Raw genomic sequence first — 54,234 nt, 5'->3', positions numbered from 1 at the left:
GTACCCCGAAGGGCCTTACCGCTCGACTTGCATGTGTTAAGCACGCCGCTAGCGTTCGTCCTGAGCCAGAATCAAACTCTCCGTTGAAGACTCTCAACCACACCCTCGAAAGGATGTAATCAGAAATATCTAAACTAGAGTCCGAAAACCTAGCAAGCCGAACACCAGCAAAAAAGATTCGCTGTTGTTCAAATTTTTGCCCAACTTCCTACCGACCGGGGGGTACGGAGAAGTTGGAACCAATAAAAAATTATTGGCACTGACATTCATCGACACACTATTGAGTTCTCAAAGAACACACGCACACACTTCTACCCAACATCTTCTCGGAGGGGTTTCGGTGAGGCAAGAGTTCAAACTTAGCTCAGGAACCATCCCGGAAGCAAGTCCCAGTTGGTGTAACCCTGAACACATGATCAGTCAGGCGCTCGACGTCCTACCTCGTGTCTGCAACCGCTGGGCGGCTGAGTCGGTGTCCGTGTCGCTCTGACTCGAATAAAGTTACGTGTCGACATCGACGATGTCAAATCCCCTGGTCAGGGGCACCAATCAGCCTCGAACCAACTCGCTGCGGTAGCCGTGAATCGTTCGCGACTCCAGTGTCCTACACCGGCGGGGATCGCGCCACGCAATGGTGCGCCGGTCACGCGGGGTAGGTCGTCGCGGTTGCAGCGGGAGGCGAGGTCGGGGTCGGTCGGCCAGGATCCGATGACCAGGCCGGCGCAGTCCACGCCCGCCGCGGTCAGGGTTCGGGTGGTGAGTTCGCTGTGGTTGAGGGTGCCCAGGCCCGCGGCGGCCACCACCAGCACGGGGGCGGCGAGTTTCTGGGCCAGGTCGAGCAGGGTGAACTCCCCCATCCGCACGAGCAGGCCGCCGGCGCCTTCGACCAGCACCAGGTCGGCGTCGGCCAGCGATTCGATCGCGGCGAGGGTGTCGTTCATGTCCAGCAGCGGCATGTTCGCGCGGCGGGCGGCGGTGTCGGGGGCCAGCGGCTCGGGGTAGCGGGCCAATTCCAGCGTGCGGGTCACGCCGGTCAGGCGGGTGATGTCGGCGAGGTCGCCCGGTTCGCCGGGGGCGATGCCGGTCTGAGCGGGTTTGCAGACCGCGACGGTGCGGCCGGTCGCCTGTGCGGCGGCGGCCACGGCGGCGGTGACGATGGTCTTGCCGACATCGGTCGACGTGCCACTGATGAGGAGAACGGTCATGCGCGCACCCACTCGAGATCGCGGATTGCCTGTTGAGCTTGCCCATTCATGCCGTCACCGATTCCCTGTTTCGCGCCGTCGCGAGGACCTCGCCCAAAACCTCGGCGATAGTGTCGAGTTCGTCGGCGGTGAGGTCGGCGCGGGCGGTGAGGCGAAGGCGAGAAGTGCCTTCGGGGACCGACGGCGGTCGGAAGCAACCGACGTCGAGGCCGCGGGCGCGACAGGCCTGTGCGGCGTCGAAGGCGACCTGGGCTTCGCCGAGGACCACCGAGACCACCGCGGAATCGGGGTCGGGGACTCCGGCGATCCGGGCGATGTCGGCGGCACGGTCGAGGACTCGGGTGGCCATCGAAGGGTCGCGGCGCAGCAGCGACAGCGCGGCGCGGGCGGCGCCGACCGCGGCGGGCGCCAGTCCGGTATCGAAGATGAAGGTGCGGGCGGCATCGATGAGGTGGGCGCGGATTCTGGCATCGGCCAGCACCACTCCGCCCTGTGCGGCGAATGCCTTCGACAGGGTCGCGGTGACGACGAGGTCCGGTTCGCCTGCCAGGCCCAGCTCGTGCACGAGACCGCGGCCGCCCGCGCCGCGCACACCGAGCCCGTGGGCCTCGTCGACGATCAGGATGGCGCCGTTCTCGCGGGTGACGCGATGGAGATCGGCCAGTGGCGCGAGATCGCCGTCGGCGCTGAAGACCGAATCGGTGAGGACGAGCGCGCGCTCCTCGGTGCGGTCGGCGAGCAATCGCTGCACCGCGTCGACATCGCGATGGGGTGCGATCGCGACCCGCGCGCGGGACAGTCTGCACGCGTCGACCAGCGAGGCGTGTGAACCCGCGTCGGAGACGACGAAGGTGCCGCGTCCGGACAGCGCCGTGACCACGCCGAGGTTGGCGGCGTAACCGGTGGCGAAGACCAATCCTGTTTCGGCGCCGACGAATTCGGCCAGTTCGAGTTCCAGGAGTGCGTGTTCGGTGGTCGTCCCGGTGACCAGGCGCGAGCCCGTGGCGCCCGCTCCCCAGCGGCGCACCGCCTCGATCGCGCCCTCGACCACCTCGGGGTGCCGGTGCAGGCCGAGGTAGTCATTGGAGGCGAGGTCGATGGCGGGCGACTCGGCGTCGCGCTCGCGCAGCTGCCTGCGCAGTCCGGCGTCGACCCGCTGCGCCGCACGCTCGTCCAACCAACTCAACGGATCCCTACTCACAGTTGAGGAGCATACTTGAACACCGTTCAGGAGGGGGGGACTCCCGGCGCACCAGCCGTCGTGGTCACGCGATCGACGCCTTCACTGCCGCCCGCACAGCCTCGGTGATGATGGCGATGTCGGCGGAGGTGCTGATGAACGGGGGCATGGTGTAGACGTTGTTGCGGAACGGGCGCAGCCAGGCGCCCGCATTCACCGCGGCGTCGGTCGCGGCGCGCATATCGACCGGTTCGTCGAGTTCGACGACGCCGATCGCGCCGAGCACGCGAACCTCGGCGACGCCGGGCAGTTCCGCGAGGGGTGCGAGGCCCGCGCGCAGCTCGGCCTCGATCCGGGCCACTTCGGCGCGCCAGTCCCGTGACAGCAGCAACTCGATCGACGCGACCGCCACCGCGCACGCGAGGGGATTGCCCATGAAGGTCGGCCCGTGCATCAACCCGCCGTGCGCGGCGCTGATCGTCTCGGCGATGCGGGAGGTGCACAGCGCGGCGGCCAACGTGAGGTATCCGCCGGTCAGCGCCTTGCCGACACACATGACGTCGGGCGAGACACCCGCGTGGTCGGCGGCGAACAGTTCGCCGGTGCGGCCGAAGCCGGTGGCGATCTCGTCGAAGACGAGCAGGACGTCGTTGTCGTCGCAGATCCGGCGCAGTTCGGTGAGGTAGCGGGGGTCGTGCCAGCGCATGCCGCCCGCGCCCTGCACGACCGGTTCCACGATCACCGCGGCCAGTTCGTCGCGATGGGTAGCGACCGCGCGTTCGAGTTCGGCGACGTAATCCGGTTCGAAATCGCGCGGCGGTGCGGGGGCGAAGACCTGCTCGGTGAGCACGTCGGTCCACAGGGCGTGCATCCCGCCGTCGGGGTCGCACACGCTCATCGGGGCGAAGGTGTCGCCGTGGTATCCCCCGCGCCAGGTCAGCATCCGGTTCTTGGTCGGGCGGCCGAGGCTGCGCCAGTACTGCAGGCACATTTTGGTCGCGACTTCGACCGAGACCGACCCGGAGTCACAGAGGAAGACCTTGTCCAGGCCGGCGGGGGTGAGTTCGACGAGTAGTTGGGCCAGCCGGGTCGCCGGTTCGTGGGTGAGGCCGCCGAACATCACGTGACTCATCCGCCGGGACTGCGCGAGCAGGGCCGCGTCGAGAACGGGGTGGCAGTAGCCGTGCACGGCCGCCCACCACGAGCTCATCCCGTCGACGAGCTCGCGGCCGTCGGCCAGCGTCAGCCGGGTGCCCGCCGCGCTCGCCACCACCAGTGGTTCCGTGGTGGCGGGGAAGCCGCCGTAGGGATGCCAGACGTGTGCGGCATCGAGGGCGGCGATCTGCTCGGGGCTCAGGTCCACAGGTTTCCTCGTCGTTGCACCGGCACCGCCGCGACGACGGTCTTGAACACCGTTCAAGTTAGCACTTGCCGCCGCGCGCTGACCCTCTGTCGGCGTGATTTGCCGGGCTCGCTGCCCGCACCGGCGCGGCGTCTGCGGGCCAGGCGCCAGGGCCTGAGCTGCGGGGATCGAGCGCCCGGTCACATCGTGCGCGGTGGGGTGGGGGGTTCCATTACTGTCGTAGCATGTCGAGCCCGAACGACCGACCCGAGGTGTGGCCGGGCACCGCGTATCCGCTGGGCGCGACCTACGACGGTGGGGGTACGAACTTCTCGGTGTTCTCCGAGGTCGCCACCAAGGTCGAGCTCTGCCTGATCGCCAAGGACGGCACCGAGACGCGCATCGATCTCGACGAGGTCGACGGTTACGTCTGGCACGCCTATCTGCCCTCGGTGATGCCGGGGCAGCGCTACGGGTTTCGCATCCACGGCCCCTACGAGCCCGAGCTCGGATTGCGTTGCGACCCCAGCAAATTGCTGCTCGACCCGTACGGGAAGGCGTTCGACGGCGAGTTCGTCAACGATCCTTCGCTGTACACCTACGGGCTGGATTCGTTGGGGCACACCATGACCGGGGTGGTGATCAACCCGTTCTTCGACTGGGGTCCCGATCGGCCGCCGAACCGGCCCTATCACGAGACGGTCATCTACGAAGCGCACGTCAAGGGGTTGACGATGACGCACCCCGATATTCCGGAAGAGCTGCGCGGCACCTATGCGGGGCTGGCACATCCGGCGATCATCGGACATCTGAAGTCGTTGGGCGTCACCGCGATCGAGCTGATGCCCGTGCACCAGTTCTTCCACGATCACGTGCTCACCGATCAGGGATTGCGAAACTACTGGGGCTACAACAGCATCGGGTATCTCGCACCGCACAACCAGTATTCCGCGCGCCCGCGTGGCGACGGGGCGGTGGCGGAGTTCAAGGCGATGGTGCGCGCGATGCATCTCGAGGGCATCGAGGTGATCCTCGACGTGGTCTACAACCACACCGGCGAGGGCAACCACAACGGGCCGACGTTGAGCCTGCGCGGTATCGACAATGCCGCCTACTACCGCCTCGACGACGCCGAACCCGAGCACTACAAGGACTACACCGGCACCGGCAACAGCCTCAATGTCCGGCATCCGCACACGCTGCAGCTGATCATGGACTCGCTGCGGTACTGGATTCTGGACATGCACGTCGACGGGTTCCGCTTCGACCTCGCCGCGACCCTGGCCCGCGAATTGCATGATGTGGACCGGCTTTCCGCGTTCTTCGACCTCGTGCACCAGGACCCGGTGGTGAGCCAGGTCAAGCTCATCGCCGAACCGTGGGACGTGGGCGAGGGCGGCTATCAGGTCGGCAATTTCCCGAGCCTGTGGACGGAATGGAACGGCAAATACCGTGACACGGTGCGGGATTACTGGCGGGGTGAACCAGCGACGTTGGGCGAGTTCGCTTCTCGGCTGACCGGGTCGTCGGATCTGTACGAGTCCACGGGGCGTCGTCCGGGTGCCAGCATCAACTTCGTCACCGCGCACGACGGTTTCACGTTGCGAGATCTGGTGTCCTACAACGAGAAACGCAACGACGCCAACGGGGAGGGCAATCGCGACGGGGAGAGTCACAACCGGTCGTGGAACTGCGGCGTCGAAGGCGAGACCGACGATCCGCGGGTGCTCGCGCTGCGGGCCCGTCAACAGCGCAACCTGCTGGCCACGTTGATCCTGAGTCAGGGCACGCCGATGCTCGCCCACGGCGACGAGATCGGGCGCACCCAGCTGGGCAACAACAATGTGTACTGCCAGGATTCGCCGCTGGCATGGATGGACTGGTCGCTGGCCGACACCAACGCCGATCTACTCGAATTCACCCGCACGGTGATCGCCTTGCGCACCGAGCACCCGATCTTCCGGCGTCGCCGCTTCCTGGCCGCGGGTCCCAGCGACGATCAAGGGCACCGGCGCGAGATCGCCTGGTTCGCGCCGGCCGGTGCCGAAATGACCAACGACGACTGGGACAGTGGCTTCGGCAAGTCCCTGGCCGTGCTGCTGGACGGCGACGGTATCGCCGAACCGGGGCCGCGGGGTGAGCGGATCACCGACGACTCGTTCCTGCTGTGTTTCAACGCCCACGACGAGGCGATCGATTTCGTGCTGCCCGGCCCGGAGTTCGGGGCGCAATGGACACTGGCTCTGGACTGTTCGACCCCCACCGGTGCGGCCGACGCGGTGTACGCCGCCGCGGCCACGTTGCCGGTGGCCAGCCGTTGCCTGCTCGTACTGCGCCGAACCGCCTAGCCGCCGAGACGATGACCGAGACCTACGTGACCGATCCGCTGACCCTGTTGCATCGCGCCCCCCTGCGGGCGAGCACGGTGCGAAGCACCTACCGGTTGCAGTTGCGCCCGGACGCGCTCACCTTCGCCGACGCTCGTGCGATCGCGGAATACCTGCAGCAGCTGGGCATTTCGCATCTGTATCTGTCGCCGATCCTGACCGCGGCGCACGGATCGACGCACGGGTACGACGTCACCGATCCGACCACGGTCTCCGCGGCCCTGGGCGGACCGACCGGGCTCAAAGCCCTGTCCGACGAAGTGCGCAGTCGCGGAATGGGTTTGATCGTCGACCTGGTGCCCAACCATGTGGGGGTGGCCGATCCACGGCAGAACCCGTGGTGGTGGGATGTGCTGCGCAACGGCCAGAAGTCGCAGTACGCCAAGTATTTCGACATCGACTGGACGACCAGCAACGGCGCGGGCGGGCGGTTGGCGCTGCCGGTACTGCAGAACGAGAACGACCCGGCGGCCTTGACCGTGGACCGCGCCGGGCCCGAACCCATGCTGGCACTGCATGATCTGCGATTCCCGATCGCGGCGGGCACCGACGGCGACAACGCGCTGCGCATTCACGACCGTCAGCACTACCGGCTGGTGAGCTGGAAGGCCGGGGTGTGCACCTATCGGCGGTTCTTCGCGGTGAACAGTCTGGCCGCGATCCGGCAGGAGGACCCGGAGGTGTTCGAGGCCACGCATCGGGAGCTGGCCGCCTGGTGCGAACACGATCTGATCGACGGTGTGCGGGTGGACCATCCGGACGGGTTGTCTTATCCCAGCGCGTATTTGACCCGGTTGCGCAGGCTGATCGGGCCGCAGCGGCTGCTGCTGGTGGAGAAGATCCTCGCCAACCGCGAACCATTGGACGCGACGCTGCCGGTGGACGGTACTACCGGGTACGACGCTCTCTCCGATATCGGTGGGGTGTTGATCGATCCGGCGGGCGAGACGACACTGACCGAGCTGTCGCAGCATGTCGCCGGACACGGTAGCGACCGGGCGTGGTTCGGGGAGACCGAGCATCGGATCAAGCGCGCGGTAGCGGAAACCATTCTGGCGCCGGAGATTCGGCGTTTGGTCGCCGCGATCAAGCGCGACGGCAACGCGGGCAGTTTCGACACGCTCGCGGTGACCAACGCGACCATCGAGGTGCTGGCGTTCATGCCGGTGTACCGGGTGGATTACGCGCCGCTGGCCGGGATGACCGCCGCGGTCGTGGCGGAGGTGGAGAAGCGCAATGCCGAACTGACAGCGCCACTTTCGGTACTGGTGACAGCACTGTCGGTGGGTGGCGAGGCGGCGACGCGGTTCTCGCAGGTCTGCGGGGCGATCACCGCGAAGTCGGTCGAGGACACCATGTTCTATCAGGGTGCGCGGCTGGTTTCGCTGCAGGAAGTCGGCGGGAACCCGGCGCGATTCGGCCACTCCGTCAACGACTTCCACCTGTCCAACAGCGAACGGGCGCAGCGCTGGCCCGCGACCATGACCACGATCTCCACCCACGACACCAAGCGCGGGGAGGATGTTCGCGCGCGGATCGGGGTGCTGTCGCAGGTCGCGGATGTGTGGTCGCAGCGGGTGCGCGGGTGGTTGGAGACGACGCCCGCGCCGGACGGGGCGACGGCACTGTTCTTGTTGCAGAACATGTTCGGGGTGTGGCCTGCCGACGGGCGCCCCGCCTCGTCGGTGCCCGGGCTGCGGGATCGGCTGCACATGTTCGCGGAGAAATCGATTCGCGAGGCGGGCACCAAGACTTCCTGGGAGGAACCCGACGCGGAGTTCGAGTCGGCCGTGCACGGGTGGCTCGACGCGGTGATCGACGGGCCGGTCGGCACCGGCATCGGCGATCTCGCCCACGAACTCGCACCCCATGCGTGGTCGGATGCGGTGGCGCAGAAGCTCTTACAGCTGGGCGCGCCGGGGATTCCCGATATCTACCAGGGCACCGAACTGTGGGAGGACTCGCTGGTCGACCCCGACAACCGTCGTCCGGTCAACTTCGCCGCCCGCGTCGGAATGCTCCAATCCCTCACCGACACACCGACTCTGGACACCACCGGCGCGGCGAAGATGTGGGTCGTGGCCTATGCGCTGTGGTTGCGCCGAGAACGGCCGGAATGCTTCGTCGGCGGGTCCTACCGGCCGATGTACGCGGTCGGCGAGCACGCGCACCGGTTCATCGCCTACGGGCGAGGCCCCGCAGGTGAAGCGGCGGAGGTGATCGTGGCGGCGACCCGACACTCGGTGGGCCTGACCGCGACCGGTTGGCTCGACACCCTCTTGCCGCTGCCCCCTGGCAACTGGACCGACCGGCTCACCGGAAACACCTTCGCCGGCAGCGCGCGGTTGGACAAGCTGTTCACCCGTCTGCCGGTCGCACTACTGGTGCGTTGAGCAGCGGCGTCGAACAGAACTCAGCTGCGCGAGGCGGTGCGGGTGGCGCCGATGGTCCAGCGGACGGTGGCGACCGTTGCCGCGACCAGGACCGCGAGTTGCGCAGAGCCGACTACGAGTAGCAGCAGGGCAGCGATGACCAGCGCCGCGGCCAGGGCCTCTAGCTTGTCGAGCGGCCATGCGGTGCCTGCGATGTCCACGGTCGTGGTGGGGGCGGGTGAGGTGAGCACTGCCATGCTGACCAGGATAGGCGCACATCGAAGTTCGGGCCACCGAACTTTTGCGAAGATCGCAGTCGGGAACATCACACAGCGGGTATTCGTTGTGCTGGTCATGCCACTCACAGGAGAGTACGCACCGAGCACTTCGGACTGGGCACGTGAACAGGCCGAGACCTACGAGAAGTCCGGCGGCGCAGAGGGTACTTCGATGCAGGGGAAACCCGTCATCCTGCTCACCACCCGGGGCGCCAAGACCGGCAAGTTGCGCAAGACGCCGCTGATGCGGGTCGAGCACGACGGCGAGTATGCCGTGGTCGCGTCGCTGGGCGGGGCGCCGAAGAACCCCGTCTGGTACTACAACATCAAGGCCGATCCGCATGTGGAACTGCGTGACGGCACCGTCAGCAAGGACTACACCGCGCGCGAGGTGTTCGGCGAGGAACGCCAGGTGTGGTGGGACCGGGCGGCGGCGGTGTGGCCCGATTACAACGAGTACACCAAGAAGACCGATCGCGTGATCCCGGTCTTCGTGCTCACGCCGCGCTGAAAACCCCAGGTCGCCGGGCACCCGCTGGGAGTTGACCAGCGGGTGGTTCCGCTGAGGGAGGGTGCGGACCGGCTCGGTAGGATTGGCCGGGTGTCCCCCATCGCTGACGTCGCCGCCGTGCCCGTAATCCGTCCGCCGCTGACCGCGGACGAGATCGACGCAGCAGCACAGCGAATTTCGGGGATCATCGAGCCGACTCCGCTGCAGTACAGCGCGCGACTGTCGGCGAACACCGGTGCGCAGGTCTACCTCAAGCGCGAGGATCTGACCGCGGTCCGTTCCTACAAACTGCGCGGCGCCTACAACCTGATGGTGCAGCTCACCGCCGCCGAACGCGCGGCCGGTGTGGTGGCCGCCAGCGCCGGCAATCACGCGCAGGGTGTGGCGTTCGCGTGTCAGGCGATGGGTGTGCGCGGGCGCATCTACGTGCCGACCACCACCCCCAAGCAGAAGCGGGACCGCATCCGCGCGCACGGGGCTGAGTTCGTCGAACTGATCGCGGTCGGCGATACCTACGACGCGGCCGCCGCGGCCGCCGCCGACGATGTCGCGCGCACCGGCGCCACCATGGTGCCCCCGTTCGACGACCCGCGCACCGCCGCGGGCCAGGGCACCATCGCCGCGGAGTTCCTGGAACAGCTGGGCACCGCGCCCGATCTGGTCATCGTCCCGGTCGGCGGCGGCGGCTGTCTGGCCGGCATCGGCACGTACCTGCGCGAACGCGCCCCGCAGACCGGGCTGCTGGGTGTGGAGCCCGCGGGCGCTGCCTCGCTGACCGCGGCGTTGGTGGCCGGTGCGCCGGTGACGCTGCCCGAGATCGACCCGTTCGTCGACGGTGCCGCGGTGCGTCGCATCGGCGACCTGCCCTACCGCGCCGCGGCGTCGTTCGGTGGCCGGATGATCTCGCACGCTTCGCTGCCGTTGCTCACCACGCCCGAATCATCCTCCGGCACAGCACCTTTCCAGGTGATGCTGATCGACGAGGGCGCCATCTGCACCGCGATGCTGGACCTGTACCAAAGCGAGGGCATCATCGCCGAGCCCGCGGGCGCGCTGGCCACCGCGGCGCTGGCCGAGATCGATCTCGAACCCGGCAGCACCGTGGTGGTGCTGGTGTCGGGCGGCAACAACGACATCTCGCGCTACGGCGAGATCATCGAACGGTCGCTGGTGCACCGCGGGCTCAAGCACTACTTCCTGGTGGACTTCCCGCAGGAGCCCGGTGCGCTGCGCCGCTTCCTCGACGATGTCCTGGGCCCCGACGACGACATCACCATGTTCGAGTACGTCAAGCGCAACAACCGCGACACCGGGGCGGCGCTGGTGGGCATCGAACTGGGCGCCACCGACGACCTGGCATCGCTGATGCATCGCATCGAGGAATCGCCGATCCAGGCCGAACGCCTGGAACCGGGTTCCCCCGCCTACCGCTACCTCACCTAGGCAAGGATCACGCGGCCGCGCGGTCCTCGCGCGGTCCGGATTCGCGGCTCGCGCGCACGCTGGACATGATCAGCGGCAGCAGCCAGCCCATGGCGAGCTGGTCGTACGGCAGCAGGATCTGGTCGAGGCGGTTGTGGACGTAACCCACCGACAGCCCCGATTCCGGATCGACCCAGCCGAACGAACCGCCCAGACCGATGTGGCCGAAACCGTGCCGTGCGCCCGGGGCGGGCAGCGAGTGGTAGCCCAGATGCCACATCATCGGCAGGTAGAACAGCGCGTGGTCCAGGCGATAGGTCTGGACCTTGCGGATCGCGGCGTGCGTGCTGGGCCGCAGGAACGGTGAACCGTCGACGGTGGCGCCGTCGGCCAGCGCGGCATACATCCGCGCGAGCCCGGCGGCGGTGGCCACGCCGTTGCCCGCGGGCATCTCGGTGTTCAGGATGGTCGGGTCGTCGCCGTCGAGAATGCTGTCCAGACCCGGAACGAACAGGCAGCGAGCGGCCGCACCGAGCGGTCCCGGCAGCCGGAAGCCGACCTTGCCGAGGAAGGCCGCGGCCAGCGGATGCGCGACGAAACTCAGGTGCGCGCCGGTCAGCCGGGCGTATTCGGTGCTCGAATCCACCGGCGGGCGACCGAGGTGGATGCCGTCGATGCCCAGCGGGTCGGTGACCTCGGTGCGGATCAGTTCGCTCATGCTCGCGCCGGTGACGCTGCGGGCCAGGCCCGCGAGCAGCCAACCGTAGGTCAGCGCGTGGTAGGTCGGCACGCCGCGCATCCGGTCGGGGGACGCCATGGCCAGGCGGTCTTCCATCAGCTCGTGATCGAGGGATTCCGCGGCGGAGTTGGCGACCGCGGACAGCGAGGACAGTCCGGCGCGGTGGGTGAGCACGTCGGCGACGGTGATCGAGCCCTTGCCGTGGGCGGCGAAACGCGGCCAGTATTCGGCGATCGGGGCCTGGTAGTCGATGAGTCCGCGGTCTGCCAGGCGGTGGATGACCGTGGCGGTGACGCCCTTGGTCGCGGAGAACACGATGGGCGCGCTGTTGGCGGTCCACGCGGTGTCGCCCGCGCTGCCTGCCCAGAAGTGGGCGATGGGTTCACCGTGTCGGTAGATCGCCAGCGCGCCGCCCGCATCGCGGCGATGGCCGACCAGCGCGGCGAACGCGCGCACCAGCGGGCCGAATCCCGCCGGGGCGAAACCGCCGACACCGGCCGGGAGGGCAGCGCTTTCCTGCCCGTAAGCGTCGTTGCTCATTGTCCGATTGTACGGCGTTATGCCCTTTCGGCAATGCCGCGAACGGAGACCGTGGCCGACCTGTTCCCCGCCGTCATCACTGGGTGATCACCGTGCCCGCGCCGTCCCCTTCTTCGAGCACGGCGAAACTGTGGCCTGAAATCAATGTTCCCGCACCGCTTTCGGTGGCCGGTGACCATGCCAGCAGCACACGACCGTGTACCGGGATCACCACTTCGTCCTCGGCGAGGTTGCACACCACCGAGATTCGGCCGCGACGCAAGATGAACCATCGTTGCGCTTCGTCGTAGTCGGCCCACACCCGTTCCAGCCAGGGGTCGGTGAACTCCGGTCGCGATTTCCGCAAGGCGAGCAGGCCGCGGTAGCAGGCGAGCAAGCGGGCGTTCGGTTCGTGCCGGATCTCGGTCCAGTCGAGCTTGGAGCGGGTGAAGGTCGCGGGGTCCTGCGGGTCGGGGACGTCGTGCGCGGACCAGCCGTGCTCGGCGAATTCGGCGCGACGACCGGTGGCGGTGGCCGCGCCGACGACCGGGTCGGTGTGGGAGGTGAAGAACTGGAACGGGGTGCTCGCGCCCCATTCCTCGCCCATGAACAGCATCGGGGTGCTCGCCGACAACAGCACCAGCGCCGCTTTCACCGCGAGCTGGCCGGGAGTGAGGTAGGCGCTGGGCCGGTCGCCGGTCGCGCGGTTGCCGATCTGATCGTGGTTGCAGGTGTAGCCCAGCAGGGCGCTGCCGGGGATGAGGTCGCGGGGAATGGGGGCGCCGTGAGTGCGGCCGCGGAAGCTGGAATAGGTTGCGGCGTGGAAGAACCCGTGCGTCAGCGTCTGCGCCAGGCAGGCCAGGGAGCCGAAATCGGCGTAGTAGCCCTGTCTTTCGCCGGAAACCGCGGTGTGCACGGCGTGGTGGAGGTCGTCGTTCCATTGGCCGGTCAGGCCGTAGCCGCCTGCGGCGCGCGGGGTGATCAGGCGGGGGTCGTTGAGGTCGCTTTCGGCGATCAGGGACAGCGGGCGGCCCAGATGTGCTGAAAGAGCAGTGGTTTCGACGACGAGTTCTTCCAGCAGGTGGGTGGCGGTGCGGTCGACCAGCGCGTGGACGGCGTCGATGCGCAGGGCGTCGAGGTGGAATTCGCGCAGCCAACGCAGGGCATTGTCGATGATGTAGGCGCGCACCGCGTCGGAGCCGGGGCCGTCCAGGTTCAAGCTTTGGCCCCAGGTGTTGCGGCCGGTGGTCAGGTAGGGGCCGAAGCGGGGTAGGTAGTTGCCGCAGGGGCCCAGGTGGTTGTAGACCACGTCCAGGCAGACGGCCAGGCCGCGCGCGTGGCAGGCGTCGACGAAGCGTTGCAGGCCGTCGGGGCCGCCGTAGGTTTCCTGGACCGCGTACCAACCCACGCCGTCGTAGCCCCAGTTGTGGGTGCCGTCGAAGGCGTTGACCGGCATGAGTTCGACCGTGGTGACGCCGAGGTCGACCAGGTGGTCCAGGCGTGCGATGGCGCTGTCGAAGGTGCCCTCGGGGGTGAAGGTGCCGATGTGCAGTTCGTAGAACACCGAGCCCGCGAGTTGCCTGCCGGTCCAGTTCTGATCGGTCCAGGCGGTCGGGTCGAGGTCGTGCACGGCGGAGGTTTCATGCACGCCGTCGGGTTGGCGGGGTGAGCGCGGGTCGGGCAGCACCGTGGGGTCGTCGTCGATCAGAAAGCCGTAGCGGGCCCCCTGACCTGCGTCGACGCGCACCGACCAGTTGCCGCCGCCATTGCGACGCATCGGGTGTAGCACCCCGTCCAGTTGCAGCCGCACCGTTCGCGCCTCCGGTGCCCACACCCGAAACTGCCTCATCGGCTCAGCATCGCATGCCCCGCGCCCGCGTGCTCGATCAACGATTCACTGCGAGTACGCGGTGACGCCGACCGGGCCGGTGCCGATGCACAGGGACTGCGGCTGATCGAGGGATCGGATCCGCAGGGTGTCGCCGCCGCCGAGCAGTCGGACGTACACGGTGTTCAGGCCCGCGCGCACGTCGGCGATCGTCTCGGTCTCACCTTCGAACGACAGCGCTATCCGGCCGTCACGTTCGGCGTTGTAGTTGAGCTGGGCGGTCCAGTCGCGGATCTGCATGGGGCCGCTCAGGGGGAGGTTGACGGCGGTGGTGTCGCGCAGTCGGTGACCACAGCGGGGTTCTGGGCCCTCGATGATGGCTCTGTTCCACCAGACCTGTGCGTCGACGATCGCGCCCTGGTCGGTGATCATGCGTAGGCGTGGGGTCGACAGGGCGAAGGTGGTGGGGGTGGCGATGGGGGCGAAGACGCGGTCGGTCATGTTCTCGGGGAAAGCCAAGGGGTTCAAGACATTCCACGGGACTTCTTGTGGGAGCAGGGGGGCGTCGGCGGCGTTCGGCAGGGCTGCTCGGACGCCGGTGATGTAGGTGCGGGCGGGGCTGGGTTCCCATGATCGGGTGAAGGTGACCGTGGAGTACACGCTGCTCGCGACGAACACCGCTGTTGCGGCGACACCTGCTAGCCGGCGCGCGCGGCCGGCTTCTCTCGGTACCCACGCGCGAGTCCCGTGCGCGTGATCCCTGACGCTGGGGCGACGGTCGGGGAATCTCACCGTGTTCGCCGAAACTTGTTGGCGCACAAGGTCATTTGTTCGGTCTGCCGGACGCGTGCGAGGCGGTGCCAGGCCGATCAGCGCAAGGCTGACCGTGGCGATCACGGCGAGGTCTGCGAAGTAGCGCATGGACTGCAGCAGCAGGCCCGCGGTGCTGGGGCCGTCGCGCAGCAGGACCACCGGTGCGATGGTGGCGACCGCGTACGCGACTGTGCACACACCGACGGCGATCACCCGGCGTCGAGTGCGAAACGTCCACGCCGCCACCATGATCAGCAGAATCCAACTCAGTGCGACCATCGACCCCGGCGGATCAGCCCATGGGGTGGCGGGTTGCCAGCGCTCCCAACGCCACGGGCCGCCCAACAGGGCGGGCACCAGACCATCCGACATCGCCCGGCCCCAGACGATCCCGGAATGTTCGGGAGCCGACAGCCCGCGCGGACGTTGGATCACGAACAGGAAGCACGCCGCCCAGGCCAACAACACCGCACCGGCCGCCGTCCACAACGCCGCCGCACGCCCGACCGCCTCGCGCACCGACCCGCCCGACACGTGCGCCACCAGCACGACGACCGCGAACGCCACCGGCAGCACGACCACCGATTTCTCGAAGAACAACAACGCCACCGCGAACACCACCGCACCCGACACCGCGTACCTGCGCTGCCCTGTTCGCACCAGTCGCACCGCGTCCGCGCTCACCCAGGCCAGGGCTATCTGCAACGGCAGCGCGTTCACCGCCGCCGACCACCAGGCGAACGCGGGCACCGTCAGCGGCACGAACAGGTAGAAGGCCAGCGGCACCAGCAGCCACGTGCGGACCCCGAGCAGCACGACGAGCAGCCGCAGCACAGCCAGCGAAGCGAGCAACTGCAAGCCGACCAACACCACGACCGCGGCCGCCCAGTTCAGCGGTGCCACCTCGGTGACCAGCCACGTCAGCACGAAAGCCAACGGCATCACGTGCCCGTCGTGACTGGTCAGCAGCAATTCCGTCGAGAACAGCGGCTGCGCGCTCACCCGCCCGATCAGCAGGAAATCGTCCCAGTAGAAGAACCCCGACGCCGCGACCCAGCCACGCAACACCAGCTGCACCACGATCAGCGCGGCGGCAACGAGCAGGACCGACCGCCCGGACATCCGCCACGGCACCGGGCGCGACGGGTCCCGCGAGTGCGGTGGTGAGTCGAGCAGCGGCGTGGACATCACGTCTTCCGACGCTAGCCCGTCGTTCGCGGAGCGGCCATCACCAGCCGTCACAGGGGTGTCGGCCGCGCGATGTGGTCCGCCACCGGTGTCGGATCAGCCCAGGCAGCCCGGACCGAGTAGCGCTTTCAGGTCACCCATCAGTGCCGAGGACGGGGAGACCCGCCAGGCGTCGTCGAGTTTGAGCATGGTGGTCTTCTCGCGGGCGCCCACGTGGCGGATGAACACATCCGAGGTGCCCTGGTGGCGGATGAGCACCTTCTTGAGCTCGCCGAGCTTGTCGGGCGTGCACATGCGCGTGGTCATGACCACCGCGACCGGTTTGGCCACGCCGATCGCCGAAAGATCCGGTACGACAAGGTCGTTGGCGATCAGGGAGATGCGGTCGTCACGCACCGAGACGCGGGCCTTCACCAGCACCACGGCGTCCTCGACCACGTCCATGCCGAACACCGAATACGACTGCGGGAAGAACAGCACTTCCACACCACCGGTGAGGTCCTCGAGCTGCGCCGACGCCCACGCCAGGCCGTTCTTGTTGATGCGGCGGTTCACCGAGGCCAGGATGCCGCCGATGGTGACCTGCGCGCCGTCCTTGACGTCGCCCTCCAGGATCGCGGGGATCGGCGTATCGACCTGCGCGGCCAACACATGCTCCACCCCGTTGAGCGGATGCCCGGACACGTACAGGCCCAACATCTCTCGTTCGAGGGCGAGCTTGTGCTTGGTCTCCCATTCGTCCTCGGGCACCTTCACGTTGAACACCGACGCCATCGAGTCGTCGCCGTCGTCCAGGCCGCCGAACAGGTCGAACTGGCCGATCGCCTCGGCCTTCTTGGTCGACATCACCGCGTCGATCGCATCGGAATGGATCAGCAGCAGGCCCTTGCGCGGGTGCCCGAGGGAATCGAAACCGCCTGCCTTGATCAGCGATTCGGTGACCTTCTTGGAGCACGCGATCGCGTCGATCTTGTTCAGGTAGTCGGAGAAGTCGGTGAACTTCGATTTCTCCTTGCGCGCGGCGATGATCGAACCGACCACGTTGGTGCCGACATTGCGGACCGCGCCCAAACCGAACCGGATATCGGTGCCGACCGAGGCGAAGTTCAGTTCCGACTCGTTGACATCGGGCGGCAGCACCGTGATGCCCAACTTGCGGCAATCCGACAGGTAGATCGCGGCCTTGTCCTTGTCGTCACCGACCGAGGTGAGCAGACCCGCCATGTATTCGGCCGGGTAATTGGCCTTCAGATACGCGGTCCAGAAGGAAACGAGGCCGTAACCCGCGGCGTGCGATTTGTTGAACGCGTAACCGGCGAACGGAAGAATGGTGTCCCACAGCGCCTTGATGGCGGGTTCGGAGAATTCGTTGGCCAGCATGCCGTCGCGGAAGCCGGCATAGGCCTCTTCCAGCACCGACAGTTTCTTCTTACCCATGGCGCGGCGCAGAATATCGGCCTGGCCCAGTGAGTACCCGGCCACTTTCTGCGCGATCTGCATGATCTGTTCCTGATAGACGATCAGGCCGAAGGTGTCGGCCAGGATCTCTTTCAGTGGCTCTTCGAGTTCGGGGTGAATCGGTTTGACTTCTTGGCGGTTGTTCTTGCGGTCGGCGTAGTCGTTGTGGGCGTTCATGCCCATCGGACCGGGGCGGTACAGCGCCAGGACCGCGACGATATCGCCGAAGCCGGTGGGTTGCATGCGGCGCAGCAGATCGCGCATGGCGCTGCCGTCGAGCTGGAACACACCCAGCGTGTCGCCGCGGGCCAGCATTTCGTAGGTGGCCGGGTCGTCCAGCGGCAGCTTGTCCATGTCGAGATCGATGCCGCGGTTGGCCTTGATGTTCTCCAGGGCGTCACCGATGACGGTGAGGTTGCGCAAGCCGAGGAAGTCCATCTTCAGCAGGCCGATGGCCTCGCACGACGGGTAGTCCCAGCCGGTGATGATCGCGCCGTCCTGCGCGCGCTTCCACACCGGGATCGCGTCGGTCAGCGGTTCCGAGGACATGATGACCGCGCAGGCGTGCACGCCGGCGTTGCGGATCAGGCCTTCCAGGCCGCGCGCGGTCTCGTAGATCTTGGCGACATCGGGGTTCGACGCGATGAGGTCGCGGACCTCGGTGGCTTCCTTGTACCGCTCGTGATCGGGATCGGTGATGCCTGCCACCGAGATGTCCTTGGCCATGATCGGCGGCGGCAGCGCCTTGGTGATCTGGTCGGCGATGGCGAAACCGGGTTGGCCGAACAGCACTCGCGCGGAGTCCTTGATCGCGGCCTTGGTCTTGATGGTGCCGAAGGTGATCACCTGGGCGACGCGGTCGCTGCCCCACTTCTCGGTGGCGTAGCGGACCATCTCACCGCGGCGGCGATCATCGAAGTCGATATCGATATCGGGCATCGACACGCGCTCGGGGTTGAGGAACCGTTCGAACAGCAGCCCGTACGGGATCGGGTCGATATTGGTGATGCCCATCGCGTACGCGACCAGCGAACCGGCGGCCGAACCACGGCCGGGACCAACGCGGATGCCGACTTCCAGCGCGTGTTTGATCAGGTCGCCGACGACGAGGAAGTAGGCGGGAAAACCCATGTCGCAGATGACTTTGAGCTCGAAATCGGCGCGGTCGAGGTACTCGCGCGTCGGACCGTCGGGAAAGCGGCGGTCCAGACCGTCGAGGACTTCCTTGCGCAACCAGGTGGCCTGGGTGTGGCCTTCGGGCACCGGGAACACCGGCATCCGGTCGCGGTGCTCCCACACCTCGTCGTAGGGCTGCACGCGTTCGCCGATGAGCTCGGTGTTGTCGCAGGCGCCGGGGATCTCCGCGTCCCAGATCGCGCGCATCTCCGCGGCGGATTTCAGGTAGTAGCCGTCACCGTCGAACTTGAAACGGGTCGGGTCCGACAGCGTCTTGCCGGTCTGAATGCACAGCAGCGCTTCGTGATTGACCGACTGGTCCTTGGTGACGTAATGGCAGTCGTTGGTCGCGATCGGCGGAATGCCCAGCTGCTTGCTGATGTCGACCAGGCCCTCGCGGACCCGGCGCTCGATGGACAGACCGTGGTCCATCACCTCGAGGAAGAAGTTGTCGGCGCCGAAGATCTCCTGCCACTTCGCGGCGGCTTCCAGCGCCTCGCGATCGTGGCCCAGACGCAGACGGGTCTGCACCTCACCCGACGGGCAGCCGGTGGTCGCGATGATGCCTTCGGCGTGCTGGGCGATGATCTCCTCGTCCATGCGCGCCCACTTGCCCAGCTGACCCTCGATCGACGCCAGGCTCGACAGTTTGAACAGGTTGCGCAGGCCGGTCGCGTTCTCCGCGACCATCGTCATATGGGTGTACGCACCCGAGCCGGAGACGTCGTCGCCCTTCTGACCCGGATCGCCCCACTTCACACGCTTGGTGTCGAAGCGCGAGCCGGGCGCGATGTAGGCCTCGATGCCGATGATCGGCTTGATGCCGGCCTTCTTGGCACTGTTGTAGAACTCCGAGGCGCCGTACATGTTGCCGTGGTCGGTCATGCCGACCGCGGTCATGCCCAACCGATCCGCCTCCGCGAACAGCGGCGAGATCTTCGCCGCTCCATCGAGCATCGAGTACTCGGTGTGGTTGTGCAGGTGAACGAACGATCCGGACGGCGACACGTCACGTGTCCTTCCTGAGGTCTGCGCGGCGGGCTGGCGGTGGCATGGAAAACCCTGCAGAGTCTAGGTCCTTGCACAGGTGCAAATCACTTCTCGGGCTCCGTGCCGTGACACAGAGCCTGTCACCAGCCACCGACAAGTTTTCGCTGTCAAGATCACCGACCAGCAGCATAACTGCATTTCAGAAGCACTTTCAGCTGCAGAAATACTGGTTATTCAGCCGTTGCCCCCAGGCAACGACTGTCGGCGAGTCCACCGCGCTGCGCCGTTGACAAATGTGTCAGTCGACACGCCGCGGGGACACCCGCTCACCGATTTCGAGCGCTGTGCCCCTCCGATTACGGTCATCGGGTGACGTACACCGGGGGTTCATCGGGCGTTTTCGACGACTTTCCGTTCGCTGCGGAAGTACTGGCAGGGCAGTCCATCGACCGGCTCACCACCGCCGAGCGCGATGCTGTCGAGGCATACGCGCTCAATGGTTTCCAGCGGATCAACACCGCACTTCGTAGCCCCGGTCCGATCAGCCAGGCACTCGAACGTCTGATCGTCGACATTCGCACAGGCCTCGCTCGATACCCTCTACCAGAGACTGTCCGGGTTACTCGCGAGGTCGATTCGTTCGTGCTCGGCATCGCCGGTGGCAACTCCGCCGAGGACATCGTCGGCGACTACTTCACCGAGCTGGGGTTTTTGTCGACCTCAGGAAAGACGCGGCCGCCGCACTCGCAGCAACACATTGATCCCGTCATCTTGGAGCTACTGGTGCCTGCGGGGACTCCCGCGCTGCGCCTCGGGGAGTTGTCGACCGTTCCCGACGAGAAGGAGATCCTGCTCATCGATGCGCGCACGTACTTCGCGATCCACGCGGCACCCGATGAACGGAGTAAGCTGTGGCGAATCGAAGCGATCGTGGTCGAGGAGGAGCAGTGAGTGCGCTGACAGAGGAAACGATGCACCCGATCCGGTCTACTCCCACCCCGGAGCACGCCGAGAAGCTGCGCAAGCAAGCCGAGCGCATACTGGGGCGGCCGCTCCCGCCCGTCGCTACCGACCGTCCGAAGCGCTCAGCCTGAGTGACACTTCGATCCACCGGGCGGTTTCGGTTTCAATGAGGTGTTGCCGCGCCCGCACGGGCGCATGACCGCCGCGATCTTCTCGGTGACACTGACGGTGATCGCAGTCGTCGCCGGAGCAGTGATCTGGCGACGCACCCAGCGGGTCGTCACAACTCCCGCTCAGCGGGCCGTTCATCAGGCGTTACACACCGCATCGCTGGCTGCTGTGCCCTTACGTCGCGGGCTTACCGACGGCTCCGCCGGTGAAGCAGCCCCACATCTGCGAGCGCTGTCCGGTGCCGAGGCATTGGGCGTAGCGGATGCAGAGGGAACACTGCTGGCGTGGGATGGTCCGCATACCGGGATGCTCGCGTTGTTCGCCGATGCGGCGCGGCGGGCGGTCGCGGATGAGCGGGCGGTGTTGGTGGCCGGGGACGAGCACACGTTGATCGCGCAGCCGTTGTTGATCGATGCGGGGGCGGCGGTGGGGGCGTTGGGGATGGTGACGACAGGGAAGCCGGGGCCGGGGATGTTGGGGGCCGCGGCGGAGGTGGCGCGGTATGCGTGTGGGCAGTTGGAGTTGGCGGAGTTGGATGCTTCGCGGGCGCGGGTCGATCGGGCGGAATTGCGGGCGTTGCGGGCACAGATCAGCCCGCATTTCATTTACAACGCGCTCAATACGATCGCGTCGTTCGTGCGCACCGACCCGGATCGGGCGCGGGAACTGATTCTGGAATTCGCCGACTTCACGCGGTATTCCTTCCGTGCCGCAGGCGAATTCACGGTGTTGGCCGACGAATTGCGCAATATCGAACGGTATCTGGCCCTGGAACAGGCCCGCTTCGGTGATGCGCTGGACGTGCGGTTGCGGATCGCGCCGGAAGTACTCGGCGTGGTGCTGCCGTTTCTCGCCTTGCAGCCGCTGGTGGAGAACGCGGTGCGGCACGGACTCAAAGGGGGGCGCGGTGGTCAGTTGAGCATTGTCGCCAGCGATGCCGGCACCGACTGTTTGATCAGTGTGGAAGACGACGGCATCGGCATGGACCCCGACCTGCTGCGCACGGGCGCGCTCGACGCCATCGACACCGGGACCGGGCCCGCGCGCACCGGCGAGGCCGCGCATGTGGGCTTGGCCAATGTCGATGATCGGTTGCGGGCCGCTTTCGGCAACGACTACGGGCTGGTCGTGGAGACAGCGCCCGGTGCGGGGACCAAGGTCAGTATGCGTGTGCCGAAGTTCCGGGCCGGAATTCGCGCGTGACGGCGCCGCGTCGAGATACCGGTCCTCGGTGTCGTGGGTGCCGGTTACCATGGACAGGTTGTGACTTGGAACACTGATGATCCGTCGACCGCGCTGCGGGTGCTCGCCGTCGATGATGAGAAACCGGCCCTGGACGAACTCGTCTATCTGCTGAGCACGCAGCCGGGGGTCGGGGAGATCCATCGGGCGGGTGACGCGACGGCGGCGCTGCGGTTGTTGCGGGCGCATCCGATCGACGCGGTGTTTCTCGATATCGATATGCCGGGGCTGACCGGGATGGAATTGGCGGGAATTCTGTCGGAGTTCGCCGAACCGCCCGCGGTGGTTTTCGTGACCGCGCACGACGATCACGCAGTGGCGGCGTTCGATTTGGGGGCGGTGGACTATCTGCTCAAACCGTTGCGGGTGGCCCGGTTGAGCGAGGCGGTGCGGCGAATTCTCGCGGCCAGGGTCTCATTGCCCGCCGCCGCGCCGACCGAATCCGCGCATCCCAGCGAGGTGATTCCGGTGGAATTGGGCGGGGTGACCACACTGGTGAATCGGGCTGATGTGGCGTGGGTGGAGGCGGATGGGGATTACGCGCGGTTGCATACCGGGACCGGCTCGCATCTGGTGCGAATTCCGCTGTCGGCGTTGGAATCTCGGTGGGAGGACGCGGGATTTCTGCGGGTGCACCGGTCGTATCTGGTGGCATTGCGGTTGGTGACGGGGTTGCGCAGTGCCGGAAATGCCACGGTGGTGTGTTTGCGGGGTGAGGGCGCGGCGGGGGCGGTGGAATTGCCGGTGAGTCGGCGGCAGGTGCGGGAATTGAAACAGCGGCTGGTGCACGGGCCTCGGCAGAATTGGTCGCAGCGGTGACGGGGCCACAGCGGCCACCGCGCGAACGGGTGGTGTTGGCGCAGCGGCGGGGGGCGCGGCAGGTGCGCACACGCACGGAGGTGGTGGAGCAGACCGATCTGGGTGCGGCGTTGATCGGCGGGTTGATTCGCGCGCAATTGGGTTTGGCGTTGCGGCTGGGGTTGGTGGTGGCGGTCGGATTCGGGGCGTTGCCGGTGCTTTTCGGGATCGAGACTATTGCCGAGGCAACGGTTTTCGGGGTGCGCCTGCCCTGGCTGATCCTGGGGGTGCTGGCGTTTCCGACGCTGTATGTAGTGGGGTGGCTGTATGTTCGCCTGGCTCAGCGCAATGAGGATGACTTCCTCGAACTGGCCGGAGACTGACGGTGCGGATTCGAGACGCCGGTGGGGAAGTATCCGGGCGCGCACGGTCCGATGACGGGCGGACGCGGTGATCGCCGACAGTCCCGCACTTACCATTGCCGCGCTGCTGATGTCGGCGCTGGCCACCGTCGGTATCGGGTTCTACGGAGTTCGACTGTCGCGCACGACATCTGACTTCCTGGTCGCCTCGCGAACCGTCGGATCACGATGGAACGCGGCCGCGATTTCCGGCGAATACCTTTCTGCTGCTTCCTTTCTCGGTGTCGCCGGGCTGATCGCCAAATACGGCGCCGACGCGCTGTGGTACCCCGTCGGGTTCACCGCGGGATATCTGGGACTGTTGATGTTCGTCGCCGCTCCCCTGCGTCGGTCCGGGGCGTACACCGTTCCCGACTTCGCCGAGTTCCGACTGGGCTCGATTCGGTTGCGGCGCATGGCAGCCGGGCTGGTCGTGCTGGTGTGCGCGGTGTATCTGATTCCGCAATTCCAAGGCGCCGGGCTCACCCTGCACATTCTGCTCGGACTGCCCGCGTGGGTCGGCGCGGTGGCAGTGGGGGCGATCGTGTTGGCGAATGTGATCGGCGGCGGGATGCGGTCGGTCACGCTGGTGCAGGCGTTTCAGTACTGGTTGAAGTTGACGGCGGTGGCGGTGCCCGCGCTGGTGCTCGGGATGCATTTCCTCGCCGACGAACGACCGGTCGGCGCGGCTGTACCGCCCACGGTCGACCAGCGCACGACCGTCGATATCTCTACCGATGTCGTTGTCCACCTCGATGTTTCGCAGCAGGTGACGATCACGGGAACCCTGGACGGGCAACCGGTGACGGGACCCGTGATATTGACTCCCGGCGACCACACGCTGACCGAAGGCACCCAGTTGATCCTGGAACCGGGCTCGGCCGTTCCGGTGGTCGCGGGCGCACCCGCCGACGGCGCGAGCTGGGTCGAACCCGGTGGCGGCTTCGGCGGGAAACACCCGCAGTACCAAGTCTTTTCGTTGATCGTGGCGACGTTCCTCGGCACCATGGGCCTGCCACATGTACTGGTCCGCTTCTACACAAACCGCGACGGACCATCCGCGCGCAGAACCGCGCTCACCGTGATCGGGCTGGTCGGGATCTTCTACCTGTTCCCGATCCTGCTCGGCGTGTTCGCGCGCCTGTACGTGCCGCAACTGCTGATCACCGGGGCCTCCGACGCGGCCGTGGTGCTGCTGCCCAGCGCGGTACTCGGCGGACTCGGCGGGCAACTCCTGGCCGCACTGGCCGCCGCCGGGGCGATCGCCGCGTTCCTGTCCACCTCGTCGGGCCTGCTGGTCAGCTTGGCGGGCGTGCTCAGCACCGATGTGCTGCGCGGGCGGATCCGCGACTTCCGGCTGGCCGCACTGGTCGCCGGGCTGGTCCCGCTCACGCTCGCGGTCACCGTCGCCTCACTGGACCTGTCGCGCACCGTCGCGCTCGCGTTCTCGGTGGCCGCGTCGACGCTGTGCCCGCTGCTGGTGCTGGGCATCTGGTGGCGCGGACTCACCGCCACCGGCGCGGCGGCCGGGATGCTCACCGGGGGCATCACCGCAGGTGGCGCGACCGTGCTCGCGGTGCTGGGTGGGGTCTCCCCCGAGCTCGCGAACGGGTGGGTCGCCGCGATCGTGGACTATCCGGGCGCGGTCAGCGTGCCGCTGGCTTTCGCGGTGACGATCCTGGTCAGTCTGGTCACCAGCGGCCAGGATTCCAAGACCGTCGCGGGCGTTTTTCTGCGGATGCACGCGCCGGAGCGGCTGGGTATCAGCACCGATCGCGACCCCGAAAACACCCCCGCGCGCTGATCTTGCCACGACCGTTCGTCGCACCACACCGACCGTTCACCGCACGGGCGGCCACCTTCACCGAGTGACCCACGCCACATCATCATGGCCTCACGTCCGGGGACTTACCGTCATCTTCACGCACGACCCCCCTTCACGCTAGGACGACCGGCATGACCGAAACCGACACCGCAGCGCCAGATCCGCGCACGCCCAGTGCCGATGAATGGCTCGCGGTGCAGGCCAGCCCGCAGTTCCAGGAACTGCGAACTCGCCTGCGCCGCTTCATCTTCCCGATGACCGCACTGTTTCTGGTGTGGTACCTCAGCTACGTGCTGCTGGGCGCCTACGCCCATGACTTCATGGCGACGAAGGTCTTCGGCAACGTCAACGTGGGCCTGCTGCTGGGGCTTGGCCAGTTCGTGTCCACGTTCTTGATCACCGGGCTGTACGTCCGTTTCGCCAACCGTGAGTTGGATCCGCGTGCCGCGGCCATTCGCGAAGAACTCGAAGGGGACCGGGCATGAGCATTCTCGCCGCGTCCACGACGGTGGGTAACCCCGTCGCCAATATCGCTATTTTCCTGGTGTTCGTCGCGGTCACCATGGTCGTGGTGATCCGCGCCAGCCGCAACAATGCCAGTGCCGCAGACTATTTCACCGGCGGGCGCGGGTTCTCCGGTCCGCAGAACGGCATCGCCATCGCCGGCGACTACCTGTCCGCGGCCAGCTTCCTCGGCATCGCGGGCGCTATCGCCGTCTATGGGTACGACGGGTTCCTGTATTCGATCGGGTTCCTCGTCGCCTGGTTGGTCGCGCTGCTGCTGGTGGCCGAAATGCTGCGCAACACCGGCAAATTCACCATGGCCGACGTGCTCAGCTTCCGGCTCAAGGAAGGCCCGGTGCGCACCGCGGCCGCGCTGACCACCCTGACCGTGTCGCTGTTCTACCTGCTCGCGCAGATGGCGGGCGCGGGCGGACTGGTCGCACTGCTGCTCGACATCTCCAGTCGCGCGGGACAATCCGTAGTCATCGCCGCGGTGGGCGTGCTGATGATCGTGTACGTGTTGGTCGGTGGCATGAAGGGCACCACCTGGGTGCAGATCATCAAGGCCGTGCTGCTGATCGCGGGCGCGGCGCTGATGTCGGTGATGGTGCTGGCCAAGTTCGGCTTCAACTTCTCCGACATCCTCGGTGCCGCACAGGAATCGGTGAGCGAATCCACCAACAAGGCCGTGGCCGCGCGCGACGTGCTCGCTCCCGGCGCGCAATACGGCGGCAGTGACATGTCGAAGCTGAACTTCCTGTCGCTGGGTCTCGCGCTGGTGCTGGGCACCGCGGGTCTGCCGCACGTGCTCATGCGCTTCTACACCGTGCCCACCGCGAAAGAGGCGCGCCGCTCGGTGGTTTGGGCGATCGCGCTGATCGGCTCGTTCTACCTGTTCACGCTGGTGCTCGGGTACGGCGCGGCGGCCATCGTCGGCCCGGACAAGATCTTGGCCGCAGCGGGTGGCCAGAACTCGGCGGCACCGCTGCTGGCGTTCGAACTGGGCGGGGTGATCCTGCTCGGGGTGATCTCGGCGGTCGCTTTCGCGACGATCCTGGCGGTGGTGGCCGGTCTGACGATCACCGCGTCGGCCTCGTTCGCCCACGACATCTACGCAAGCGTGATCAAGAAGGGCAAGGTCGACGAGATCAAGCAGGTGCGGGTCTCGCGGATCACCGCGGTGGTGATCGGTGTGCTCGCGATCGGCCTGGGCATTCTCGCCAACGGCCAGAACATCGCGTTCCTGGTGGCGCTTGCCTTCGCGGTGGCGGCGGCGGCGAACCTGCCGACCATCCTGTACTCGCTGTTCTGGAAGCGGTTCAACACCACCGGCGCGCTGTGGTCGATGTATGGCGGCCTGATCTCCACGATCGTGCTCATCGTGTTCTCGCCCGCGGTGTCGGGCAGCAAGACCTCGATGATCAGCGGCGCGAACTTCGACTACTTCCCGCTGTCCAACCCGGGCATCGTGTCCATTCCGCTGGCGTTCCTGCTCGGCGTGGTCGGCACCTACCTCGGTGGGCGTGGCGAGCAGGTCGACCAGGCCAAGGCCGCGGAGATGGAAGTCCGGTCCCTGACCGGCGTCGGTGCGGAGAAGGCGATCTCGCACTGACGCCCACCCTGCCCGTGCCGGTGGTTCGCCCACCGGCACGGGTTGTCCCCCACCGTTTTTCGAAGGAGAAGTTGTTGTGACCAGTTACCCGCCCGCCCCGGAGTTCGCCGCGCAGGCCAACGCCGACGCCGACCTGTACGAGCGGGCGCGCGCCGATCGCGACGGGTTCTGGGCGCAGCAGGCCAACCGGTTGCACTGGCACAAGCCTTTCACCCAGGTGCTGGACTGGACCGACGCGCCGGTTGCGCGCTGGTTCGACGACGGGGAGCTCAATGTCTCCTACAACTGCCTGGACCGGCACGTCATCGACGGGCACGGGGACCAGGTCGCGATCCACTGGGAAGGTGAGCCCGGCGATTCGCGGGCCATCACCTATGCCGAGCTGCTCGACGAAGTATGCAGAGCCGCAAACACTTTCACCGCGCTCGGGCTGGTCGCCGGTGATCGGGTCGCGATCTACATGCCGATGGTGCCCGAGGCCATCGTGACGATGCTGGCCTGCGCGCGGCTGGGGCTGACGCACTCGGTGGTGTTCGCCGGGTTCTCCCCCACGGCCCTGCGGCAGCGGGTCGACGATGCCGCGGCGCGATTGATCGTGACCACCGACGGGCAGTGGCGGCGCGGCAAGCCCGCGGCGCTGAAGTACGCGGTCGACGAGGCGCTGGGGTCGGATCCGTCGTCGGTGGAGCACGTGTTGGTGGTGCGGCGGGTCGGGCTCGAGGTGCCGTGGACCGAGGTGCGCGACCTGTGGTGGGACGAAACCGTTTCTGTCGCTTCACCTTCGCACGAGGCGCAGTCGTTTCCGGCCGAGCATCCGCTGTTCATCCTCTACACCTCCGGGACCACCGGCAAGCCCAAGGGGATCCTGCACACCACCGGCGGGTACCTCACACAGACTTCCTACACGCACCACAACGTGTTCGATCACAAAGCGGGACAAGACGTTTACTGGTGCACCGCCGATATCGGGTGGGTGACCGGGCACAGCTACATCGTGTACGGGCCGCTGTCGAACCGCGCCACCCAGGTGGTGTACGAGGGGACGCCCAACTTCCCCGACGAGCACCGTCACCTCGAGATCATCGAGAAGTACGGCGTGACAATCTATTACACCGCGCCGACCCTGATTCGTACGTTCATGAAGTGGGGGCGCGAGATTCCCGACGCGCATGATCTGAGTTCCTTGCGACTGTTGGGGTCGGTCGGCGAGCCGATCAACCCCGAGGCGTGGCGGTGGTATCGAGAAGTGTTCGGCGCCAATGCTGTTCCGGTCGTGGATACCTGGTGGCAGACCGAGACCGGTGCCATCATGATCTCGCCGCTGCCCGGGGTCACCTCCCCCAAACCCGGTGCCGCGATGGGGGCTCTGCCGGGGATCTCCGCGCTGGTCGTCGACGACGAAGGTAATCCGCTGGGCGCCGACGAATCCGGGCTGTTGGTGCTGGACCAGCCGTGGCCGTCGATGCTGCGTGGCATCTGGAACGACATGGACCGGTACCGCGAAACCTATTGGCAGCGTTTCGCTTCCGAGGGGTGGTACTTCGCCGGGGACGGCGCCAAACTCGACGCCGACGGTGACCTGTGGATTCTGGGGCGCGTGGACGACGTGATGAACGTGTCGGGGCACCGCATCTCCACCGCGGAGGTGGAATCCGCGTTGGTCGGGCATCCGGTGGTCGCAGAGGCCGCGGTGGTCGGCGCGTCCGATGACACGACCGGGCAGGGGATCGTCGCGTTCGTCATCCTCACCGGGTCTGCTGTTGCCGGCGATGATCTGGTGAGCGAACTGAAGGCGGCGGTGTCGTTGGAGATCAGTCCGATCGCGAAGCCGCGCGAGATTCATATCGTGCCGGAACTGCCCAAGACGCGCAGCGGCAAGATCATGCGCAGGTTGTTGCGTGATGTGGCTGAGGGGCGCGAATTGGGTGATACCTCCACGCTGGTCGATCCGACGGTGTTCGAGTCGATCGCCAAGGCGTGAGCGGTCAGCGCCCGGAGGAGGCAGCTCGCGTCACCACGCAGGGCGCCCGAGCACGCCGATAGGAAGCAGCGTGAGCGGATCAGCACCCGAAGCAGGCAGCTCGCGTCACTACGCAGTCGCCCGAGCCCGCCGAGATGACATAGCCGTGAGCGGGTCGGCGCCCAGAGAGGGCGGCCCGCGTCACTGCGCGGGCGCCCGCGCATGCCGAAAGGACACAGTATGAGCGCGCCGGATGGGCGGGGTAGCGGCAGTACCGGGCATGCTGGGACGGTGGATATTCCGATGTTCCCGCTGGGGGCGGTGCTGCTGCCCGGTGAATCGCTGTCGTTGCAGATCTTCGAACCGCGCTATGTGGCGCTGGTGCGCGACTGTATGGACGGGCAGCGGGAGCCGGAGTTCGGTGTCGTGCTGATCGCGCGCGGGCACGAGGTGGGTGGTGGTGAGGTGCGCACGGAAGTGGGCACCGTCGCCCGGATCAGCGAGGTCATCGAACTGCCCGGTGACCGATACCGGCTGCGCTGCAAAGGAACCGAACGTCTTCGCATCGACAAATGGCTCGACGACGACCCGTACCCCCGCGCGGAAGCCGAGCTCTGGCCGGACAGCCCCGGCACCGACGACAGTGCGTTGCTGGCGGGCTTGCGCGAACGCGCGGACCGCCTGCACACCCTGACGGCCCAATTCGCGCGCCGCAACGGCATCCGCCGCCCACCACCGTCGGCATCACTGGACGGGCTGTCGGACGACCCGACCACCCGCTCCTACGAACTCGCCGCCCGCCTGCCGATCGGCCCGACCGACCGCCAAGCGGCCCTGTCCGCCCCGGACCCCCACAGCCGACTCACCGCCCTGACCACCGCGGTCGACGATGCGATCGCGATGATGGAGTTCCGGCTGCTCTGACGCCTGTCAGTCCGGTGGTGCGATAGCGATAACGATCTTGGCCCTGGCGTGTTCGGTCTCCATGTACTCGATGGCGGCGGGGGTTTCGGCCAGCGGATATGTCCGGTCGATGGCCGGGCGGACCGATCCCGACTCGATCAGCTCCCGCAGTTCGGTCAGCGTCTCCGTGCCCTGGTGCGCCGTCGGTACCCGGATGGTCGGTTTCACGAACGGTCGAGCCAACTGGCCGCACGCGAGCAGGCCGATCGGGCCGAACACGCTGCCGCCGTCGAAGTTGCCGCCGCCGGACAGCACCAGGGTGCCGGTGGGTTCGACCAGGCGAAGGAGTTCGCGCAGGCCGCGCGCTCCCGCCAGGTCGAGAACTGTGTCGTAGCGGCCGGTCACGGTGTCGCGGGTGTAGTCGAAAACATGCGCGGCCCCCAGCGCCCGAGCCGCCTCGACATTGCGGGTACTGCACACCGCGGTGACCTCAGCTCCCCTGGCGCGCGCGAGCTGGACCGCGAACGTGCCCACCCCACCGGAGGCGCCGATGATCAGCACCCGCTCGCCGGCGCCGACATGCCGCAGACAGGTCAGCGCGGTATTGGCAGCCAGTGGCACCGCCGCGGCTTCCTCGAAACTCAGGTTCGCCGGCTTCTTCTCGAGCAACCCCCGCGGCACCGCGAGATACTCCGCGAACGCCCCGCTGACCGCCTCCCCGAACACCTCATCGCCCACACTCAGGTCCGTCACCCCCGCCCCGACAGCCTCGACGATCCCCGCGAAATCCCCGCCCTGCACCACATTCGTCGGCCCCTTCCGCCGGAACACCGACCGATCCATCCACCGCGCGATCGTCGGATCCCCGCGCATCAGATGCCAATCCCGCGCATTCACCGACGCCGCCCGCACCCGCACCAACACCTGCCCCTCCCCCGGCTCCGGCCGCTCGACATCGGCCACCGCCAACATCGCCGATGACCCGTAAACCCGCTGCGTAATCGCCTTCACCCCACCAACGCTAGGCACCGACACCACCCACCCACATCCGGGAATCCCCTGATATATCCCGAGATTTCACGGGGTGTGCCTACCCGCGCGGCACCGGACGCTGCGGTGAATTCGTGACGCGATCCGGATTCGCCAGGCATCGCTCGAGTGCACCGAATGCTTCGAACACCTCGGGAGCCTCGAAGGCGCGGTTGCGGCGGCCGACCGTCAACTGCCGCAGGATTCCCGCATCGACAAGGCGATCGATCGCGGTGTTGGCGGCGGGAAAACTGCGCTCGACGAGGGCGGCCGCTGTAGCGGCGGTGATGATCGGTGCGCCGACGAGATGCGGAAGCAGAAGCGCGGCAGCGGAATCCGAGCGCAACGGAGCAACCCGATCACGCCATGCGGCCAACAGGGCGGCGGTTCTGGATTCGAACACGGCCGCGTCGGCAACGGACCGCGCGCACGCCGCGGCAAATCGGCCGATCCACGCATTGGCGCCCTCCACTGCCGCGGCCGTGTCCGATGAGCCGAGGTGGCGGAATCCGTTCAGACCATCGATGTAGCTGCGAGTTGCCGTGGCCAGCACCAGCGACACCGGCGCGATCACCCGTTCCGACAGACCGCGACGACGGAGCACGAGGTGGATCAGGACGCGTCCCGCGCGCCCGTTGCCATCGACGAAGGGGTGGATCGTCTCGAATTGGGCGTGCGCGATCGCCGCCTGCGCAACCGCGGGCAGGTCGTCGGTGTTGGCGAACGCGATCAGGTCGGCCATCAACTCCTCGACGTAGCGCGGCGGAGGTGGCACGTAGGTGGCGGAGCGCGGGTTGTAGGAGCTTCCTCCGATCCAGTTCTGCTGATTCCGGTACCTGCCGCCGTGCGAGGCGAGGTTCGTGCCCATCATCAGCCGCCGATGCACGTCGGTCAGCACCTCGGCGGTGATTTCCTGTCCACGCGAGACAGCACGCACACCCAGCGCCATCGCGTCGATGTTGGCCAACACTTCCACAGCGGTGACATCGGTCGAACTACCATCCAACGATGCTGCTGCCTCCGCACGGAGCAACCGTCGCGCGCCGATCTCGAGCCCTTCGATGCGTGATGAGGCCACGGCTTCCGCGCGCAGCAGCAGACGTGACAGCACCTCGGTGTCCGACAACGCCGTCGCGTCTCGATCGAGCCGGGCCAGGGCTATCTCAGCGTCCGCGACGTCGGCAGCTGTGGCTCCGTCGAGCGTGAATGCCCTGCCCACCAGGGGATCCGGCAGATAGGCGTCGTACGAACCGGCACTGCGATCACGACGTGACAGCCCGCCACGATCAAGAGAACTCTCCCAGCGGCAGGGCAATAGCTCGGCCATTCAAACCTCCTTATTAAAGGTTAGCAAATAACCTTTAATAAGGACTGCCTTCAGAATGGAGAACCATCGATGACCAGCAATGATTTCTCGCTGAATCGCCGCACCGCCGTTGTGGGTGCACTGGCCGCCGCGGCGACGCTGACCGCGTGCGGCACGGAGGGGAAGAACGAGTCGGCGCCTGCCGCACCCGAGCCGGGACAACCTGCGGGAGCGTTGACCAAGGTGGCGGATGTTCCGGTGGGTGGTGGGGTGATCGTCGGCGATACCGTCGTGACCCAGCCGACCGCGGGCACCTTCGTCGGCCTGTCCTCGACGTGCACCCACGCCGGATGCAAGGTCGGCGCGGTGGCCAAGGGCACGATCAACTGCCCCTGCCACGGCAGCCGCTTCGGCCTCGACGGCGCCGTCCGCAACGGCCCGGCCACCGAACCCCTCGCCCCGAAACCCGTTCGCGTCGAAGGAAACTCGATCGTCCCCGCGTGAGCGCGTACTGGTCGAACGATCACCACGCTCTCACGCAGGGATTCGATCCGAAATCACGCCACCACAGCGTGGTGATCTTGATCAGCCGGCGTCCATCATGTCGGCCATGCGGCGTTCCATTTCTTCGGGTGAGACGTCTTCGATGTGGGTGCCTACGGTCCAGCGGTGGCCCCAGGGGTCTTCGAAGGCGCCGCTGCGGTCGCCGTAGAACTGGTCGGTCATGGGGGTGATGGCGGTGGCACCGGCGGACAGGGCGGCGGCGAAGGCCGCGTCGGCGTCGGCGACGTAGACCATGAGGTTCACCGGGGAGCCGCCGATCGTTTTCGGGTCGACGAAGCCGATTTCGGGGACCGGGTCGCCAACCATCAGGACCGAGTCGCCGATGAGTAGTTCGCTGTGGGCGATCGTGCCGTCGGGGCCGTCCATTGTCATGCGGACGGTCGCGCCGAAGATCGCGGTGTAGAAGTCGATCGCGGCGGCCGCTCCCGCGCAGGCCAGGCCGGGACAGATGCGCGGATAGCCTTCGGGGAAGGGGGAAACATCGGACATCGGATACCTCCGTGTCGAGGTGATGCTCGGACCTTCGCCAGCCTATTCCCCTGCCGTGCCCGGCGAAAGGCTGTCGAAGGCGCGATGTCCTGCGGAGCTGGAAAGGCGGGTGAACCCGGCGGCAGTCGTGTAGAACTTGTTCTAGTTTTACTGTCGAGTTCGGAGGCTGTGGCGTGCGGTACGGGGTCGTGTTGTTCACCAGTGACCGGGGTATTACACCCGCCGATGCGGCCCGCGCCGCCGAGAACGCCGGTTTCGACGCGTTCTACGTGCCCGAACACACCCACATCCCGGTGGTGCGCGCGGCGGCGCACCCGCAGACCGGCGACGCCTCGCTGCCCGACGACCGGTACCTGCGCACCCTCGATCCGTGGGTCGCCCTGGCCATGGCGGCCGCGGTGACCGAGCGGATCACCTTGTCGACGGCGGTCGCGCTGCCCGCCGAACACCACCCGATCAGCCTCGCCAAAACCATCGCCTCGCTGGACCACCTGTCCGGTGGCCGGGTGGAGTTGGGGGTCGGATTCGGTTGGAACACCGACGAACTCGCGCATCACGGGGTTCCGCCGAACAAGCGGCGCACGGTATTGCGGGAGCACCTGGATGCGATGCGGGCGCTGTGGTCGCGCGAGGAAGCCGAATTCGCCGGTGACTTCGTGGAATTCGGGGCGAGTTGGTCATGGCCGAAGCCGGTGCGCGCGGGGGTTCCTGTTCTACTCGGGGCAGGCGGAACCGAGAAGACGTTCGGGTGGCTGGCCGCCAACGCCGACGGGTGGATCACCACACCGACCGAAGGTGACCTGGGCACCAAAATCGAACTGCTGCACCGGGTCTGGAAGGACGCGGGTCGCGAGGGGACGCCACGAGTGGTCGCGTTGGCGGGGCGTCATGATGCCGAGCAGTTGGCTCGCTGGGATGATCTCGGCGTCACCGAAGTGGTGTTCGGGTTGCCCGATCGCACCGCCGACGAGGTGCGCGGGTACATCGGCCATCTGGGCACCAAACTGGCGGCGTGACCGAATTCAGCCGCGCAGTTTGCGTACCTGTGCGGCGGTGAGGTCGGAGACCACGCCGGGGTCGACGACTTCGGGCGCGGTGATCACGAGCTGAACCAGCGTGTTGCCGACCTGGACGATCGAGGTCGCCGATGTCAGCGTGAGTCCTTCGCTGGTGGCCGTCACGGTGAAGGCGGAGCTGGCATCGCCCGCGGCGGGCACGGCCAGTGCGGCGGTCCGGTACTCGATTCGCACGCCCGCGTCATCGCCGGAGTAGCTGGTGCAGCGCCGAGGTTGCGCCTGCAGCGCGTCGAAAGCCGGGGCCAACGCCGCATTCGAATAGCTCGCCGCGTCGATGTCGATGGTGGCGAAACTGGGGCCCGCGAACTGCACCGACGCGGTCGCGGCCGACCCCGGCCATTGCTGTGCGATCGGCGACAGCAGGCGCGCGCAGTCGGGCGGATCGGTCAACGCGTTCGGTGGCACGGCAGGCTCGTCGGCTTCACCTCGCGAGGGCACCACCGCGAAGTCACCGGGCAGGTCGGCGGCGTCGAGCAGACCGGCCGACAGTTGCGCCGCGTCGCGCACGACGTTGCCGGTGCCGGGTGCGGCCGTGACCGCTGCGGAGAACGGACCCGAACCCGCAGGATCGTCGGACCCACAACCCACCAACCCCACACACGCCGAAACAGCCGCGCCGAAGCGCAGCGCACTCCCCCGCATCACTCCGTCCAGGAAACGCGCGTGGACTGCGTCTGCACCAACGTGGCCGCACTGCGCGCGTCACGGTAGGTCTGTTGTCCGCCGATCTCGATGGACCCCGAAACAGGCAGCGGCATACCGAGATCGATGGTGATCGAGCCGACGCCTTCCATGACGTACCCGTCGATGTCGAGGTCGCCCGCGTCGTTGGGCAGCTCCCACACCGTGTCGGTGGGCGTCTGGTTCACCTGGATGTCGATGGTGAGCCGGTCGCCTTCGCGGCTGGTGAGCGTGGCGGTGGTGATCTGGTCGAGGGTGACGCCGCCGGTGATCTTCTGATGCACCGTCCACACCGCACCGACCCCGATCGGCTCGTCCGGGAACGCGATCGACTGGTACACCGCCTGGTAGAAGGCTTGTTCCAGGGCCGCGCGTGCGGTGTTCGGAGTGTCGGGCGAGGGGGCGATGCGCAGTTCGGTGATCGCGCCGAGGTCGCTCATGCCGAGCCCGGCCTGGGAGCCGCCTGCGGAGGTGAACGCTTTGTTGAGCACGGGATCGGGGGTGGTGACCGCGCCGACGGTGAGGTCGACGCCGTCGGCGCCCGCGCGCGCGATCATCGGGATGGTCAGCGCGGCGGGTGAGAAGTCGCGTGCGGGTTGATCGTTGACCTGCTGCTGGATGCGATAGTCGGTGCGCAGCGTCACCTCCTGCGTGGTGCCCGCGGCATAGCGGGGACGCAGCAGATCGCGCGGTTCGTCGCCGGGCGAGACCACGGTGGTCAGCGCGGCGGAGATCGGCACGGTGACTTCCTTGCCGATACCCAACGGCTCGGTGCCGTCCATTTCCGTGGGCGAGGACGAGCGGTCGGCGCACCCGGCACCGAAGGTCGCGAACCCCAACACCAGGGCCACCAGTAACACGCCGGGGCGCGCGATACGGGGTAAGCGAGATCTAGACAACACCGTCACAGCCATCAGCGTACGACCGCTTCCTGAGTAACAGCTGGGACTGCCCGGCACCGCGGCGCAAGCCCGATCGACACTAGGGAATGATGGACGGGTGAGTGAAGACCGGCCAACCGACAAAGCCGCCGTCCCCGAGACCGGCGACGGCGCGGCAGCACCGACGGCCGCTGCCGTGCCCGACGTCGCCGAGACGACGAAACCCGCTGGTCGCCGCCGGTTGACGACGCTGCTGGCGATCGCCGCGGTGCTGTTCGCCCTTGACCTGTTGACCAAATGCCTCGCGGTGGCGTTCATCAGCCCGGGCGAATCCGTGCCGATCATCGGCGATTTCGCGCGCTTCACCCTGGTCCGCAATCCGGGCGCGGCGTTCTCGATGGCCACCGGCATGACCTGGCTGCTGACCCTGATCGCCGCCGCGGTGGTGATCGGCGTGATCCGGATCGGGCGCACCCTGCGTTCGCTGTGGTGGGCCATCGGCCTCGGCATGGTGCTGGGTGGGGCGCTGGGCAACCTGGTCGACCGGCTGTTCCGCTACCCCGGCCCGCTGCAGGGCCACGTGGTCGACTTCGTCGCCGTGGGCTGGTGGCCGGTATTCAACGTCGCCGATTCGGCCATCGTGTGCGGGGCGATCCTGCTGGTGGCGCTCACCGTGTTCGGTTTCGAACCGGACGGCACCCGCAGCGGTCGCAAACACACAGAGGAGACCGTATGAGAGAAACCAGAACTATGCCCGTCCCGGATGGACTCGACGGGATGCGGGTGGACGCGGGGCTCGCCCGGCTGCTCGGCCTGTCGCGGACCGCGGTGGTGGCGCTGACCGAGGACGGTTCCGTGCAGATCGACGGGGTCGCCGCGGGCAAGTCCGACCGGCTGACCGCGGGCGCCTGGCTGGAAGTGATCTTCCCCGAACCCAAGCGCGAACTCACCGTCGAAGCCACCCCGGTCGACGGCATGAACATCCTGTACGCCGACGACGACATCGTCGCGGTGGACAAGCCGATCGGCGTGGCCGCGCACTCCGGTGTGGGCTGGACCGGACCGACCGTGGTCGGCGGGCTGGCGGCCATGGGCTACCGCATCTCCACCTCGGGCGCGCACGAACGACAGGGCATCGTGCACCGCCTGGACGTGGGCACCTCCGGCGTGATGGTGGTGGCACAATCCGAACACGCTTACACGATGCTCAAGCGCGCCTTCAAGGAACGCACGGTCGACAAGCAATACCATGCACTCGTGCAGGGACACCCGGATCCGAGCAGCGGCACCATCGACGCGCCGATCGGGCGTGCGCGGGGCAACGCCTGGAAGTTCGCGGTGACCGGCGACGGTCGACCCAGCGTGACCCACTACGACACCATCGAGGCGTTCCAGGCCGCCAGCCTGCTGGACGTGCACCTGGAAACCGGGCGCACCCACCAGATCCGCGTGCACTTCTCCGCGGTGCGCCACCCCTGCGCGGGCGACCTCACCTACGGCGCCGACCCGACCCTGGCCAAGCGCCTGGGCCTGGAACGGCAGTGGTTGCACGCGCGTCAGCTGGGGTTCCACCACCCCGCCGACGGTCGCTGGCTCGAGATCACCAGCGAGTACCCCGACGATCTGGCGGGCGCCTTGGACGTATTACGTAATGCCTGACGACCCGCGGTCGTCACAACCGGCGCCGGACACGGCGTCGGACGACCGCGGGGAATTGCCCGCTGTGGGAGCGGGTGCGATGGGCGACGATCTTGCCGGTTCGCCACCACACGACGACCGTGAAAGTTCACCCGCCGCGCAGGTACCAGACGGCTCGCAGACATCGGACGACGGCCGTGGGGGTTCCACCTCGGAGCCTCTCGGGAACATGCCCGTCGATGCCGACTCGGTTGCCGTGCAACGGGATTCGAGCGGTCGAGGATTCTCGCTGCGCAATACGGTGATCTACGGGCTGACAGCGGTCGGTGCGGCGATCCTGCTGGTGATCGCGTTCCGGGAACCGGCACCCGTGTCGGCGGTGGCGACCGATCGACTCGGACCCGCACCCGGCGAGCAGGTGCAGCAATACCTGAACGATGCGCGAACGTCCCTCGACGGCGGCGACGCGGATCCGCACTGGGCGCTGGTGTCGTTCACCGATTACCTGACGCCCCAACAGATCCCGGCCGCGGCCGCCGGGTTGCGCGTGTCCGGAGTGATCCAGCACGTGCCGATCGATCGAGTGCAGACGCCGGTGATCACCGTGGCCACCCCGGCCGGTGACGAGCCTGCGGTGAAGTCCGCCGATGCCGCCGCGGGTTTGGTTGGGGCACAACAGTTCCGTGATCAGCGCAGTTCGGACATCGCCCGTGTCACCGAGAGTCGCCTGCGGGCGGGGTGCGCGTGCACGGCGGGCATCGTGGTGCGCGGCACGCTGCCCCAATTGCGTGAGCTGGCAACACAACCCGGCGTCAGCGCGGTGCAGGCGCTGCCGGCCGACGCCATCGCGGGGCGGTTCGCGGTGAGTCCGTTGCTGCCGGGCAGCAGCGACACCGTCACGCCGAACCCCGACGACGGGCCGGTTCCGACCGAATAGCGTTCTACGCGAGGAGCTTCCGCGCGGACAACCGTCCACGGGGAAGGGGTCCGCGCGAACAACTTCCGGAGCAGGATCGATGGACGCGGTCCGCACCGTCCGACTGGTCGCGCAGTTCGCTACGTCCGTTCGGCCTCGCGTCGCGAATCGGCCAGCCCCCACAGCGTGCGTGCGCGGTCCACATCCCCGGCCCGGTCGTAGGCATCTGCCATCAACTCCAGCGCCCCGGCGTCGAGTCGATCGATCTGCGCGATGAGGTCGGCGAACAGATCGTCGAGTTCGTCGGGGGTCACCGGGCTATCCCGTGACGGTGCCACAGCGGCAGCAATACCTCCATAATCGGCAAAGGTACTCCAACCCTGAATGTCGCACCGGCACAAGGGTTCTCGAATTGATTACGGTCGGGTCAGCGACTTCTCACGCCGCGGGGGCACCCGCCTTGCCCGAGCGCCGAGCCTGCACCCACCACGCCAGTTCCACCAGCGCGACGCCGATCGCGCCGATCACCACCGCGGCCAGGGTCAGTCGCGGGTTGGACGGGTCGAGTTTGAAGAACTCGCGGGTGAACGGGATGGTGAACAGCGCGATGTAGGCCAGCACCGAGACCGCGATCAGCACCACCTTCCACCACACATACGGCCGCGCTACCAGCACCAACACCCACATCGCGATCATGATCAGCGTGATCAGCGCGGTGGTGCCCGCCTGGACTTTCTGCGTTTCGGAGGCTTCGGGTCCGGCGTAGGCGATCAGGTAAGACACGAAGGTCGCGATGCCGATCACCACGCCCGAAGGCACCGCAAGGCGCATCACCCGGCCGACGAAGCCGGTGCGGGCGCGTTCGTTGTTGGGCGCCAGCGACAGCACGAACGCGGGGATGCCGATGGTGAACCAGGCCGCGATGGTGACGTGGCGGGGCAGGAACGGGTAGCCGATGGGGTCGTAGCCGAAGATCTGCGAACCCACGCCCGCGATGCCGACCAGGAACGCCAGCAGCACCGAGTACACGGTCTTGGTGAGGAACAGATTCGACACGCGTTCGATGTTGCCGATCACCCGGCGGCCCTCCCCCACCACGTACGGCAGGGTCGCGAACTTGTTGTCCAGCAACACGATCTGCGCCACCGCACGAGTGGCCGGGCTGCCCGCACCCATCGCGACACCGATGTCGGCGTCTTTGAGGGCGAGCACGTCGTTGACGCCGTCGCCGGTCATGGCCACGGTGTGTCCGCGCGACTGCAGGGCGCCGACCATGGCGCGCTTCTGGTCGGGACGGACACGGCCGAAAGTGGTTTCGTGATCGAGCACGTCGGCCAGGGCGGCCTGGTCGTCGGGCAGGGTGCGCGCGTCGACGGCGTGATCGCCGCCGGGCAGGTCGAGCGAGGAGGCGACGGCGCCGACCGAGACCGCGTTGTCGCCGGAGATCACCTTGATCGAAACCTGCTGGCTGGCAAAGTATTCCAGGGTTTCCTTGGCGTCGGGGCGCACCTTTTGTTCGAGCACGACCAGTGCGGCGGGCTCGACGATGCCGGGCGCGTCGGCGGCGTCGACCGGGCGGTCGCTGCGGGCCAGCAGCAGCACGCGCAGGCCCGAGGAGCCGAGTTGTTCGGCGTGGGCGGCGTCGGCGGAGGCGGGATCGAGGAGTACGTCGGCGGCGCCGAGCAGCCAATCACCGTGGGCGCCATAGGAAATGCCGCTCCACTTCTTCGCCGAGGAGAACGGGGCGATGGCGGTCTGCGACCAGCCGGGCGAGTCGGGCAGGGCTTCGCCGATGGCTTGGACGCTGGCATTGGGGCGGGGATCGTCGCCGGCCAGTGCCGCGAGGGCCTGCTTCAACTGTGCCTCGTCGAAGGTGCCCAGCGGTTCGACCTGGGCCAGCCGCATCCCGTTCTCGGTGAGGGTGCCGGTCTTGTCGGCGCACACCACGTCGACCCGGGCCAGACCTTCGATCGCGGGCAGTTCCTGCACCAGGCACTGCCGTTTGCCCAGGCGCACCACGCCGACCGCGAACGCGATCGAGGTCATCAGCACCAGGCCCTCGGGCACCATCGGCACCAGCGCGGCGACCATGCCGGTCACCGCCGGTCGCCACGATTCGCCGCTGGACACCAGCTGGTTGTAGATACTCAGCAGGCCTGCGGGGATGAGCAGGTAGGTGATGAATTTCAGGATCTTGTCGATGCCCGAACGCAGTTCCGAATGCACCAGCGTGAACTTGCTGGCCTCCTCGGCCAATTTCGCGGCGTAGGCGTCCTTGCCGACCTTGGTCGCGCGGTAGGCGCCCGACCCCGACACCACGAAGCTGCCCGACATCACCGGCGCGCCGACGCCCTTGTCGATGGGGTCGGCCTCGCCGGTGAGCAGTGACTCGTCGATCTCGAGCGCGGCGGCTTCCTCGACCTCGCCGTCGACCACGATCTGGTCGCCGGGGCCCAACTCGATCAGGTCGTCCAGGACCACCTCGCCGGGCGCGACCTGTGTCGCCACGCCGTCGCGGCGCACCGTGGGCTTGGCCTGGCTCACGATCGCCAGCTCGTCCAGGGTCCGCTTGGCGCGCACCTCCTGGATGATGCCGATCGCGCTGTTGGCCACGATGAGCAGCCCGAACATGCCGTCGATGATCGAACCGGTGGACAACACCAGCACGAACAGCACACCGAGGATGGCATTGATGCGGGTGAACACGTTCGCGCGCACGATCTCGCCGACCGAACGACTCGCCCTGGCAGGCACGTCATTGGTGCGCCCGTCGCGGCGGCGTTGATCGACCTGTGCGGCGGTCAGCCCCGCGGCCGCGGGCTCCTGCACGGAAATGGACATGCTCGTCAGGCTAGTCGAGTCGTAACATGGGATGAATGCAGCACAGACCCTCCCCGCCCGGTGTCGTCTTCGGGGCGGGGGCCTACCTCCTCTGGGGTCTGTTTCCCGCGTTCTTCGGCCTGCTCGCGTTCGCCTCGGCCGCCGAGGTGGTCGCACAGCGGATCATCTGGACGCTGGTGGTGGTGCTGGCAGTGCTGGCGCTGACCGGGCGACTGCGGCAGTTGCGCGGCATCGACGCGCGGACCTGGCGGTTGGCGGCGGCGGCCTCGGCGGCGATCTCGATCAACTGGGGCACCTACGTGTACGGGGTGATCACCGGGCACGTGGTGGAGTGCGCACTGGGGTACTTCATCAACCCGCTGGTCACCGTCGCGTTCGGGGTGGTGCTGTTTCGCGAACGGCTGCGCCGGGCGCAATGGGTGGCGTTGGGTCTGGGGGCGCTGGCGGTGGTGGTGTTGACCGTGGACTACGGCAGACCGCCGGTGATCGCGCTGATCCTGGCGTGTTCGTTCGCCACCTACGGGCTGGTGAAGAAGGTGATCAAGCTCGACGCGCTGCGCGGGATCGCGGCCGAAGGGATCGTCGCGGTGCCGTTCGCGCTGGCGTTGCTGATCGTGTTCATGGCCACCGGCCGCAGTGAAATGACTTCCAGCCCCGCCCATTTCGGGCTGATGCTCGCCACCGGGCCGGTCACGCTGATCCCGCTGTTGCTGTTCGCGGTCGCCGCGCAACGCGTCCCGCTGTCGACGATGGGGATCCTGCAGTACCTCACCCCCGCGCTACAGATGGCATGGGGCGTGGCAGTGATGCACGAACCCATGCCCGCCTCGCGGTGGGCCGGATTCGCGCTGATCTGGGCGGGGCTGGCGGTGTTCACCACCGACGCCCTGCTGCGCGCGCGTCGCAACCGGCAGTCTTCGGTGGTCGAGTCGGCGAATGTCGGCGCGCATCAGCTCGATTAGGTGTCGCAACAGCGCGAATCGGGGGTAGATCACAAGCCGACCGGTAGGCTCGATAACTGGACAATCGGATAGTGGGCACCCGAGAGGGGTGGGTTTTCGTGCATGATGCGGGGTACTCGGATCGGGTGGCTGGGGTGTTGGTCGGCACTGCGGCCGGTGATGCGTTGGGGGCGGGGTACGAGTTCACTCATCCGGCGCCCGATGCGGTGATCGACATGATCGGTGGCGGGGTGTTCGACTGGGCGCCGGGTGAATGGACCGACGACACGTCGATGGCATTGGCGGTCGCGGTGTCCGCCGCGAACGGGCCCGGGATCGACCTCGACGCGGTGGCGGCCGGGTTCGTGTCCTGGTTCGACTCCAAACCGCCCGACATCGGCAATCAGACGCGAACTGTGTTGTCCGCCAGGTCATCTACCGCACAGGACATGCAGGCCGTGGCGATGTCGTTGACGGGGCGCACCGGGGGCAACGGGTCGCTGATGCGGACCGCGCCGGTCGCGCTGGCCTACCTCGACGATGCCGCGGAATGCGTTGCGGCGGCGGGGCGAGTCGGCCTGCTCACCCACCACGACGAGCACGCTGTGGAAGCGTGCAAGATGTGGTCCTATGCGATCCGACATGCCGTGCTGAACGCCGACTTCGATGGCGTTCGCGAATATGTCAGCGGCTCAACGCAATCTGAGTACTGGACCGAACGCCTCGACGAAGCCGAGAACGGCACACCCGCCGACTTCCCGAACAACGGCTGGGTGGTGCACGCGCTGCAGACCGCATGGTGGGCGATCACCACCACCGACCAATCCACACCCGAACACCTCCCACTCGCCCTCGAGGCATGTGTGCGAGCAGGCAACGACACCGACACCACCGCCGCCATCGCAGGCGGCCTACTCGGCGCCCGCTGGGGAGCCTCCGCGGTCCCCGCCCACTGGCGCGCCATCCTCCACGGCTACCCCGGCCTCACCGGCGCCGACCTCCCCGACCTGGCCCTCCGCATCGCCACCAACTCCCGCTGACCCACCTGGACACGCGATCACCACGCTCTCAGCGAGGCGAAATGGGACGAATGCCACGCTGAGAGCGTGGTGATCACCCGTCCAGTAGTAGGGCGTGGGCGCGCGGCGCTCGGCGCGTGCCGCCGGCAGGCGGCGCGCGCTCACCTCGGCGCGCCAATCTGGACAGGCGATCACCACGCTGTGGTGGCGGGCGACACGCCGGGGGTCGTCGCACCAGAGCGTGGTGATCGACTGTCCAGCTGTGCTGGCGTGGGGGCCCGCTAGGCGGGGGTTACCAGGCGGTGATGGTGGGGCCGGGGGTCCAGGTGCCCCAGTGGGTTTGGGGGGTTATGGCGACCTTGGCAGGGGTGGCGGTGGTGTCGAGGGGGAGGTATTGCTCGAGGGTGCCCCAGTCTCGGTCCCAGTCGTTGTTCAGGTAGGTGGGCAGGGTGCGGGCGGTGAACAGGAGTTGGGTCCAGCCCAGGGGGCCGCCGCCGTCGTGGCCTTGCCAGAGGTTGGTGATGGTGGCGCCGTTGCGGTCGGGGAGGATGCGGTACTCGGGCAGGGTGGCGATGCCGTTGTAGGTGGGCATCTGGTTCTGGCACGGGAAGTGCAGGCCCACAGCCCAATCCAGCAGGACCGGGGATTGGCGGCCGACCAGGGTGCCCAGGGTGGTGGTCTGTGGCATGCGGGGTGGGGTGACGGCTAGCCACTGGTCGGGGCCGAGATCCCGGTCGGCGGCGACCAGGCGGACGACGTTCGCGTCGGCGGGGAGCTGGTCGAGCGGGACGCGCAAGTTGCGCCACACCGGGGCGGGGCCGATATCGATCGGGGCGATCTGGCCGGTCGCGGCGACGTCGGAGGCGTCAGCAGGGGCGGTGCCGTATTCGATGGTTAGTTCTTGGCCGGGGTGGACGATGCCGTCGGAGTCGGTGGTGCGGATTCGGCCTGCTACCGAGAGGGCGAGTAGGGGGCCGCGGGGGCCTTCGGGGAGGCGGAACCAGCCGGTGGTGAGGGTGGCGGGTTCTTGGGGGCCGGGGCGGTAGCTGCCGAGGACGGGGGTGGTGGCGGAGTCCAGGCCGAAGGGTAGTTGTAGGGAGCCCTGGCGGGATTCCGAACCGGCCGAGGTGGAGGCGTCGCGGAGTTTGTCGGGATCGTCGGAGACCGAATTCGCTTGGCCGGTGGTCGATTCCACTTCGTCGGAGGTCAGGACGGGGGCGACGCCGTCGGCTCGGAAGCCGGTGGAGTCGGTGCCGTTCATGGCGGTGGTCATGTCGCCGGACAGGGGGGCGAGCATGGAGGCGTTCGGGTCGGTTTCGACCAGGACCTCGTCGGCCATGCCGCAGCCGCCCGCGAAGGCGGCGGACAGGTTGGAGCCGGCCAACGAATACGCGGGGTACTGGGCGACGGTGGCCTTGGCGAAGGAGGCGAGTTCGAACAGCACCATCATCGCGGCGGCGATCGCGAGCACGGGCAGTCCGGCCACACGACCCACCCTGGCGGTGGTTTTCGGACTCGGGTTCGGGTGGATGTGGAACCACGCGGCGACACCGAGAGCGAGCACGGTCAGGCCGACGAATCCGGTCGAGATGCCGTAGCCCGCGACCGTCGGCGGCTTGTCCCAGAAGGGAATTCCCCACGACGACACGTACCAGTAGCCGTTCGCGCCGACGAAAGTCATGGCCAGGGCGAAGAACACCGCGGCGGCGAACAGCGCGCGATTGCGCATCGGTCGCAGGACGTGCGAGCTCACCGCGACCGCGGTCACCGCGGCGACGCAGGTGGCCAGGCCCGCGAACACACCGAACTGGTGCGTCCATTTGGTGGGCGAGAACATCATCAACACCATGGCGGCGAGTGTGATGCCGAGCATTCGCCGGGTGGGGCCGACCGCCGTGCCGGGGATGTGGCCGCCGCGGCGCAGCATGACCACGGTGCACACGATCAGGCCGATCAACATCGTGAACACGCCGAAACGCCTGGTCAGCCAGCCGTCGGCATTGAGCTGCAGCAGATATTGGTAGCGCACGAATTCCATGAACCAGGACTCCCCCGGCCCGATCCCGCTGTGCACGGCGAACATTTCGCGAGCGCCGGCCAGGGTCCGGTCGGCGAACACGACGGTGAGCACGACCGCGCCCGCGGCCAGGATCGGCAGCAGTTGCGCCAGGTAACCCACCGACTTCGACCGCTGCACGATCATGGCGGTGATGATCCGCGCACCCGCGACCAGCGCGCCGAGGCAGATCAACCCCGACGGAGCGCCGGTCAGCGTGAACGCGGCCACGATCAACGCGAACGCGAACGGCAACAGTCGACGAGTCGCGATCGCCCGCTCGACACACACCCACGTGACCAGAACACCCAGCGCGACAACGAATTCCGCGCGCAGACCGTTGTTGTACGGCAGCCAGAAGGCGAGGAACACCAAGGCCGCGGTCCAGGTCGCGACACGTTCGCGGCGCACCGCCACACCGAGGCGCGGCAGCACCTCACGGCTGATCAACCACCACGTCAGCACGCCCGCACCAAGGGCGGGCAGGCGGACCAGCGGGCTGACCGCGGAGATGTGCGTGAGCCAGCCGATGATGTCGACGTACGGCGTGTAGAACGGCCCCTCGTCGACGCTGAACCAGCGGTAGTAGTTGGACATATTGCCCGAACTCTGTGCGCCCCTTGCCATTCCGAGGATGTAGCCGTCGTCGGAGGTGTTGGCGCCGATGAAGTGCCACACCAGCAGCACCGAGAACACCAGCCAGTCCACCGGGCGCAACCGCCACCAACGTTGCGGCAGGAAGCGGCGGGCGGTGCGGCCGTCCAGGGCGTCGAGGCGGTGCAGGGCGAACAGCGAGACCGCGGTGGCCAGCAGGCACAGCACGATCGCGGCGAGTTTGAGCCACGTCGGGGACGAGGTGTAGCGGGCGTCGACGTCCACGCGCACCGACAGGTCCGCGGGGGCGGCGCCGGTCAGTTCGCTGAACACGCCGACGACTTGGGGTCGCAGGTCGGCGGCCAGGATCGCGCCCGACGAGGTGAGACCGGTGGTGGTGACCGTGGCTTCGGCCGGGGTGATCGCGATGGCCAGCGCGCAGGAGCGGTCGAGCACGTCGGTCAGCGGCGCGGTCCACACCAGGGTCGAGCGGGAGACCACGTCCACGCGGCCTGGCCGTTCGGCGGTGTCGGCGACCACCTTGACCACGAACCCGTACTTCTCCATGTCCGCGGACTGCCGCGGCACAGTCGACACCGCGACACCGCCGGTCGCGGCCAGCGAACTCAACGCCGAACACGGCACCGTCGCGGACAGCGCGGCGGGCGCGTAGGCGATCAACGGCGCTTCGACCGCGGCCGGGGAGCCCTGCTGGGGCCAGGACACGGTCGCGGCGTCCACGCGGACCGGCAGGAACGGGATCGCCGCGGCGCTGAGAATGCCGATCAGCGCGGCCACGATCGCGACCGTGCGGACCCACCGGGCGCGATCACCGCGCGCCGATTCCGAAACATCCCTGGGCGGATGCCCCTGCCGCACGATCGTCTCAACCACGGGGCCCGATACTAGTCGCGCGACCATCAGCAGGCGAAACACCGTCTCGACCGGCGCGAAAAAGCCCCGTCCGGAAGTTTTCCGGACGGGGCTGGATCACGAGCGTAGATCAGGGGCAGGCGACCGAGGTCTGGCCCAGCTGGGTCATCATGTTGCAGGCCCACGACTTCTGGACCTTCCACTTGCCCTCGTCTGCCACGAAGGGCACATCCACGGGGTTGGTCTGGCCGTTGAGCGTGAAGTTGGCCTTCGCGGTGACGCTCTCGCCGAAGGAGGTCACCTCGGTGACCTGCACCTGGACATTGTTCTCCGCGGCGGCCTGGGCCAGGCGGTTGGGCAGCTCGGGGTCGGCCTCACCGCCCTGCACGAAGTCCAGCTTCTGATCGTTGGGAACCGCCGGGTCCAGTGCGGTGTTGAGCTGCTCGTTGAGCTGCTCGACGGTGGGCACCGGGGGCAGATCCACGGTGGCAGTGGCACTGGTGGTGGATTTGGCGGCGGGCTTGTCACCCTTGTCGTCGCTGCACGCGCTCAGGCCGAGGGCGGCGACCACGGCCAGTCCGGCGATCGCTACACGTCCGGTCGTACGAAGCTTCAACTGCTCGTCCTTTGCGTTCGAGGTGTGAGTCGTTCCATCGCGGTTGCCGAGGCTACTCCTCATCCCAGACTTGCCAGGGGATCGGCCCGTGTCAGACCCGTGTCGTGCGCGGGAAAGGTACGTGCCGGGCCTGGCCCGGTGGAGCTGGTCTCGAAGCGCACGGTCACCCGACCGTAGCCCGCGCCCTGCACCCAGCCGTGCCCGAATTCCGGGTGACTCACGTCCATGCCCGGAAACCACAGTCCCGCAGGCAGTTCCGGTTGCGTTTCCACCGGCGGCGCGGTGTCGGCGACGGTGCCGAAATCCTCGGGCACGGCCTGATCGAGTTCGGGGAACAGCGATTCCTGACGCACCAGCGACAGCCCGCCGTAGCCGACGCCGACCAGCCGGATGGCGCCCAGTTCGGCCGGGTCGATCGCGGAGCGTTGCGCGGCCGCGGCCAGGGTGGTCAGGTCGGCGGTGGCGTACGGCAGGGTGAACGACCTGGTCACGATGCCCATATCGGACTTCTTGAGTTTGAGGACCACCGTGCGGGCGGCGCGGCCGTCGCGTTCGAGTCGGCGGTGTGCCGAGGCGGCCATGGCGGTGATGGCGGCGCGGAGGTCGGGCAGGGTGACGATGTCGCGTTCGTAGGTGTTCTCGGCGCTGATCTGTTTGGCCTCGGCGCGTTCGGTGACCGGGCGGTCGTCGATGCCGCGGGCCAGCCGATGTAAAGCCGCTCCGGCGCTGCCGCCCAGCGTGGTGGCGGCTTCGGATTCCGGCAGTGCGGCGAAGGCGCCGACGGTTTCGATGCCGAGGCTGCGCAGTCTGCCTTCGGCCACGGGCCCGATCCCCCACAGTTTGCGCACCGGCAGCGAGGCGAGCAGCTCGCCTTGCTCGGTGGGCGAAATGACCCGCATCCCATCGGGTTTGGCCAGTCCGGAACCGATCTTGGCCAGCTGCTTACCGGTGGCCGCACCGATCGAGGCGGTCAGGCCGGTCCGCGCGGTGATCAGCACGCGCAGCATCGCGCAGTACCGCTCGACCTCGGCCACACTGGCCCCCGCCAGCTCGGCCGGTTCGGCGAAGGCCTCGTCGAACGACAGCGTTTCCAGCACCGGCACACAGCTGCGCAACGCGTCGAACACCTGCCCGCTCAGCACCGAGTACACCGCGCCACGCGGCGGCACGACCACCGCCGACACCCCGATCAGCCGCCGCGCCTGATGCATCGGCATGGCCGAACGCGCGCCGTAGACCCGCGCCTCGTAACTGCACCCCGCCACGACACCGCGTTGCGTGGCCCCACCGACCAGGACCGGGCGCCCGCGCAGGGTGGGTCTGGTCAGTTGTTCGGCCGAGGCGAAGAAGGCGTCCATATCGATGTGCAGCACCCAGCGACGGGCGGTAACCGTCGCATCGGGCCTGGCCGGGGCACCGGCGGCAGGGGTGTGGGTGCTCACGACCGCAATCTACGCCCGACCACCGACAAGTCCCGCTGACCCGGTTGTCGGGCCGTGGCACACCGCACACACCGCGGAATATGTGATGATCGGGGGATGAAGATCCGCAAGGCTGTCATTCCGGCGGCGGGCATCGGCTCCCGGCTGCTCCCGCTGACCAAAGCGACGCCGAAGGAGATGCTGCCGGTCGGCGACAAACCGGTCATCGAGCACACGGTGCGGGAACTGGTGGCCTCCGGGATCACCGATATCACCATCGTGGTCAGCAGCGGTAAGTCGCTGATCCAGGATCACTTCCGGCCCAACCCGGCGCTGGTCGCGCAGTTGCGCGCCGACGGCAAGGCCGCCTACGCCGACGCGGTCGAGGAGGTCGGCGAGCTCTCGCGCGCCGGTCACATCACCTATCTCGACCAGCACGGCCCGTACGGCAACGGCACCCCGGTGCTCAACGCCGCCCGGCATCTGGGCGACGAGCCGATGCTGGTGCTGTGGCCCGACGACGTGTTCGTCGCGGAGGTGCCGCGCGCGCAGCAGCTGATCACCGCCTACGAGTCCACCGGCTGCCCGGTGCTGGCGCTGCTGCCGATGTCGCCGGGTGAGTCGCAGCGGTACGGCGTGCCCGTGGTGCGCGAGGACCTGGACGACGGCCTGCTGCGCATCTCCGGGCTGATGGAGAAGCCCAAGCCCGAGGACGCGCCGTCGGCCTACGCGGCGATCGGCGGGTACGTGGTGACGCCGGGCATCATCGACGAACTGCGCACGCAGACCGAGAACTGGTACACGCACAAGACCGGCGAGGTGTACCTCACCGACGCGATCAACAACTACGCCGCCGAGCACGCGGTGTACGGCCAGGTCATCCAGGGCCGCTGGTACGACACCGGCAACCCGGCCGACTACCTGGTGGCCCAGTTCGCCTCGGCGCTGGCTCATCCCGAGTACGGCCCGCTGTTGCGCGCGTTGGTCGACTGAGGCTCAAGGTTTGCGGGACCACTGCTGCCGACGGTGAGGCCCGGTCGCACTTCCGCGCTGCGACCAGGCGGGACCATCGAGCACGAGCGTTGTCGCGATGGTGGCGACGAAGCCGAAAGCTAAGCAGCGCAGGACTTTTCGCTTCATGCAGGCCCTTCCTCACGGCCGGGGCACTCGCTACCCTGACGCAGTAACAGGGCAATCCTGCCAAAAAGTCCTTTGCCGATGTCACAAGCTGGGGCAACTTTCCAGCATCTTTTCGAGAACACTCAGGCGATCAGCGTCAGCGCGGCCTTGATCCCCGCTCGCACGGTGTCGGTGTCGCCGACGCCGCCGCTGATGGTGACGCCGTCACGGGTGAGCAGTAGCGCCCGGGCCGCGTCGTCTGGGGTTCGGTGGCCGCCCGCGCGCAGGTGGTGGGCCATGAGTTCGCGGAACCAGGTGCGGTAGTCGTCGACCACCAGTCGGACCGGGTGGGCCGGGTCGGGGAATTCGACGGCGGCGTTGAGGAACGGGCAGCCACGGAAGCCGGGGCCGCAACTGATGTCGCGCAGGCTGTCGAAGATGGTGGCGATGGTGGCGAAGCCGTCGCCGGGCACCGATTCCAACACCTGGCGTTGCCGGTCGTATTCGCGTTGTAAATAGGCCACGACCAGGTCTTCTTTGGTTTTGAAGTGCCGGTAGAAGGTGGCTTTGGCGATGCCGGCCTCGGCGATGATCCGGTCGATGCCGACGGTATGCACGCCCTCGGCATAGAACAACCGGGTGGCGGTATCGAGGAGACGTTCACGGGCCGCGCTCATTCCTTGACAATAACAGACAGACCTGTCTACTCTCGATCGCAAGTGAACAGACAAGTCTGTCTAGGAGGACACATGGCCCCCATCTACACCGCGATCGCCACCTCGGTCGGCCGCGACGGCCGCTCGTACACCGACGACGGCGTGCTCGATCTGACCCTGGCCCGCCCCAAGGCGATGGGCGGCGACGGCGCGGGCACCAACCCGGAGCAGCTGTTCGCGGCCGGTTATTCGGCCTGTTTCGCCAGCGCGTTGCAGCTGGTGGCCAAGCGGATGAAAGTCGACGCCGAGGACGCGTCGGTGACCGCCGAGGTCGGTTTGAATCCCCTCGAAGGCGGCCGGTTCGGGCTGTCGGTGGTGTTGCGGGTGGAGTTGCCCGAGCACCTGCACAACGAGCAGGGTCAGCAACTCATCGACACCACCCACCAGGTGTGCCCGTATTCCAACGCCACTCGGGGCAATATCCCCGTGGAACTTGTTGTGGAATAGCCCTGTTCACGCGAAAGGGGGCGAGACCTGAAGTCTCGCCCCCTTTTTCACGCGCTTACGCCTTGGTCACGGAAACCTTGACCCCGCCGGTGATCTCGGCGGCGTCGGCACCCGCGTCACCGAAAGTCAGTGCGGTGGCGAGGATTTCCCCGGCGATCAGGTCACGGTGGGTTGCCGCCCACTCCGCCCGCTCGGCGGGGACATCCAGGATCACGCTGATCCGGTCGGATACCTCGAGGCCCTGTGACTTGCGGGTCTCCTGCAGGTCGCGGATGAGGTCGCGGGCCCAGCCCTCGGCCTCCAGCTCCTCGGTGACCACCGAGTTCAGCACCACCAGGCCGGCATTGCCGGGCAGGGCGGCGGTGGACTCGGGTTCGGCGGCCACCAGGCGCTGGGTGTACTCCTCGGGCAGCAGGGTGATCCCGGCGGCGGACACGACACCGTCGGCGGACTCGCTCCACTCCCCCGCCTTGACGGCCTTGATCACCGTCTGGACCTGCTTGCCGATGCGCGGACCGGCGGCACGCGCGTTGACGACCAGCTCGAACCGGCCGTGCGCGGAGACGTCGGTGGTCAGGTCGACCTTCTTGACGTTGACCTCGTCGGCGATCAGCTCGGTGAACGGCGCCAACCGCTCGGCATCCGCGGCGGCGATGGTGACCTCGGCCAGCGGCAGCCGCACCCGCAGGTTCTGCGCCTTGCGCAGGCTCAGCACGGTGGAGCAGACCACGCGCACCTCGTCCATCGCGGCGACGAGCTCGGGGTCGTGCGGCAGCTCGGTCTCGGACGGCCAGTCGGTGAGGTGCACCGAGCGTTCGCCGGTCAGGCCACGCCAGATGACCTCGGTGATCAGCGGCAGCAGCGGTGCGGCCAGCCGGGTGACCACCTCGAGGACCGTGTGCAGGGTGTCGACCGCGTCGCGATCCTCGGTCCAGAAGCGCGAACGGGACCGGCGCACATACCAATTGGTGAGCGCGTCGGCGAAGCCACGCAGCTCGTCGGCGGCACCGGCGATGTCGTAGGCCTCGAGGGCCTCGGTGACCACGTCGCGGGTGACCGCGAGCTTGGCGAGGATGTAGCGATCGAGCACGTTCGGCGAATCCGTGCGCCACACACCGGGTTTCGAGGCGTACAGCTGCAGGAAGGTCCACGCGTTCCACAGCGGGCGCATCGCGTGGCTCACGCGTTCGCGGATGCCACGCTCGGTGACGATGAGGTTGCCGCCACGCAGGATGGGCGAGCTCATCAGGAACCAGCGCATGGCGTCGGAGCCGTCGCGGTCGAAGACCTCGTTGACGTCGGGGTAGTTGCCCTTCGACTTCGACATCTTCAGGCCGTCTTCACCGAGCACGATGCCGTGCGCGGCAACGGTTTTGAACGCGGGGGAGTCGAACAGCGCGGTCGAGAGCACGTGCAGGGTGTAGAACCAGCCGCGGGTCTGCCCGTTGTACTCGACGATGAAATCGCCCGGGAAGTGGCTGTCGAACCACTCCTTGTTCTCGAACGGGTAGTGCACCTGGGCATAGGGCATCGAGCCCGATTCGAACCAGCAGTCGAGCACCTCGGGCACCCGGCGCATGGTCGACTGCCCGGTGGGGTCGTCGGGATTGGGCCGGGTGAGGTTGTCGATGTGCGGGCGGTGCAGGTCGGTGGGGCGCACGCCGAAGTCGGCTTCGAGTTCGTCGAGCGAGCCGTACACGTCCACGCGCGGGTAGGCCGGGTTGTCCGACACCCACGCCGGGATCGGGCTGCCCCAGTAGCGGTTTCGGCTGATGTTCCAGTCGCGCGCGCCTTCGAGCCACTTGCCGAACTGGCCGTCGCGGATGTGCTCGGGCACCCAGCTGATCTGCTGGTTGAGCTCGACCATCCGATCACGGAACTTGGTGACCGCGACGAACCACGACGGCACGGCCATGTAGATCAGCGGCTGACCGGAACGCCAGCTGTGCGGGTAGGAGTGCTCGATCGTCTCGTGCCGCAACAGTTTTCCGGCGGCCTTGAGATCCTTGATGATCACCGGGTTGGCGTCGAACACCATCAGGCCCTCGTACGGCGGCACCATCGAGGTGAACTTGCCGCCCGGGTCGAGCGGTTGGACGATGTCGATGCCGTTGGCAGTGGCCACGTCCATGTCCTCTTCACCGAAAGCCGGTGCGAGGTGGACGATTCCGGTGCCGGAGTCGGTGGTGACGTAGTCGGCGGTGAGCACGCGGTGCGCGTTGGGGTGGCCGACGAAGAAGTCGAACGGCGGGGCGTAGGACAGGTCGGCCAGCGCCGCACCGTCGTACTCGCCGAGCACCTCCGGCTCGTCGCCCAGTTCGCGGGTGTAGTGCGAAAGACGTTCGGCGGCAAGCAGGTAGCGCTTGTCGTCGGCGCCGCGCACGTGCACGTAACGCACGTCGGGGTGCACCGCGATCGCGAGGTTGGACGGCAGGGTCCACGGGGTGGTGGTCCAGATCAGCGCGTTGGCACCGTCCAGGGCCGCCAGGGGGTGCTCGGCGGGGACGGACAGCACCATGTCGACGGTGACCGCGGGGTCCTGACGCATCTTGTAGGCGTCGTCGAGGCGGGTCTCCTGGTTCGACAGCGGCGTCTGCTCGTACCAGCTGTAGGGCAGCACCCGGAAGCCCTGGTAGATCAGGCCCTTCTCGTGCAGCGACTTGAACGCCCACATGACCGACTCCATGAAGTCCAGGTCGAGGGTCTTGTAGTCGTTGTCGAAGTCGACCCAGCGGGCCTGACGGGTGACGTACTCACGCCACTCGTTGGTGTAGCGCAGCACCGAGGACTTACAGGCGGCATTGAACTCCGCCAGCCCCATCTGCTCGATCTGAGCCTTGTCGGTGATGCCGAGCTGCTTCTCGGCCTCGATCTCGGCGGGCAGGCCGTGGGTGTCCCAGCCGAAGCGGCGGTCGACCTTCTTACCGCGCATGGTCTGGAAGCGCGGGATCAGGTCCTTGACGTACCCGGTGAGCAGGTGGCCGTAGTGCGGCAGGCCGTTGGCGAACGGGGGGCCGTCGTAGAAGACGAACTCTTCCTCGCTGTCGCGGTTGGCGATGCTGGCGCGGAAGGTGTCGTCGCGGGCCCAGTAGTCGAGCACCTGGGTTTCGAGCTCCGGGAAGGACGCGCCCGCGGCCGCGCCGAAATCGACCCGGGGGTATGCGCTACCGGTACTTGTCTCGTCCGCCATCGCGGATTGCTCCTCGTGCCGCCGCGCTCGAAAG

The 54,234-nt window shown here is 67.5% G+C and carries 43 protein-coding genes and 1 rRNA gene; 23 read left to right on the top strand and 21 right to left on the bottom strand.

Annotated elements, in window-relative coordinates:
- The 4 genes from ACFWU5_RS11615 to ACFWU5_RS11600 all read right to left on the bottom strand — a co-directional run.
- A 16S ribosomal RNA gene (locus tag ACFWU5_RS11615) occupies positions 1–87 on the bottom strand; the annotation flags it as partial.
- Between the two features lie 449 nt (positions 88–536).
- Positions 537–1,205, bottom strand: coding sequence for a dethiobiotin synthase (gene bioD / locus ACFWU5_RS11610; protein WP_379267069.1), 669 nt, complete (start codon positions 1,203–1,205; stop codon positions 537–539).
- Positions 1,206–1,251: 46 nt separating this feature from the next.
- Complete coding sequence (locus ACFWU5_RS11605) at positions 1,252–2,406, bottom strand: 8-amino-7-oxononanoate synthase (RefSeq protein ID WP_379267068.1); 1,155 nt, start codon at positions 2,404–2,406, stop codon at positions 1,252–1,254.
- Positions 2,407–2,470: 64 nt separating this feature from the next.
- Positions 2,471–3,748, bottom strand: a complete 1,278-nt coding sequence (locus tag ACFWU5_RS11600) for an adenosylmethionine--8-amino-7-oxononanoate transaminase (protein WP_379267067.1) — start codon at positions 3,746–3,748, stop codon at positions 2,471–2,473.
- 224 nt (positions 3,749–3,972) lie between these two features.
- Here ACFWU5_RS11600 and glgX point away from each other — a divergent pair, with 224 nt between their 5' ends.
- Together glgX and treY are read left to right on the top strand one after the other, a co-directional pair.
- Positions 3,973–6,075, top strand: a complete 2,103-nt coding sequence (glgX, locus tag ACFWU5_RS11595) for a glycogen debranching protein GlgX (RefSeq protein ID WP_379267066.1) — start codon at positions 3,973–3,975, stop codon at positions 6,073–6,075.
- An 11-nt stretch (positions 6,076–6,086) separates the two neighbouring features.
- Positions 6,087–8,507 carry a malto-oligosyltrehalose synthase gene (gene treY / locus ACFWU5_RS11590; RefSeq protein WP_379244313.1) on the top strand — a complete coding sequence of 807 codons (2,421 nt, stop codon included), beginning with the start codon at positions 6,087–6,089 and terminating at the stop codon, positions 8,505–8,507.
- Positions 8,508–8,527: 20 nt separating this feature from the next.
- Here the strand turns inward: treY and ACFWU5_RS11585 are convergent, their stop codons facing one another.
- Positions 8,528–8,743 carry a hypothetical protein gene (locus ACFWU5_RS11585; RefSeq protein ID WP_379267065.1) on the bottom strand — a complete coding sequence of 72 codons (216 nt, stop codon included), beginning with the start codon at positions 8,741–8,743 and terminating at the stop codon, positions 8,528–8,530.
- A 97-nt stretch (positions 8,744–8,840) separates the two neighbouring features.
- Between ACFWU5_RS11585 and ACFWU5_RS11580 the strand changes: the two genes are divergently transcribed.
- Positions 8,841–9,275, top strand: coding sequence for a nitroreductase family deazaflavin-dependent oxidoreductase (locus tag ACFWU5_RS11580; RefSeq protein WP_379244309.1), 435 nt, complete (start codon positions 8,841–8,843; stop codon positions 9,273–9,275).
- A 90-nt stretch (positions 9,276–9,365) separates the two neighbouring features.
- Positions 9,366–10,718 carry a threonine ammonia-lyase IlvA gene (gene ilvA, locus ACFWU5_RS11575; protein WP_379267064.1) on the top strand — a complete coding sequence of 451 codons (1,353 nt, stop codon included), beginning with the start codon at positions 9,366–9,368 and terminating at the stop codon, positions 10,716–10,718.
- Between the two features lie 7 nt (positions 10,719–10,725).
- Here the strand turns inward: ilvA and ACFWU5_RS11570 are convergent, their stop codons facing one another.
- The 4 genes from ACFWU5_RS11570 to dnaE all read right to left on the bottom strand — a co-directional run bounded on the left by ACFWU5_RS11570 (position 10,726) and on the right by dnaE (position 19,426).
- Positions 10,726–11,976 (bottom strand): serine hydrolase domain-containing protein, encoded by a 1,251-nt coding sequence (locus ACFWU5_RS11570; protein WP_379267063.1) that lies wholly within the window; start codon positions 11,974–11,976, stop codon positions 10,726–10,728.
- A gap of 76 nt (positions 11,977–12,052) precedes the next feature.
- Complete coding sequence (gene treZ / locus ACFWU5_RS11565) at positions 12,053–13,804, bottom strand: malto-oligosyltrehalose trehalohydrolase (protein WP_379267062.1); 1,752 nt, start codon at positions 13,802–13,804, stop codon at positions 12,053–12,055.
- A gap of 45 nt (positions 13,805–13,849) precedes the next feature.
- A complete protein-coding gene (locus ACFWU5_RS11560; protein WP_379267084.1) occupies positions 13,850–15,784 on the bottom strand; it encodes a hypothetical protein in 1,935 nt (644 codons plus the stop codon).
- A 96-nt stretch (positions 15,785–15,880) separates the two neighbouring features.
- The gene (gene dnaE, locus ACFWU5_RS11555; protein ID WP_379267061.1) at positions 15,881–19,426 is read right to left on the bottom strand and encodes a DNA polymerase III subunit alpha; all 3,546 of its coding nucleotides are present in this window, start codon (positions 19,424–19,426) and stop codon (positions 15,881–15,883) included.
- 351 nt (positions 19,427–19,777) lie between these two features.
- On the opposite strand from dnaE, the gene ACFWU5_RS11550 reads away from it, so the two are divergent.
- From ACFWU5_RS11550 to ACFWU5_RS11505, 10 genes are all read left to right on the top strand, one after another.
- Complete coding sequence (locus ACFWU5_RS11550) at positions 19,778–20,359, top strand: ADP-ribosyltransferase (RefSeq protein ID WP_379267060.1); 582 nt, start codon at positions 19,778–19,780, stop codon at positions 20,357–20,359.
- A complete protein-coding gene (locus ACFWU5_RS11545) occupies positions 20,356–20,502 on the top strand; it encodes a hypothetical protein (protein ID WP_379267059.1) in 147 nt (48 codons plus the stop codon). Before ACFWU5_RS11550 ends, ACFWU5_RS11545 begins: the two co-directional genes overlap by 4 nt.
- Positions 20,503–20,566: 64 nt before the next feature.
- Positions 20,567–21,745 carry a sensor histidine kinase gene (locus tag ACFWU5_RS11540; protein WP_379267083.1) on the top strand — a complete coding sequence of 393 codons (1,179 nt, stop codon included), beginning with the start codon at positions 20,567–20,569 and terminating at the stop codon, positions 21,743–21,745.
- Positions 21,746–21,805: 60 nt separating this feature from the next.
- Positions 21,806–22,603 carry a LytR/AlgR family response regulator transcription factor gene (locus ACFWU5_RS11535; RefSeq protein ID WP_379244295.1) on the top strand — a complete coding sequence of 266 codons (798 nt, stop codon included), beginning with the start codon at positions 21,806–21,808 and terminating at the stop codon, positions 22,601–22,603.
- Positions 22,600–22,965 carry a hypothetical protein gene (locus ACFWU5_RS11530; RefSeq protein ID WP_379244293.1) on the top strand — a complete coding sequence of 122 codons (366 nt, stop codon included), beginning with the start codon at positions 22,600–22,602 and terminating at the stop codon, positions 22,963–22,965. Before ACFWU5_RS11535 ends, ACFWU5_RS11530 begins: the two co-directional genes overlap by 4 nt.
- A 109-nt stretch (positions 22,966–23,074) precedes the next feature.
- Positions 23,075–24,787, top strand: a complete 1,713-nt coding sequence (locus ACFWU5_RS11525) for a cation acetate symporter (protein ID WP_379267082.1) — start codon at positions 23,075–23,077, stop codon at positions 24,785–24,787.
- Positions 24,788–24,939: 152 nt separating this feature from the next.
- Complete coding sequence (locus tag ACFWU5_RS11520; RefSeq protein ID WP_379267058.1) at positions 24,940–25,293, top strand: DUF485 domain-containing protein; 354 nt, start codon at positions 24,940–24,942, stop codon at positions 25,291–25,293.
- Positions 25,290–26,924, top strand: a complete 1,635-nt coding sequence (locus ACFWU5_RS11515) for a cation acetate symporter (RefSeq protein WP_379244290.1) — start codon at positions 25,290–25,292, stop codon at positions 26,922–26,924. The genes ACFWU5_RS11520 and ACFWU5_RS11515 overlap by 4 nt, the downstream gene beginning before the upstream one ends.
- A gap of 76 nt (positions 26,925–27,000) precedes the next feature.
- Complete coding sequence (gene acs / locus ACFWU5_RS11510; protein WP_379267057.1) at positions 27,001–28,905, top strand: acetate--CoA ligase; 1,905 nt, start codon at positions 27,001–27,003, stop codon at positions 28,903–28,905.
- A 282-nt stretch (positions 28,906–29,187) separates the two neighbouring features.
- Positions 29,188–29,808 carry an LON peptidase substrate-binding domain-containing protein gene (locus tag ACFWU5_RS11505; RefSeq protein WP_379267081.1) on the top strand — a complete coding sequence of 207 codons (621 nt, stop codon included), beginning with the start codon at positions 29,188–29,190 and terminating at the stop codon, positions 29,806–29,808.
- A 6-nt stretch (positions 29,809–29,814) separates the two neighbouring features.
- On the opposite strand, the gene ACFWU5_RS11500 is transcribed toward ACFWU5_RS11505, so the two are convergent.
- Both ACFWU5_RS11500 and ACFWU5_RS11495 read right to left on the bottom strand, forming a co-directional pair.
- Positions 29,815–30,798, bottom strand: a complete 984-nt coding sequence (locus ACFWU5_RS11500) for an NAD(P)-dependent alcohol dehydrogenase (RefSeq protein WP_379267056.1) — start codon at positions 30,796–30,798, stop codon at positions 29,815–29,817.
- A gap of 79 nt (positions 30,799–30,877) precedes the next feature.
- A complete protein-coding gene (locus tag ACFWU5_RS11495; protein ID WP_379267055.1) occupies positions 30,878–32,143 on the bottom strand; it encodes a Fic family protein in 1,266 nt (421 codons plus the stop codon).
- 69 nt (positions 32,144–32,212) lie between these two features.
- On the opposite strand from ACFWU5_RS11495, the gene ACFWU5_RS11490 reads away from it, so the two are divergent.
- Positions 32,213–32,626 carry a ubiquinol-cytochrome c reductase iron-sulfur subunit gene (locus tag ACFWU5_RS11490; RefSeq protein ID WP_379267054.1) on the top strand — a complete coding sequence of 138 codons (414 nt, stop codon included), beginning with the start codon at positions 32,213–32,215 and terminating at the stop codon, positions 32,624–32,626.
- Between the two features lie 81 nt (positions 32,627–32,707).
- Here the strand turns inward: ACFWU5_RS11490 and ACFWU5_RS11485 are convergent, their stop codons facing one another.
- Entirely contained in the window at positions 32,708–33,175 is a 468-nt protein-coding gene (locus ACFWU5_RS11485) for a VOC family protein (RefSeq protein ID WP_379244282.1), read from the bottom strand.
- Between the two features lie 173 nt (positions 33,176–33,348).
- On the opposite strand from ACFWU5_RS11485, the gene ACFWU5_RS11480 reads away from it, so the two are divergent.
- A complete protein-coding gene (locus ACFWU5_RS11480) occupies positions 33,349–34,191 on the top strand; it encodes an LLM class F420-dependent oxidoreductase (protein WP_379267053.1) in 843 nt (280 codons plus the stop codon).
- Between the two features lie 6 nt (positions 34,192–34,197).
- Here the strand turns inward: ACFWU5_RS11480 and ACFWU5_RS11475 are convergent, their stop codons facing one another.
- Positions 34,198–34,893: a hypothetical protein gene (locus ACFWU5_RS11475; RefSeq protein ID WP_379267052.1), complete on the bottom strand. Its 696-nt coding sequence runs from the start codon at positions 34,891–34,893 to the stop codon at positions 34,198–34,200.
- Positions 34,893–35,846, bottom strand: a complete 954-nt coding sequence (locus ACFWU5_RS11470; protein WP_379244276.1) for a hypothetical protein — start codon at positions 35,844–35,846, stop codon at positions 34,893–34,895. Before ACFWU5_RS11470 ends, ACFWU5_RS11475 begins: the two co-directional genes overlap by 1 nt.
- 85 nt (positions 35,847–35,931) lie before the next feature.
- Here ACFWU5_RS11470 and lspA point away from each other — a divergent pair, with 85 nt between their 5' ends.
- From lspA to ACFWU5_RS11455, 3 genes are all read left to right on the top strand, one after another.
- Positions 35,932–36,549, top strand: a complete 618-nt coding sequence (lspA, locus tag ACFWU5_RS11465; RefSeq protein WP_379244274.1) for a signal peptidase II — start codon at positions 35,932–35,934, stop codon at positions 36,547–36,549.
- Positions 36,546–37,472 carry an RluA family pseudouridine synthase gene (locus ACFWU5_RS11460; RefSeq protein ID WP_266299589.1) on the top strand — a complete coding sequence of 309 codons (927 nt, stop codon included), beginning with the start codon at positions 36,546–36,548 and terminating at the stop codon, positions 37,470–37,472. The genes lspA and ACFWU5_RS11460 overlap by 4 nt, the downstream gene beginning before the upstream one ends.
- 79 nt (positions 37,473–37,551) lie before the next feature.
- The gene (locus tag ACFWU5_RS11455; protein WP_379267051.1) at positions 37,552–38,388 is read left to right on the top strand and encodes a hypothetical protein; all 837 of its coding nucleotides are present in this window, start codon (positions 37,552–37,554) and stop codon (positions 38,386–38,388) included.
- A 119-nt stretch (positions 38,389–38,507) separates the two neighbouring features.
- On the opposite strand, the gene ACFWU5_RS11450 is transcribed toward ACFWU5_RS11455, so the two are convergent.
- The gene (locus ACFWU5_RS11450; protein ID WP_379267050.1) at positions 38,508–38,681 is read right to left on the bottom strand and encodes a hypothetical protein; all 174 of its coding nucleotides are present in this window, start codon (positions 38,679–38,681) and stop codon (positions 38,508–38,510) included.
- A 124-nt stretch (positions 38,682–38,805) separates the two neighbouring features.
- Positions 38,806–41,208, bottom strand: a complete 2,403-nt coding sequence (locus ACFWU5_RS11445; RefSeq protein ID WP_379267049.1) for a cation-translocating P-type ATPase — start codon at positions 41,206–41,208, stop codon at positions 38,806–38,808.
- A 35-nt stretch (positions 41,209–41,243) separates the two neighbouring features.
- On the opposite strand from ACFWU5_RS11445, the gene rarD reads away from it, so the two are divergent.
- Together rarD and ACFWU5_RS11435 are read left to right on the top strand one after the other, a co-directional pair.
- A complete protein-coding gene (gene rarD / locus ACFWU5_RS11440) occupies positions 41,244–42,170 on the top strand; it encodes an EamA family transporter RarD (RefSeq protein WP_379267048.1) in 927 nt (308 codons plus the stop codon).
- 71 nt (positions 42,171–42,241) lie between these two features.
- On the top strand, positions 42,242–43,189 hold the full coding sequence (locus tag ACFWU5_RS11435; protein ID WP_379267047.1) for an ADP-ribosylglycohydrolase family protein: 948 nt from the start codon (positions 42,242–42,244) through the stop codon (positions 43,187–43,189).
- Between the two features lie 271 nt (positions 43,190–43,460).
- Here ACFWU5_RS11435 and ACFWU5_RS11430 read toward each other — a convergent pair whose 3' ends face one another.
- The 3 genes from ACFWU5_RS11430 to ACFWU5_RS11420 all read right to left on the bottom strand — a co-directional run bounded on the left by ACFWU5_RS11430 (position 43,461) and on the right by ACFWU5_RS11420 (position 48,665).
- Entirely contained in the window at positions 43,461–46,739 is a 3,279-nt protein-coding gene (locus ACFWU5_RS11430; protein ID WP_379267045.1) for an arabinosyltransferase domain-containing protein, read from the bottom strand.
- Positions 46,740–46,821: 82 nt separating this feature from the next.
- On the bottom strand, positions 46,822–47,307 hold the full coding sequence (locus ACFWU5_RS11425; RefSeq protein WP_379244260.1) for a hypothetical protein: 486 nt from the start codon (positions 47,305–47,307) through the stop codon (positions 46,822–46,824).
- A gap of 59 nt (positions 47,308–47,366) precedes the next feature.
- A complete protein-coding gene (locus tag ACFWU5_RS11420; RefSeq protein ID WP_379267080.1) occupies positions 47,367–48,665 on the bottom strand; it encodes a DNA polymerase IV in 1,299 nt (432 codons plus the stop codon).
- 180 nt (positions 48,666–48,845) lie between these two features.
- On the opposite strand from ACFWU5_RS11420, the gene ACFWU5_RS11415 reads away from it, so the two are divergent.
- Complete coding sequence (locus ACFWU5_RS11415) at positions 48,846–49,721, top strand: UTP--glucose-1-phosphate uridylyltransferase (protein WP_379244258.1); 876 nt, start codon at positions 48,846–48,848, stop codon at positions 49,719–49,721.
- A gap of 269 nt (positions 49,722–49,990) precedes the next feature.
- Here the strand turns inward: ACFWU5_RS11415 and ACFWU5_RS11410 are convergent, their stop codons facing one another.
- Positions 49,991–50,524, bottom strand: a complete 534-nt coding sequence (locus ACFWU5_RS11410) for a TetR/AcrR family transcriptional regulator (protein WP_379244256.1) — start codon at positions 50,522–50,524, stop codon at positions 49,991–49,993.
- Between the two features lie 72 nt (positions 50,525–50,596).
- Here ACFWU5_RS11410 and ACFWU5_RS11405 point away from each other — a divergent pair, with 72 nt between their 5' ends.
- The gene (locus ACFWU5_RS11405; RefSeq protein ID WP_379267044.1) at positions 50,597–51,010 is read left to right on the top strand and encodes an organic hydroperoxide resistance protein; all 414 of its coding nucleotides are present in this window, start codon (positions 50,597–50,599) and stop codon (positions 51,008–51,010) included.
- Positions 51,011–51,065: 55 nt separating this feature from the next.
- Here ACFWU5_RS11405 and ileS read toward each other — a convergent pair whose 3' ends face one another.
- Positions 51,066–54,200, bottom strand: a complete 3,135-nt coding sequence (gene ileS, locus ACFWU5_RS11400) for an isoleucine--tRNA ligase (RefSeq protein ID WP_379267043.1) — start codon at positions 54,198–54,200, stop codon at positions 51,066–51,068.
- Positions 54,201–54,234 lie beyond the last annotated feature (34 nt).

The sequence above is a fragment of the Nocardia sp. NPDC058640 genome, from assembly GCF_042716995.1.
GTDB lineage: Bacteria > Actinomycetota > Actinomycetes > Mycobacteriales > Mycobacteriaceae > Nocardia.
This window is presented reverse-complemented; position numbering and strand designations above follow the sequence as displayed.

What these genes read in the sequence shown, in the direction of transcription:
- ACFWU5_RS11430 (WP_379267045.1), bottom strand. Translation starts at nt 46,739, where the DNA reads ATGGTCGCGCGACTAGTATCGGGCCCCGTGGTTGAGACGATCGTGCGG.
- rarD (WP_379267048.1), top strand. Translation starts at nt 41,244, where the DNA reads ATGCAGCACAGACCCTCCCCGCCCGGTGTCGTCTTCGGGGCGGGGGCC.
- glgX (WP_379267066.1), top strand. Translation starts at nt 3,973, where the DNA reads ATGTCGAGCCCGAACGACCGACCCGAGGTGTGGCCGGGCACCGCGTAT.
- ACFWU5_RS11525 (WP_379267082.1), top strand. Translation starts at nt 23,075, where the DNA reads ATGTCGGCGCTGGCCACCGTCGGTATCGGGTTCTACGGAGTTCGACTG.
- ileS (WP_379267043.1), bottom strand. Translation starts at nt 54,200, where the DNA reads ATGGCGGACGAGACAAGTACCGGTAGCGCATACCCCCGGGTCGATTTC.
- ACFWU5_RS11475 (WP_379267052.1), bottom strand. Translation starts at nt 34,893, where the DNA reads ATGCGGGGGAGTGCGCTGCGCTTCGGCGCGGCTGTTTCGGCGTGTGTG.
- ACFWU5_RS11540 (WP_379267083.1), top strand. Translation starts at nt 20,567, where the DNA reads ATGACCGCCGCGATCTTCTCGGTGACACTGACGGTGATCGCAGTCGTC.
- ACFWU5_RS11420 (WP_379267080.1), bottom strand. Translation starts at nt 48,665, where the DNA reads ATGGACGCCTTCTTCGCCTCGGCCGAACAACTGACCAGACCCACCCTG.
- ACFWU5_RS11470 (WP_379244276.1), bottom strand. Translation starts at nt 35,846, where the DNA reads ATGGCTGTGACGGTGTTGTCTAGATCTCGCTTACCCCGTATCGCGCGC.
- ACFWU5_RS11445 (WP_379267049.1), bottom strand. Translation starts at nt 41,208, where the DNA reads ATGTCCATTTCCGTGCAGGAGCCCGCGGCCGCGGGGCTGACCGCCGCA.
- bioD (WP_379267069.1), bottom strand. Translation starts at nt 1,205, where the DNA reads ATGACCGTTCTCCTCATCAGTGGCACGTCGACCGATGTCGGCAAGACC.
- ACFWU5_RS11505 (WP_379267081.1), top strand. Translation starts at nt 29,188, where the DNA reads ATGTTCCCGCTGGGGGCGGTGCTGCTGCCCGGTGAATCGCTGTCGTTG.
- ACFWU5_RS11485 (WP_379244282.1), bottom strand. Translation starts at nt 33,175, where the DNA reads ATGTCCGATGTTTCCCCCTTCCCCGAAGGCTATCCGCGCATCTGTCCC.
- ACFWU5_RS11460 (WP_266299589.1), top strand. Translation starts at nt 36,546, where the DNA reads ATGAGAGAAACCAGAACTATGCCCGTCCCGGATGGACTCGACGGGATG.
- ACFWU5_RS11560 (WP_379267084.1), bottom strand. Translation starts at nt 15,784, where the DNA reads ATGTCCACGCCGCTGCTCGACTCACCACCGCACTCGCGGGACCCGTCG.
- ACFWU5_RS11415 (WP_379244258.1), top strand. Translation starts at nt 48,846, where the DNA reads ATGAAGATCCGCAAGGCTGTCATTCCGGCGGCGGGCATCGGCTCCCGG.
- ACFWU5_RS11495 (WP_379267055.1), bottom strand. Translation starts at nt 32,143, where the DNA reads ATGGCCGAGCTATTGCCCTGCCGCTGGGAGAGTTCTCTTGATCGTGGC.
- treZ (WP_379267062.1), bottom strand. Translation starts at nt 13,804, where the DNA reads ATGAGGCAGTTTCGGGTGTGGGCACCGGAGGCGCGAACGGTGCGGCTG.
- ACFWU5_RS11490 (WP_379267054.1), top strand. Translation starts at nt 32,213, where the DNA reads ATGACCAGCAATGATTTCTCGCTGAATCGCCGCACCGCCGTTGTGGGT.
- ACFWU5_RS11405 (WP_379267044.1), top strand. Translation starts at nt 50,597, where the DNA reads ATGGCCCCCATCTACACCGCGATCGCCACCTCGGTCGGCCGCGACGGC.
- ACFWU5_RS11570 (WP_379267063.1), bottom strand. Translation starts at nt 11,976, where the DNA reads ATGAGCAACGACGCTTACGGGCAGGAAAGCGCTGCCCTCCCGGCCGGT.
- ACFWU5_RS11580 (WP_379244309.1), top strand. Translation starts at nt 8,841, where the DNA reads ATGCCACTCACAGGAGAGTACGCACCGAGCACTTCGGACTGGGCACGT.
- ACFWU5_RS11455 (WP_379267051.1), top strand. Translation starts at nt 37,552, where the DNA reads ATGGGCGACGATCTTGCCGGTTCGCCACCACACGACGACCGTGAAAGT.
- ACFWU5_RS11515 (WP_379244290.1), top strand. Translation starts at nt 25,290, where the DNA reads ATGAGCATTCTCGCCGCGTCCACGACGGTGGGTAACCCCGTCGCCAAT.
- treY (WP_379244313.1), top strand. Translation starts at nt 6,087, where the DNA reads ATGACCGAGACCTACGTGACCGATCCGCTGACCCTGTTGCATCGCGCC.
- ACFWU5_RS11520 (WP_379267058.1), top strand. Translation starts at nt 24,940, where the DNA reads ATGACCGAAACCGACACCGCAGCGCCAGATCCGCGCACGCCCAGTGCC.
- ACFWU5_RS11410 (WP_379244256.1), bottom strand. Translation starts at nt 50,524, where the DNA reads ATGAGCGCGGCCCGTGAACGTCTCCTCGATACCGCCACCCGGTTGTTC.
- ACFWU5_RS11585 (WP_379267065.1), bottom strand. Translation starts at nt 8,743, where the DNA reads ATGGCAGTGCTCACCTCACCCGCCCCCACCACGACCGTGGACATCGCA.